The organism is uncultured Arthrobacter sp. (assembly GCF_947495145.1).
Taxonomy (GTDB): Bacteria; Actinomycetota; Actinomycetes; order Actinomycetales; family Micrococcaceae; genus Arthrobacter_D.
Genome location: NZ_CANLXP010000002.1, coordinates 171,395 through 229,065, shown reverse-complemented (window position 1 = coordinate 229,065; position 57,671 = coordinate 171,395). Strand labels below are relative to the sequence as shown.

At 66.4% G+C, this 57,671-nt stretch carries 39 protein-coding genes (2 of these 39 running past the window's edge); 22 read left to right on the top strand and 17 right to left on the bottom strand.

Annotation, left to right across the window (positions count from 1 at the left end):
• On the top strand, positions 1–838 hold the 3' portion of the coding sequence (locus tag Q0877_RS02480) for a LysR family transcriptional regulator ArgP (RefSeq protein WP_299165512.1). It extends 44 nt beyond the left edge of the window; the window shows 838 of its 882 coding nt (coding positions 45–882); its start codon lies beyond the left edge, outside the window; the stop codon is at positions 836–838.
• An 80-nt stretch (positions 839–918) separates the two neighbouring features.
• Here the strand turns inward: Q0877_RS02480 and Q0877_RS02475 are convergent, their stop codons facing one another.
• Genes Q0877_RS02475 through nirB form a run of 3 tightly spaced genes read right to left on the bottom strand, consistent with a single transcriptional unit; the run spans position 919 to position 5,827 of the window.
• The gene (locus Q0877_RS02475; RefSeq protein WP_299165511.1) at positions 919–2,043 is read right to left on the bottom strand and encodes a uroporphyrinogen-III synthase; all 1,125 of its coding nucleotides are present in this window, start codon (positions 2,041–2,043) and stop codon (positions 919–921) included.
• Between the two features lie 2 nt (positions 2,044–2,045).
• Complete coding sequence (gene cobA, locus Q0877_RS02470; protein ID WP_299165510.1) at positions 2,046–3,173, bottom strand: uroporphyrinogen-III C-methyltransferase; 1,128 nt, start codon at positions 3,171–3,173, stop codon at positions 2,046–2,048.
• Positions 3,170–5,827 carry a nitrite reductase large subunit NirB gene (gene nirB, locus Q0877_RS02465; RefSeq protein WP_299165509.1) on the bottom strand — a complete coding sequence of 886 codons (2,658 nt, stop codon included), beginning with the start codon at positions 5,825–5,827 and terminating at the stop codon, positions 3,170–3,172. The genes cobA and nirB overlap by 4 nt, the downstream gene beginning before the upstream one ends.
• A 253-nt stretch (positions 5,828–6,080) precedes the next feature.
• On the opposite strand from nirB, the gene nirD reads away from it, so the two are divergent.
• A complete protein-coding gene (gene nirD / locus Q0877_RS02460; RefSeq protein ID WP_299165508.1) occupies positions 6,081–6,449 on the top strand; it encodes a nitrite reductase small subunit NirD in 369 nt (122 codons plus the stop codon).
• 95 nt (positions 6,450–6,544) lie between these two features.
• Here the strand turns inward: nirD and Q0877_RS02455 are convergent, their stop codons facing one another.
• Positions 6,545–8,260 carry a phospho-sugar mutase gene (locus Q0877_RS02455; protein ID WP_299165507.1) on the bottom strand — a complete coding sequence of 572 codons (1,716 nt, stop codon included), beginning with the start codon at positions 8,258–8,260 and terminating at the stop codon, positions 6,545–6,547.
• A 1-nt stretch (position 8,261) separates the two neighbouring features.
• On the bottom strand, positions 8,262–9,074 hold the full coding sequence (locus tag Q0877_RS02450) for a purine-nucleoside phosphorylase (protein ID WP_299165506.1): 813 nt from the start codon (positions 9,072–9,074) through the stop codon (positions 8,262–8,264).
• Between the two features lie 160 nt (positions 9,075–9,234).
• On the opposite strand from Q0877_RS02450, the gene Q0877_RS02445 reads away from it, so the two are divergent.
• Positions 9,235–10,632, top strand: a complete 1,398-nt coding sequence (locus tag Q0877_RS02445) for an NAD(P)H-quinone dehydrogenase (RefSeq protein ID WP_299165505.1) — start codon at positions 9,235–9,237, stop codon at positions 10,630–10,632.
• 72 nt (positions 10,633–10,704) lie between these two features.
• Here the strand turns inward: Q0877_RS02445 and Q0877_RS02440 are convergent, their stop codons facing one another.
• The 4 genes from Q0877_RS02440 to Q0877_RS02425 all read right to left on the bottom strand — a co-directional run bounded on the left by Q0877_RS02440 (position 10,705) and on the right by Q0877_RS02425 (position 17,034).
• On the bottom strand, positions 10,705–11,646 hold the full coding sequence (locus tag Q0877_RS02440) for a hypothetical protein (protein WP_299165504.1): 942 nt from the start codon (positions 11,644–11,646) through the stop codon (positions 10,705–10,707).
• Positions 11,647–11,724: 78 nt separating this feature from the next.
• Positions 11,725–13,434, bottom strand: coding sequence for an FAD-dependent oxidoreductase (locus Q0877_RS02435; protein ID WP_299165503.1), 1,710 nt, complete (start codon positions 13,432–13,434; stop codon positions 11,725–11,727).
• Positions 13,431–15,647 carry a molybdopterin oxidoreductase family protein gene (locus Q0877_RS02430; protein WP_299165502.1) on the bottom strand — a complete coding sequence of 739 codons (2,217 nt, stop codon included), beginning with the start codon at positions 15,645–15,647 and terminating at the stop codon, positions 13,431–13,433. The genes Q0877_RS02435 and Q0877_RS02430 overlap by 4 nt, the downstream gene beginning before the upstream one ends.
• A gap of 1 nt (position 15,648) precedes the next feature.
• Entirely contained in the window at positions 15,649–17,034 is a 1,386-nt protein-coding gene (locus Q0877_RS02425; protein ID WP_299165500.1) for an MFS transporter, read from the bottom strand.
• 258 nt (positions 17,035–17,292) lie between these two features.
• Here Q0877_RS02425 and Q0877_RS02420 point away from each other — a divergent pair, with 258 nt between their 5' ends.
• The 4 genes from Q0877_RS02420 to Q0877_RS02405 all read left to right on the top strand — a co-directional run bounded on the left by Q0877_RS02420 (position 17,293) and on the right by Q0877_RS02405 (position 21,924).
• Positions 17,293–18,696 (top strand): MFS transporter, encoded by a 1,404-nt coding sequence (locus Q0877_RS02420; protein ID WP_299165499.1) that lies wholly within the window; start codon positions 17,293–17,295, stop codon positions 18,694–18,696.
• 160 nt (positions 18,697–18,856) lie between these two features.
• A complete protein-coding gene (locus Q0877_RS02415; protein WP_299165497.1) occupies positions 18,857–20,209 on the top strand; it encodes a serine/threonine-protein kinase in 1,353 nt (450 codons plus the stop codon).
• Positions 20,206–20,841 (top strand): hypothetical protein, encoded by a 636-nt coding sequence (locus Q0877_RS02410; protein WP_299165496.1) that lies wholly within the window; start codon positions 20,206–20,208, stop codon positions 20,839–20,841. The genes Q0877_RS02415 and Q0877_RS02410 overlap by 4 nt, the downstream gene beginning before the upstream one ends.
• A gap of 60 nt (positions 20,842–20,901) precedes the next feature.
• Positions 20,902–21,924, top strand: coding sequence for a squalene cyclase (locus Q0877_RS02405; protein WP_299165495.1), 1,023 nt, complete (start codon positions 20,902–20,904; stop codon positions 21,922–21,924).
• Here the strand turns inward: Q0877_RS02405 and Q0877_RS02400 are convergent.
• The 4 genes from Q0877_RS02400 to Q0877_RS02385 form a co-directional block, all read right to left on the bottom strand.
• Positions 21,921–23,723, bottom strand: a complete 1,803-nt coding sequence (locus Q0877_RS02400) for a biotin carboxylase N-terminal domain-containing protein (protein WP_299165494.1) — start codon at positions 23,721–23,723, stop codon at positions 21,921–21,923. The two genes, Q0877_RS02405 and Q0877_RS02400, sit on opposite strands and share 4 nt — an antisense overlap.
• A 122-nt stretch (positions 23,724–23,845) precedes the next feature.
• Complete coding sequence (locus tag Q0877_RS02395) at positions 23,846–24,466, bottom strand: nucleoside triphosphate pyrophosphatase (RefSeq protein ID WP_299165492.1); 621 nt, start codon at positions 24,464–24,466, stop codon at positions 23,846–23,848.
• Positions 24,467–24,579: 113 nt separating this feature from the next.
• Positions 24,580–25,971 (bottom strand): dicarboxylate/amino acid:cation symporter, encoded by a 1,392-nt coding sequence (locus tag Q0877_RS02390; protein ID WP_299165490.1) that lies wholly within the window; start codon positions 25,969–25,971, stop codon positions 24,580–24,582.
• A gap of 180 nt (positions 25,972–26,151) precedes the next feature.
• Complete coding sequence (locus Q0877_RS02385) at positions 26,152–27,774, bottom strand: DUF885 domain-containing protein (RefSeq protein WP_299165583.1); 1,623 nt, start codon at positions 27,772–27,774, stop codon at positions 26,152–26,154.
• A gap of 246 nt (positions 27,775–28,020) precedes the next feature.
• On the opposite strand from Q0877_RS02385, the gene Q0877_RS02380 reads away from it, so the two are divergent.
• Complete coding sequence (locus Q0877_RS02380; RefSeq protein WP_299165489.1) at positions 28,021–29,286, top strand: serpin family protein; 1,266 nt, start codon at positions 28,021–28,023, stop codon at positions 29,284–29,286.
• 2 nt (positions 29,287–29,288) lie between these two features.
• On the opposite strand, the gene Q0877_RS02375 is transcribed toward Q0877_RS02380, so the two are convergent.
• From Q0877_RS02375 to Q0877_RS02360, 4 genes are all read right to left on the bottom strand, one after another.
• On the bottom strand, positions 29,289–29,621 hold the full coding sequence (locus Q0877_RS02375; protein ID WP_299165487.1) for a cupin domain-containing protein: 333 nt from the start codon (positions 29,619–29,621) through the stop codon (positions 29,289–29,291).
• 13 nt (positions 29,622–29,634) lie between these two features.
• Entirely contained in the window at positions 29,635–30,078 is a 444-nt protein-coding gene (locus Q0877_RS02370; RefSeq protein WP_299165486.1) for a pyridoxamine 5'-phosphate oxidase family protein, read from the bottom strand.
• 128 nt (positions 30,079–30,206) lie between these two features.
• Complete coding sequence (locus tag Q0877_RS02365; RefSeq protein WP_299165485.1) at positions 30,207–30,482, bottom strand: acyl-CoA carboxylase subunit epsilon; 276 nt, start codon at positions 30,480–30,482, stop codon at positions 30,207–30,209.
• On the bottom strand, positions 30,479–32,122 hold the full coding sequence (locus tag Q0877_RS02360) for an acyl-CoA carboxylase subunit beta (RefSeq protein WP_299165483.1): 1,644 nt from the start codon (positions 32,120–32,122) through the stop codon (positions 30,479–30,481). The genes Q0877_RS02365 and Q0877_RS02360 overlap by 4 nt, the downstream gene beginning before the upstream one ends.
• Before the next feature lie 233 nt (positions 32,123–32,355).
• Between Q0877_RS02360 and Q0877_RS02355 the strand changes: the two genes are divergently transcribed.
• The 14 genes from Q0877_RS02355 to Q0877_RS02290 all read left to right on the top strand — a co-directional run.
• Positions 32,356–33,204, top strand: coding sequence for an NAD(P)-dependent oxidoreductase (locus Q0877_RS02355; RefSeq protein ID WP_299165481.1), 849 nt, complete (start codon positions 32,356–32,358; stop codon positions 33,202–33,204).
• Positions 33,205–33,272: 68 nt separating this feature from the next.
• Positions 33,273–34,157, top strand: a complete 885-nt coding sequence (locus tag Q0877_RS02350; protein ID WP_299165479.1) for a biotin--[acetyl-CoA-carboxylase] ligase — start codon at positions 33,273–33,275, stop codon at positions 34,155–34,157.
• Between the two features lie 65 nt (positions 34,158–34,222).
• Positions 34,223–34,831, top strand: coding sequence for a PH domain-containing protein (locus Q0877_RS02345; protein ID WP_299165478.1), 609 nt, complete (start codon positions 34,223–34,225; stop codon positions 34,829–34,831).
• Between the two features lie 58 nt (positions 34,832–34,889).
• Positions 34,890–35,972: an adenylate/guanylate cyclase domain-containing protein gene (locus tag Q0877_RS02340; protein WP_299165581.1), complete on the top strand. Its 1,083-nt coding sequence runs from the start codon at positions 34,890–34,892 to the stop codon at positions 35,970–35,972.
• A 276-nt stretch (positions 35,973–36,248) separates the two neighbouring features.
• Entirely contained in the window at positions 36,249–42,296 is a 6,048-nt protein-coding gene (locus Q0877_RS02335) for an Ig-like domain-containing protein (RefSeq protein ID WP_299165476.1), read from the top strand.
• A 73-nt stretch (positions 42,297–42,369) separates the two neighbouring features.
• A complete protein-coding gene (locus Q0877_RS02330) occupies positions 42,370–43,341 on the top strand; it encodes a MoxR family ATPase (protein WP_299165475.1) in 972 nt (323 codons plus the stop codon).
• A gap of 15 nt (positions 43,342–43,356) precedes the next feature.
• The gene (locus Q0877_RS02325) at positions 43,357–44,745 is read left to right on the top strand and encodes a DUF58 domain-containing protein (protein ID WP_299165474.1); all 1,389 of its coding nucleotides are present in this window, start codon (positions 43,357–43,359) and stop codon (positions 44,743–44,745) included.
• Positions 44,742–47,246 carry a transglutaminase domain-containing protein gene (locus Q0877_RS02320; RefSeq protein ID WP_299165472.1) on the top strand — a complete coding sequence of 835 codons (2,505 nt, stop codon included), beginning with the start codon at positions 44,742–44,744 and terminating at the stop codon, positions 47,244–47,246. The genes Q0877_RS02325 and Q0877_RS02320 overlap by 4 nt, the downstream gene beginning before the upstream one ends.
• Positions 47,243–48,601, top strand: coding sequence for an RDD family protein (locus Q0877_RS02315; protein ID WP_299165471.1), 1,359 nt, complete (start codon positions 47,243–47,245; stop codon positions 48,599–48,601). Before Q0877_RS02320 ends, Q0877_RS02315 begins: the two co-directional genes overlap by 4 nt.
• A complete protein-coding gene (locus Q0877_RS02310; protein ID WP_299165470.1) occupies positions 48,598–49,407 on the top strand; it encodes a PP2C family serine/threonine-protein phosphatase in 810 nt (269 codons plus the stop codon). The genes Q0877_RS02315 and Q0877_RS02310 overlap by 4 nt, the downstream gene beginning before the upstream one ends.
• Positions 49,404–51,227, top strand: coding sequence for a hypothetical protein (locus Q0877_RS02305; protein ID WP_299165469.1), 1,824 nt, complete (start codon positions 49,404–49,406; stop codon positions 51,225–51,227). Before Q0877_RS02310 ends, Q0877_RS02305 begins: the two co-directional genes overlap by 4 nt.
• Complete coding sequence (locus tag Q0877_RS02300; protein ID WP_299165468.1) at positions 51,224–52,915, top strand: serine/threonine-protein kinase; 1,692 nt, start codon at positions 51,224–51,226, stop codon at positions 52,913–52,915. Before Q0877_RS02305 ends, Q0877_RS02300 begins: the two co-directional genes overlap by 4 nt.
• Positions 52,916–52,931: 16 nt before the next feature.
• A complete protein-coding gene (locus Q0877_RS02295) occupies positions 52,932–53,639 on the top strand; it encodes a hypothetical protein (protein ID WP_299165466.1) in 708 nt (235 codons plus the stop codon).
• Between the two features lie 59 nt (positions 53,640–53,698).
• Positions 53,699–57,671, top strand: partial view of an FtsK/SpoIIIE domain-containing protein gene (locus Q0877_RS02290; RefSeq protein WP_299165465.1) — the 5' portion only. 467 nt of this gene lie beyond the right edge of the window; the window shows 3,973 of its 4,440 coding nt (coding positions 1–3,973); its start codon is at positions 53,699–53,701; its stop codon lies beyond the right edge, outside the window.

Below are 57,671 nucleotides of genomic sequence, written 5' to 3'. Positions count from 1 at the left end.
GGAGTCATTCGAGGGCGCCGCGGACGTCCTGCGTATTACTCCGTCCGCGGTCAGCCAGCGGATCAAGGCGCTCGAAGCGTCGGTCGGGCAGATCGTGGTGCGCCGAGGCACTCCCTGCACTCCGACCGACGCGGGATCGGTGCTGCTGCGCATGGCCCGGCAGGTGCAGATCATCGAAGCCGAAACCCGTTCAGCGCTTGGCCACGGAGAAGCCGCCCGAACCGTCACCCCGCTGGCGGTGAACGCCGACTCGCTGGCCACCTGGTTTGTCCCGGTCCTGACTGAGGCGGGCCGCTGGGCGGACACAACGCTGGACCTGCGCGTCGAGGACCAGGACCACAGCAGCAGGCTCCTTCGGCAGGGCGACGTCATTGGGGCCATCACTTCCGATCCCGCGCCGGTCAACGGCTGCCGCGCCGAACTCCTTGGCTACATGCGCTACCTGCCGGTCGCCACGCCCGAATTGCAGCACCGCTTCCAGAACGACGACGGCGCGGACTTTTCCCGCCTGCCGGTGCTTCAGTTCAACGCCAAGGACGACCTGCAGCAACGGTTCCTGCTGTCCCACGGCGTCAGCCAGCCGCCGCCCCGGCACCTCATACCGTCGTCGGAAGCGTTCCTCGCCGCGCTCCGGGCAGGCCTGGGCTGGGGCATGATTCCCGAGCTGCAGCTCGAGTCGGATCTCGACGACGGGACCCTGGTGCTCCTAGAGAAGGACGCACATTCCGACGTGCCGCTGCACTGGCAGACGTGGACGCTGAACTCGGAGCGCCTGAACCGGATCAGCGACGCCGTCCGCACGGCGAGCCGCCACCTGCGCCACCCGCCCCCGCGTTGAGTTGGCAGGACACGCCGTGAATAGCTAGTCAAAAGGGGTGTGTCCTGCCAACTCGACGCTGGGGGTTGGAGCTGCGCGAGCTAGAGCTGGAGCCGGTACCCGCGCTTGATCACCGTCGCCACCAGGGCGGCTTCGGGAAGCGACTTCCGCAGCCGGCTGATCGTCATATCCAGCGCGTGTTCACCGGCATCGCCCGCGAGCACTCCGGCGAGCTGTTCCCGCGACAGCACCGCACCGTTCGCCTCAACCAGTGCCCGGAACAGGCTCATCGGCGCGGGCGCCAGCTCCACAGCGTTCCCGTCAATCCGCAGGTTCTTCCCGCGCAGTTCGATCAGCCCGTAGCGGCTCGGGTACTGCAGCACGCGGTGCTGGCCCAGGTACTCGCCGACCAGCCGGATGAGCGCGCCCATGCGGTACCGATCCGGAATCAGCGGCGATACTCCCGCGTCGACCAGCGGCTGCGCGGTCACCGGTCCGACGACGGCGGCCGCCACCTGCCCGCGCAACGCCTGCACGAAGGCGTCCCGGCAACCCATCTCGGACGCCGTGCTCAGCACCGCGTCAACCGCCGGAGCGCTCGTGAACGTGACGACATCCAGCGCGCCGCTGCAGGCGGCCTCGATGAGCCGCGGCAGCTGATCGGCGCCGGACGGCTTCACCCAGCGGTACGGCGTCGCAGTGAGGACACGTGCACCGGCCTGCCGCAACCGGTCCAGCTGCCGGAAATCGGTGTAGCCGTGGAGTTGAACGGCGACGGTTTTCCCGCGCAGCTCGAGCCCGAGCATCATGTTCACCAGGGACGCCGTGGTCTCATCCGAGCTGATGCCGACGTCGGTCAGCCCGGCTGCACGCACCGCCCCGCGCGCCTTCGGCCCACGGACATAGATCTTCGCCTCGCCGAGCACCGCCAGTAACGCTTCCCCGACGCCGGCCGCGTCCGCAGCCTCCGACCACCGGCGCAACCCGTACGCCGTGGTAACCACGGCATAGTCGGGCCGCGCTGCAATGATCTGCCGGGTGTCCTCAATGAGCGGCAGGTCAGCCGCCACCGGAGCAATCTTCAGCGCGGGCGCGTGCAGCACTGTGGCGCCGCGCCGCTCCAGCGCGTCGATGAGGTCACCCGACCGCCGGTCGGAGGTCACACCGATCCGAAAACCCGCCAACGAGCCCTCGGCCGGAAGATCCGACGCCACCGGCGCACTCACGATCACGACACTCCCAGCGGCCGCGCCAAAGCCTGCTCAAGCGTTGCGGAAAAATCGCGGTGTTGCCGCACCACTTCACCGATTACGACGACGGCGGGAGACGTGCAGCGCGCCAGCCCCGCCGCAGTCACGGCCTCCCCGAGGTTGGTGACGGTAGTCCGCTGGTCGGGGCTGTAGCCCTTCTCGACAATCGCGACGGGCACGCTCGAAGCCAGCCCGGCCTTGCGCAGACCGGACGTCAACTGCGGAAGCGTCCCGATTCCCATCAGCACCACGATAGTGCCACCAAGCTTCGCCAGCGCCTCGAGCTCGGTGTCGGTGGGCGGTTGATGACCCGAGATGACGGTAAACGCATGCGCGACGCCTCGGTACGTGACCGGAATGCCGGCCGCCGCCGGAACGGCAATGGAACTACTGATCCCAGGCACAGTGGTCACCGGAATGCCCTCGGCCAGGCAGGTGTTGACCTCTTCACCGCCCCGCCCGAAGACGAACGGATCGCCGCCCTTGAGCCGCACCACGTGCTTGCCCTCGCGAGCCCTGGCAACCATCAGCTTCTCGATGTCCGTCTGGCTGACCGGGTGGTGGCCCGGAGTCTTCCCGACGTCGATCAGCTCAGCACCCGGCGCCAGGTGCGGCAGGGTACGGTACGGTCCCAGCCGGTCAAAGAGTACGACGTCGGCCTCCCGTAGCACCTGCTTCGCCCGCACCGTGAGCAGGTCCTCCACACCCGGTCCACCGCCGATCAGGGTGACCCGGCCACCCGACGTGGCTGGTTCCTCGGAGGTGGTGAGAATCCTGCGCTCGCGGCAGGCGTCTCGCAGCGGTTCCCAGCCCTGCCCAGCCAGGCGACCGCCGTCGTCCGCTCTGGGGTTGGCCGGCATCGCGCTGCCGATTCCAGCCCTGTCCGCAGCAGCGCCTTCCACCACCACCGCCAGGCTCACGTTGTCCAGCAGGCGCGGGTGGAACTGGGCCGGCGTCGCGATGCGGCGGACTGTAGCTCCACCGGCGGTGTACCGGCGCACGGTGGAGCGTGCCGCCGTCGTCGTGCCTGCGATGAGGACGGTCAGTCCTGCGCAATTCAGCGTCAGTTCGATGCCGTTGACTTTGGATCCGGCAGCGGTGCTCATTCTGCTGCCTCCAGCGTCTCCATTGTTTCCCGAGACTCCGGCAGTCCTTCCGACGAACCACTGCGGACCGGTATCCCCGCGCCGAGCAGCACCGGCCCGGTGCCGCCCTGCGCGGTTGCGCGTTCGGCGTCGGTGGCGGGCCGGATCTGGCCGCGTTCGGGGACGTTGGCGATCCAGTCGTCCTTCTCGTGCGGGGCGTTGACGAAGGAGCGGAACCGGCGCAGGCGCTCGGGGTCCTGGAGAGTGGCTGCCCACTCGTCCTCGTAGTTGTCGATGTGCCGGGCCATGGCGGATTCGAGGTTGTCGGCGATGCCGAGCGAGTCGGAAATGATGACGTCCTCAACGTGCTTCAGACCGCCGTCGAGCTCCGCCTGCCAAGCCGCGGTGCGCTGCAGCCGGTCGGCGGTGCGGATGTAGTACATGAGGTAGCGGTCGATGTAGCGGATGAGGGTGTCGTCGTCGAGGTCCTTGGCGAGCAGCTGCGCGTGCGCGGGCGCCGCGCCGCCGTTGCCGCCGACGTACAGGTTCCAGCCGTCCGAGGTGGCGATGACGCCGACGTCCTTGCCCCGGGCCTCCGCGCACTCGCGGGCACAGCCGGAGACGCCGAACTTCAGCTTGTGCGGGCTGCGCAGGCCGCGGTAGCGCAGCTCCAGCTGGATGGCCATCGCCACCGAATCCTGGACGCCGAACCGGCACCACGTCGATCCGACGCAGGACTTCACGGTGCGGAGGCTCTTGCCGTAGGCCTGGCCGGACTCGAAGCCCGCCTCGACGAGGATCTTCCAGATCTTCGGGAGCTCCTCAAGCCTTGCGCCGAACAGGTCGATGCGCTGGCCGCCGGTGATCTTCGTGTACAGGTTGAAGTCCTGGGCCACTTTCGCGATGACGCCGAGCTTCTGCGGTGTGATCTCGCCGCCGGGAATGCGGGGGACCACCGAGTAGGTGCCGTTCTTCTGCATGTTGGCGAGGGCGCGGTCATTGGTGTCCTGCAGGATACCGCGGCCGCCGTCGAGCACGTACTCAGCGCGCTGGGAGGCGAGGATGGAGCCGACGACCGGCTTGCAGATGTCGCAGCCGAGGAGCCCTGATTCGGGGACACCGAAGCGTTCGATGATGCCCTCGAAGCTGTCCAGTTCCAGCACACGGACCACTTCGAAAAGCTCGGGGCGGGACATGGCGAAGTGCTCGCACAGCGCCTTGGAGACCTCGATGCCGCTCTTCTTCAGCTCGCCCTCGAGAAGTTTCTTGAGCATCGGCACGCAGGATCCACAGCCGGTGCCGGCCTTGGTGCAGCCCTTCAGGGGGCTCAGTTCGCGGACCGGTTCCTGTCCTTCGCACGTGCCGCAGCCGTTCACCACGTCGCGGATGGAGCCGGCAGAGACGTTGTTGCAGGAGCAGAGGATGGCGTCGTCGGGCAGTTCGGTATCCGGTGCCTCGCCTGCGCCGGCCGCCGAGAGGTAGGCGCCCGGCTCCGCGCTCAGTTCGCGGCCCAGCAGCGGGCGGAGTGCGGTGTAGGGGGAGGCGTCGCCGACGAAGATGCCGCCGAGAAGGGTCTTGGCGTCGTCGGTGACCACCACCTTTTGGTAGAGCCCGCGCGCCGGGTCCGCGTAGACGATCTCGAGGCTGTGCTCGGTCTTGGCGAAGGCGTCACCGAAGCTGGCAACCTCCACGCCCGAGAGCTTGAGCTTGGTGGCGGTGTCGAAGCCGGGGAACGTGGCGGTGCCGCCGTGCAGCCGGTCCGCGACGATCTCCGCCATGGTGTTCGCCGGCGCCACGAGGCCGAGGCACATGCCCTCGAAGCAGGCCACCTCGCCGATGGCCCAGATACTCGGATCCTCGGTGGCGCAGGCGTCGTCGATCACCACGCCGCCGCGCGGACCCATGGTCATCCCGGCGTCGCGGGGGAGTTCGTCGCGGGCCCGGACGCCGACCGCGACGACCACGAGGTCGGCCGGGATGCGGCGTTCGTCGGCCATATCGACGCCGGTCATCCGCCCGTCCTCGAGGACGAATTCCTTCGGGAAGACGCCGCCGTGGACGGTGAGTCCCCTGGCGGTGATCAGCCGGTCGAGGGCCTGCCCGGCGCCCTGGTCCAGCTGGGTGTTCATGAGCCAGGGAGCACCGTTGATGACGGCGGCGTTGGCGCCGAGGGACTGCATACCGCCCGCCGCTTCGAGGCCCAGCAGCCCTCCGCCGATGACGACGGCGTTGATGGTCCGTCCATGCTCCTGCGTGAGGCGGGTGACCTCCGCGCGGAGGGTACGGACGTCGTCGACCGTTCGGTACACGTGCGCCGACTCCATGCCGGGAAGCGGCAGGCGTGCGGCATTGGAGCCGGTGGCGAGGACGAGCTGGTCGTAGGGGTAGACGTCGCCGGCTTCGGTGGTGACGGTGCGGGCCTCCCGGTTCAGCGCGACGGCCCGGGAGCCAGTGGCGAGTGTGATGGCGGGGTGCTCCCACATGGCCGCCTCGCCCAGGGTGAGGTTGACGTCGTCGAGCAGTGCCTGGCTGAGGGCAACCCGGTCATACGGCAGCCAGCTCTCCTCGGTGAGGACGGTGACGGTGAAGCCGTCCAGTCCGCGGGACGCCATGGCCTCGACAAAGCGGTGGGCTGCCGGGCCGCCGCCGACGACGAGGATCTGTTGCGTGTTCATGAGGGGTACCTTTCGCCGCTTTGCAGCTTCCGAGCTCAGCCGGTTGCCGCACTTAGGTACCGAGCGTACGGACGCCCAATTGCCCCGTGATTTCGCTTATGTAAACGAAGATTAACTTCACCCTCACCGGCGCTCGCAGTCCCGGTGAGGTGCGTTTTACGCAGCGGCAACACTTGGTGCCGGCGGGTGTAACGCGGCATTCGTAGCGTCGAGTGCAGGTTCAACTGAACAAGCAATCCGAACGGGGAGACTCATGACTCTGCAACTCGATTCCACACCCGGCCTCGCACTCGATCTCGACGGCGCCTGGTATCCGATCTGCCGGCTTGAGGACCTCGAGCTGTGCTGGGGAGAGGCTGCGCTGATCCACGGCCGGCAGGTGGCGCTGTTCCGGGTGGATTCGGCGACGGTGTTCGCTGTCTCGCACCGCGATCCGGTCAGTGGCTCGCAGGTGATGGCGCGCGGAATTGTCGGCTCCCGGGGGCAGCGGTTCACCATCACCTCGCCCCTGCACAAGGAGGTCTACTTCCTGGACTCCGGCGAACCCGCATCGGGATCAGGGACGGCTCTGCGGAGCTTTCCGACGCGGGTGATCGACGGAACGGTGGAAGTGCTCGTCTAACCTTGCGTTGAGTTGGCAGGACACACCCCTTTTGGGGAGCTATTCACGGCGTGTCCTGCCAACTCAACGCGCTGGGTTACAGGCCCAGCGCTGGGTTAGAGGCCGAGGGCTTCCTCGACGTCGCGGATCACGGCGTCGAGCCTGGCCCGCGCTGTTGTTTTCGCGTCCCCTACCTCGGCTGCGGAATCCACCGGCTCGATGACTTCGAGGTAGCACTTGAGCTTGGGCTCGGTGCCGCTGGGGCGGATGATCACGCGGGTGTCGTCGCGCGTGACATAAAGCAGCCCGTCGGTGGGCGGCAGGTGGGCGCCTTCCGCCAGATCCTCCGCGACCATCACGTCAGAACCGGCAAACGACGACGGCGGCGCCTCGCGCAGGCGGTTCATCATGGCTCCCAGCAGGCCGAGGCTGCCTACCCGCACCGAAAGCTGGTCGCTGGCGTGCAGGCCGTGGACGAGTGCCAGTTCGTCGAGGACATCGAAGAGGGTCCTGCCCTCGGCCTTGCAGGCGGCGGCGAACTCGGCCAGCAGCAGGGCTGCGGACAGGCCGTCCTTGTCCCGCACCAGTTCCGGAGCCACGCAGTAGCCGAGCGCTTCCTCGTACCCGTAGGTGATGTTCGGGACGCGGGAGATCCACTTGAAGCCCGTGAGCGTCTGGGCGTGGCCGATCCCGGACGCTTCGGCGATCCTGCCGAGCAGCCGCGAGGAGACGATCGAGTTGGCGAACACCGCGTTGTGCTTTGCGTCGTCCGCGAGCCGGGCTGCCAGATGCAGGCCGAGCAGTGCGCCCGTCTCATCGCCGCGCAGCATCCGCCATTCGCCGGTCGCTGGGTCCTTGGCAGCGGCGGCCATGCGGTCGGCGTCGGGGTCGTTGGCAAGGACCAGGTCGGCGTCCTGGTCAGCCGCGGCCGCCAGCGCCAGGTCAAGAGCGCCGGGTTCCTCGGGGTTGGGGAACTCGACCGTGGGGAATGTCGGGTCCGGCTCGGCCTGTTCCTTGACGACGTGCACGGTGTCGAACCCGGCGGACGCAAGAACCTGCTGTGCCGTGCGGCCGCCGACGCCATGCATCGGAGTCAGGACAATCGAGAGGTCGCGCGCTGGGTACGTTTCGGCGTCTGCCAGCGCGATGACCGAGGCCACATAGTCGGTTTCGATGCTCTCGGGGAGGACATTCCACCCGGGAGCCAACTGGATGTTGTTCGCGGCAGTGATCTGCTCGGCGATCTGCGCGTCATGCGGTGCGACAATCTGCACGCCCCGGGCAGTCTCCTCCACCGCGCGGCCGCCGAGGTACACCTTGTATCCGTTGTCCTGCGGCGGATTGTGGCTCGCCGTCACCATCACGCCGACCTCGCACTCAAGCGCGCGCACCGCGTAGGCGAGCACCGGCGTCGGGAGTTCAGTGGGCATGAGGAAGGTCTCCAGGCCCGCGGCGGTGAAAATCGCCGCGGTTTCCTCGGCGAAGATGCGCGAGTTGCGTCGGGCATCGAAGCCGACGACGGCGCGCGGCGCGTAGGCGCCTTTTGCCAGGTTGAGTGCGTGGGCGGCCACTCCGGCCGCGGCGCTGCGGACGACGACGCGGTTCATCCGGTTGGGACCGGGTCCCAGCGCGGCACGCAGGCCGGCCGTTCCGAAGAGCAGCGGTCCGCTGAATGCGTCCTCAAGCTGCTGCAGGGCAGCGGGCTGGCCGGCGTCGTCGTCGTTCTCGGCGCGGGTGAGCAGGTCTTCCAGCTCAGCGCGGGTTTCCGGATCCGGGTCCTGGGCGGCCCACTCGCGGGCGGAGGTGAAGAGGTCGGCGTGCGAAGGCTGCATGTCAGAGCCTGCCGATAATGTCGGCGAGGAGCCGCGAGATGCGGGGCCCGGCCGCCTGTCCGGCTTCCAGGACCTCGGCGTGGCTGAGCGGGATGGCGCTGATGCCGGCGGCCAGGTTGGTGACCAGGGACATGCCGAAGACCTCCATGCCTGCGTGGCGGGCTGCGATGGCTTCGAGTGCGGTGGACATGCCGACGAGGTCGGCGCCGATCCGCTTGGCGTACTGGACCTCGGCGGGGGTCTCGTAGTGCGGGCCGGTGAATTGCGCGTAGACGCCCTCATCGAGGGACGGGTCGACTTCGCGGGCGAGGTCCCGCAGGCGCTTGGAGTAGAGGTCGGTGAGGTCCACGAACGTGGCGCCCTCGAGCGGGGAGGCGGCCGTGAGGTTGAGGTGGTCGCTGATGAGCACCGGCGTGCCCGGGGTCCACTGTTCCTGCAGCCCGCCGCAGCCGTTGGTGAGGACGAGCGTCTTGGCGCCCGTGGCGGCGGCGGTGCGGACCCCGTGGACAACCGCGCGGACGCCGCGGCCCTCGTAATAGTGGGTGCGCGCGCCGAGCACGAGCGCGCGCTTGCCGGCCGGGGTGACGATGGAGCGGATGGTGCCGACGTGGCCTTCAACCGCGGGGGCGGCGAAGCCCGGGATGTCCGTCGCCTGCAGGGTGTGCGTGGTCTCGCCGATCAGCTCGGCAGCCTCACCCCAGCCGGAGCCGAGCACCAGGGCAATGTCGTGGGACGCCACCGACGTCTGCTGTGCGATGTAGTCCGCAGCGTCGCGGGCAAGGGCAAACGGGTCCGTTGAGGATTGGTCAATCACCGGTCCAACCTACCGCCAGTGGACGTGTTGTTCCACTTGTCCGGGGCGTCGGCGCGGGAATCCGGGAGGCTGCGTGGCGTCGTCGGGCTGTGTGCGCTCAGCCGTTGCGGCGCCGTCGGGACGTTTGAGGGCTGGTATCCGATAGGACAGAATGGCAGGTGTGACGAGTCAACTGGATTTCAGCGCCCTCCGTATCGCGATTCTCGGGGGAGGTCCGGGCGGCTATGAGGCGGCCATGGTCGCTGCTTCGCTGGGAGCGACGGTCACTATTGTGGAGCGGAACGGGCTTGGTGGCTCGGCGGTTCTCACCGACGTCGTTCCGTCAAAAACCCTCATCGCGACGGCGGACACGATGGCGCGCGTCGCGAATGCCCATAACCTCGGCGTGAAGTTCGCGGACCCCACCGCCGCCTACGCCGACTTCACCCAGGTGAACCAGCGTCTGCTGGATCTTGCGGTGGACCAGTCGAAGGACATTTCCGCGGCGCTGGAGCGTGCCGGCGTCACGATCATCATCGGCTCCGGGAAGCTGCTGGACAACCACCGGCTCGAAGTCGAAACGGATGCCGGAACCAGCATCATCGAGGCGGACGCCATTCTGCTGGCCGTCGGCGCGCACCCGCGTGAGCTTCCCACCGCCGTCCCGGACGGGGAGCGGATCTTCAACTGGAAGCAGGTCTACAACCTCACCGAGGTGCCCGAACACCTCATCGTCATCGGCTCGGGTGTCACCGGTGCGGAATTCGCCTCGGCGTACCACGGCCTCGGTGCGGACGTGACCCTGATTTCCAGCCGCGACCGCGTGCTGCCAGGCGAGGACGCCGACGCCGCCGAGGTCCTTGAGAACGTGTTCCGCTCGCGGGGCATGAACGTGGTGTCGAAGTCCCGGGCAGAGGGAGTGGAGCGGCGTGGGGACGGCGTCCGGGTGACGCTGTCCGACGGGCGCACGATCGATGGCAGCCACTGCCTCGTTGCTGTTGGTGCCATTCCGAACACGTCGGGCATCGGGCTGGAGGAGGCTGGCGTTGCGCTGAGCGAATCCGGGCACATCAAGGTGGACGGCGTTTCCCGGACCACCGCGCCGAATGTGTATGCGTCGGGGGACTGCACCGGCGTCCTGGCGCTCGCCTCGGTGGCCGCGATGCAGGGCCGGATCGCGATGGCGCACCTGATGGGGGACACCGTGACGCCGCTCAAGCTCAAGCAGGTTGCCTCGAATATCTTCACCGCACCCGAGATCGCGTCGGTGGGTGTTTCGGAAGCCGACGTCGAATCCGGCAAGTACCAGGGCGACGTCTTCAAGCTCTCGCTCAGCACCAACGCCCGGGCCAAAATGATGAACGTCAAGGACGGGTTCGTGAAGATCATCGCGCGGAAGGGCTCCGGTACGGTGATCGGCGGCGTTGTGGTTGCTCCGCGCGCGTCCGAGCTGATCTTCCCGCTGGCGCTCGCCGTCACCAAGAAGCTGCACGTCGACGACGTCGCCAACACCTTCACCGTGTACCCGTCGCTCACGGGGTCCATTTCCGAGGCCGCGCGGCGGCTGCACCTTCACTAGCCCCTTTCCCTTTGTGTTGATTTGGCAGGACACGCCCCGTATGAGGAGTCATTCGGGGCGTGTCCTGCCAAATCAACGGCGGTTTGGGCGCCACCCCTTGGCGACCAGCTCCGACCGCACCTTCGCCACGGCCGCTTTGGCCTCGTTCGACATGTGGCGGTTGGAAACGCGCACCTCGCTCCAGTCGATCGCGATCGTCTGTTCCGCCCGACTGATGTCCCGGTCCACTTGGTCCTGCTCGGAGTGGCCACCGCCGTCGTATTGGATGCTTATCCGAAACTCGGGGTACGAAAGATCGGGCTGGTGCCACTCAATTCCGTTCTCGTCGACAATTGGAATGTTCACAGCTGGCTCAGGCAGGCCCGCGTACACCAAAGCGAGGCGAAGTCGCGTTTCAGGAGGTGAATCCGCCCCAACCCGAGCCAGATCAAGGGCTTCACGAGCCTTTCGAACACCACGCTTGCGGGGGTGTCGGTCGATCACGCGCTGCAGATCGTTCTTCGTGCAGTACGGTTCGGATCGCCCTTCGAACTCTTTTCGGGGATACCGAATTAGCTGGTCCGCGATCACCACAAGCTCGTCGACGCTGAGCCTTTCGGCAAGATCGAGCCACGTGCGTGCGCGGGTGGTGAGTCTGACGCCGTCGTACTCAGTTACCTCCTCCGCCGGCAACAGCGTCGAATGCCCCCGGACATTGGTGCGACGCGGCGTTGGGCCTCCTGCCGGCCGCGAAATGTGAAAAACCTCCTGATCGCCTTCGCAGCTGTAGTGGAAAAAGCCCCAGATAAAGCCGGCCGTCTGGTGGGAAGCGAAGGACTGCTCGGTGATAGAGGTGTAAGCGCGAAGCAACTCCGTCGTGGAAGGTTGCCGTTCGGCGCAGACCCGGATCCCCTGACTGGAGGACGTAAATCGCCCGTTGTAGATGCGTTTTCGGCTGATGCCAGCGGAATCGGAGTCCGCAACCGTGAACGGCGCAGATTCGAACGGGTCGGGCAGGGGCAACGGCGTACGCATGGCCCGATTATGCTGGCAGAGCGTATTTCCGCTCTGGCGTTATCCACAACCCCTCGTTGAGTTGGCAGGACACACCCCTTATGAGTCTCCATAAGGGGTGTGTCCTGCCAACTCAACGGGGTGCTGGAAGTGCTGCTCGATGATGGTGCGGATGTCATTGTGGCAACCGCCACAGCCGGTACCCGCACGGGTCGACGCCGACACCTCGGCCACACTCGAACAGCCGACGACGGCGGCCTGCTCGATGCTGCCCCGGCTCACCCCCGCGCACCGGCAGACGATGGTCGAAGGGTCCGAAGCCGACGACGACAGTGACGCCTCCGCCTCCGCTCCGTCCAGCCGCAGCAGGCTCGACCGGTCGGACGGCAGCACCGCGCCGCTCTCGAAAAGCAGCACTAACTCAGCCCCGGCCCGCGGCATTCCGACACACACCAGCCCCTGCAGCACCCCATGCCGCGTGATCATCTTCGCGTAGCTACCCTGCTGCGGGTCGGCCCAGAGCGCGACGGCGGTGCCATCCTCATGCGCGGCCCACGGGTCTGCTGCAGCGTCACCAGCCACCACAGCGTCCAGCCCACGCGCCTTCAGCATGAGCACCGGCGGCAGGGCGGCCTCGACGTAGCGGTGCGAGTCCGCGGAGGCGGGGCTCGGGGCAGCCGTAGCCTTCACGTAGGGGTTGGCACTTTCGGTGCCTGCACATGTGACGGTCGCCGGCGTCTCGAGCCCGTCTCCCGCGCGCGCCCCGGAAGCCAACTCCGCGATGAACGACTCGGCCAACCACTCGGCCTGCTTCCACCCCGGCCCGATCAGCCCTGACGGCGCAGTGTTGCCCGAGCAGTCTTCACATGAAGGGGAAACACAGCGGACTTCGGCGCAGTCGCCGATGGCGTAAATGTGCTCGTCGTGATGCGCTTGCAGCGAGTGTCCCACGAGGATGCCCGACGCGACCGGCAACCCCGCACCCTCAGCCAGTTCAAGCCGCGGCCGCACGCCGCAGGACAGCACCAGCAGGTCGCCGGACACCAGCGGGCCGTCGTCGAGACGCAGGGCAGTGAAAGCACCACCACCAGAATGCTCGAGACCAACGGCCTTCGCCCCCGAAACCAGCCGCACTCCCTGCGAACGGAGAACGGAGGCGAGTACCCGCCCACCGCCGTCGTCAATGTTCCGGGCAAGCGGGTAGTCGCCATGGTGGACCACCGTCACCCGAGCGCCCTCCTCAGCCGCCGCGAGGGCCGCTTCAAGTCCGAGGATTCCGCCGCCGAGAATCACCACGTCGCCCCGGCGCTCGACGACGGTGCGAAGCACGCGTGCGTCGGCCAGATCGCGCAGTGCGGTGACGCCAGAGGGCCAGGCGGGGTGCAGCGGGTCCGGATTCAGCCCGGCGAGGTAGGGAATGACGGGCCGTGCGCCGGTCGCCAGGACCAGGCGGTCATAGGGGAGGGCAGTGCCGTCGTCGAGCAGAACCTGCTGCCGTGCCCGGTCGATCCGCCGCACGCCGATGCCAAGCAGCACGTCGGCGCCCAGCGAAACGAGACGCGCCGGGTCACTCAGGCCGATCGCCGATGGCGAGGTCCGCCCCACCCCGACATCGGCCACCAGCACACGGTTGTACGCAGCGTCGGTCTCGGCCCCCACGACGGTCAGCTGCACCGCACCCGAGGCCAGGGAAGGCTCGAGAACATCGATGAACCGCGCCGCCACCGGCCCGAACCCGACCACCACAACGCGCAGCGGAGCCACAGCACGCTCGGTAAACACATCACGCCCGGCAGACACAGAACTCATACCCCAACCACCTCACTCCGAGCAGGCCGGCGCACGCGCACCGATACCCGCGTGGTCTTGAACTCGGGCATCCCCGACACAGGATCCGTCTCCGACGACGTCAGCACATTCGCGCTACCCGCCCCTGCGAAGTGGAAGGACAGGAACACCGTGTCGGGCCGCACCGCCGTCGACAGCCCCGCAACAGTAAGCACCGTTCCCCGCTCATTGCTCACCTCAACCCCCGCACCGTCCATAATTCCGAGGCCCGCAGCGGTCACGGGATGGATCTGCAGCACCTGTTCGCTGCTGGTCGCCAGGAGGCCGTCCACCCGCCGGGTCTGCGTGCCCGACTGGTAGTGCTCCAGCAACCGCCCGGTCGCCAGCGTGAGCATGCCGTCTGAGGCTGCAACTGAAGCGGAGACGGATGACGACGGCGGCGCTACCGGATGCAGCACGGCCCGCCCGTCCGCATGGGCGAACCTGTCGAGGAACAGTCGCGGAGTGCCGCCGGAACCGGCCGGATACGGCCAGTAGGCGGCAGCACCGCCGTCGGGAAATTCGCCGTCGAGCACCTCGCCGGCGAGCACCTCGCCGGCGAGCAGCTCCTTGTCGAGCATTGCGTAGTCCACCCCGGAGTAGTCCGCGAGGCCGCCGGCGCTCGCCGCCCGCAGCTCGGTGAACACCGCCTCCGGGTCGTCAGGGAACGACGACGGCGCCTCCAGCAGCTCAGCCAACCGGGCCATAATCCACAGTTCGCTGCGCGCGCCCGGTGGAGGGGCCACCGCTGCACGACGGCGCAGGATGCGCCCCTCGAGGTTGGTCATGGTGCCTTCCTCCTCCGCCCACTGCAGCACCGGCAACACCAGGTCCGCCTCGGCCGCGGTTTCGGAGAGGAAAAAGTCGCACACCACCAGGAAGTCCAGGCTGCGCAACCCGGCAAGCACCGACGACGCATTCGGCGCCGACACAGCCACGTTGGCCCCGTGCACAAACAGGCAGCGCACCCCTCCCGGCTGACCGAGGGAAGCCAGGAGTTCGACGGCGGGCAGCCCGGGACCGGGAATCGACGACTCCGGCACGCCCCAGACTCCGGCGACGTGTTTCCGGGCGGCGGGGTCGGTGATCTTGCGGTACCCGGGAAGCTGGTCCGCCTTTTGCCCGTGTTCGCGTCCGCCCTGTCCGTTGCCCTGGCCCGTCAGCGTGCCGTACCCGCTGCCGGTTGTTCCGGGCAAACCGAGGAGGAGCGCGAGGTTGATGGCGGCCGTCGCGGTGTCGGTGCCGTTGGCGTGCTGTTCGACGCCGCGTCCGGTCAGGATGTACGTTCCGCCGGGTTCAGCCAGCCGATGTGCCGTCTCCCGGATGAGGTTGGCCGGAACGCCCGTCACGGCGGCAACGCGTTCGGGCCACCACGTGTTCACGCTGCGGGCAATGGCGTCGTACCCGCTGGTCCGCTCGCGCACGTACGACTCCGAAACCAGGCCGTCCATGATCACCACGTGCGTGATCCCAAGCAGCAGGGCCAGGTCCGTTTTCGGCGAAGGCTGCAGGTGGCGGCCGCGGCCCTCGGACGTGAGTGCAGCTGTGGCGGACCTTCGCGGATCGACGACGATGAGGCCGCCGGCATCCCGGGCGCCCTGCAGATGCTGCACGAACGGCGGCATGGTGTCCGCAGTGTTGGAGCCGAGCATCAGGATGGTCCGCGCGGACCCGAGATCCGCCAGCGGGAAGGGCAAGCCCCGGTCCAGCCCGAACGCCCGGTTCCCCGCCGCAGCCGCCGAGGACATGCAGAACCGTCCGTTGTAGTCGATCCGCGACGTGCCAAGGGCCAGGCGGGCGAACTTCCCCAGCAGGTAGGCCTTCTCGTTGGTGAGCCCACCGCCGCCGAACACACCGACCGCATCGGCACCGTACCGCTCACGGGTGGACAGGACGCGGTCACGGATGAGCCGCAGCGCACGGTCCCACGAGATGGGGCGGTGTTCGCCGTCGTCGTTCTTCAGCAGGGGTTCGAGAACCCGGTCCGGGTGCTTCAGCAATTCAGCAGAGGTCCAGCCCTTGCGACAGAGGCCGCCCTTGTTGGTGGGGAAGTCGCGGCCGCGTACCTCGACTGAGTGCGAACCCGAAGCCGAACCGGCGCCGGACACAGTCAACGTCATGGCGCACTGGAGCGCGCAGTAGGGGCAATGCGTGGCTGTGACGCCTGCGGAACTGGAAAGACGAGAATTACACACGCTAGACGCGCCCCACCGACGAAGGGCTCCGGCGCAGGTAGAAGAACCAGGTCACCGCGAGCATCAGCACGTAGGCCGTGACGAAGCCGTAGAACGCGGCGTCGTACGTCCCGGTCGCGCCCTTGGACGCGTTCAGCACCTGCGGAATCACGAAGCCGCCGTAGGCTCCGATCGCGGAGATGAGCCCCAGCGCGGCGGCGGCTTTGCGGCCGGTGCTCATGGCGCCCTCGGAACGGCCGCGGAGGGCGAAGATCACCGGGATCATGCGGTAGGTGGAGCCGTTGCCCGCGCCCGCCGCGCCGAAGAGCACCAGGAACAGGCCGAGGAACAGCCAGAAGTTGCCCAGCGGGAGCGTCCAGACCACGGTGAGGGCAACCAGCGCCATCACGGCAAAGGCGCTCATGGTGATGCGTGCGCCGCCCCACCGGTCGGCAAGCCGTCCGCCGTACGGCCGGGCGAGCGAACCGACCAGCGGGCCGAGGAACGCCAGCGACAGCGCGGCCGGCCCCAGCGCAAAGGTGGAGAACTCCGGAAAGGAATCGAGGATCAGCTTCGGAAAGACGCCGGAGAAACCGATGAATGACCCGAACGTCCCGATATACAGGAACGCCATAACCCACAGGTGCGGCTCGCGGAGGGCGGCGATGGAGCCGGCCAAGTCGGACTTCGCGCTGGACAGATTGTCCATGTACTTCCACGCGCCGAACGCGGCAACGAGGATCAGCGGCACCCAGATCCAGCCGGCCAGCGGCAGGTTCAGTGTCGCGGCTGCACCGGCTGCAATCACCAGCGGAACAACCAACTGCGCGACGGCGGCGCCAAGGTTCCCGCCGGCAGCGTTCAGTCCCAGCGCCCAGCCCTTCTCACGGACCGGATAGAAGAAGGTGATGTTCGCCATCGAGCTGGCGAAGTTGCCGCCGCCGAATCCCGCAAGCGCCGCGATGCCGAGGAGCACCCCGAAAGGTGTGTCCGGATTACTCACTGCGATCGCAAGGCCAACCGACGGGATCAGCAGCAGGAGCGCCGAGATGATCGTCCAGTTGCGGCCGCCGAATCGCGGCACCATGAACGTGTAGGGGATGCGCAGGGTTGCCCCGACGAGACTCGGCATCGAGATGAGCCAGAAGATCTGCGCCGTGGAGAAGTTGAAGCCTGCGGCGGGCAGGTAGACGACCACGATGGACCAGAGCTGCCACACCACGAAGCCGAGGAACTCACACGCGATGGACCACTGCAGGTTGCGGCGGGCGATCGCCTTGCCGCCGGAATCCCATTGCTGAGGGTCCTCGGGGTTCCAGTTGTCGATCCAGCGCCCCGGACGGTGTGCAAGCGCTCCGGCGGCCGTCGTCGTCGAAATATCCCTGGAAACTGCGCGGTCAACGCTCATGCCGAACCTTTCATTCGAGGGGCAGTAAAGCCACACTAGGAAAGGCGCGTTTCGACTCGGGTCGCCGCGTGTAAACGGGATGTGACATCCGGCTATCCGCCGGAGCCCGAGCCAGTGAACCGGGACAGTCACCTCCCAGGGGGTGTCCACTATGTGGACCGGTTATCTCACCCTTCGGTTCCGGTGTTGAGATTGATAGGCACTAAATACTCCGGCTTTCGTTTTCCCCGACGGCCGTCTTCGAGAAAGCAAGAATCCATGTCATCGTCCTCATCGACCGTGGAGCCGGCGGCAACAAAGCCGTTGAACTCTCGTGGTCGCGTTATCTTCGCCAGCCTTATCGGCACCACCATCGAGTTCTACGACTTCTACATCTACGCCACGGCGTCGGTGCTGGTGTTCCCGGCTCTCTTCTTCCCGAACTCGAGCCCGGCAACGGCGCTGCTCCAGTCATTCGCCGTCTTCGGTGTGGCTTTCGTGGCCCGTCCCCTCGGGTCAATCGTTTTCGGCCACTTCGGCGACCGGATCGGGCGCAAGGGAACGCTCGTTGCGTCCCTGCTGACAATGGGTATCGCGACGTTCCTCATCGGCGTACTGCCCACCGCACAGGTACCCGGCTGGACCATCCTTGCCCCGGCAATCCTCGTCCTGCTGCGCTTCCTGCAGGGCCTGGCCCTCGGCGGTGAGTGGAGCGGCGCTGCTCTCCTCGCAACCGAGAACGCACCCAAGGGCAAGCGCGCCATCTACGGCACGTTCCCGCAGCTCGGGGCTCCCATCGGCTTCATCCTGGCCAACCTGCTGTTCGTTGTGCTGAACGCAACCCTCTCGCCCGAAGCCTTCATGGACTGGGGCTGGCGCGTTCCATTCATCGCCAGCGCCGTGCTGGTCATCGTGGGCCTGTACGTCCGCCTGAAGCTCATCGAGAGCCACTCCTTCCAGCAGGTGCTCGACAAGGGCAAGGTCGTCAAGCTTCCGCTGGCAGCAGTGTTCACCAAGCAGTGGCGCCCGCTGCTGCTCGGAACGTTCATCATGTTCGCCACTTACGTGCTGTTCTACCTGATGACCTCCTTCACGCTCACTTTCGGAACCGCTCCTGCCAACGTCGAGACGGCCGCAGCAGCAGCCGAAGCGGCGGGCCGGCCGTTCAACCCCGACGCATTCGTTCCCGGTCTCGGGATTGAGCGCGGCGACTTCCTCTGGATGCTCATCATCGGCGTCGTCTTCTTCGGAATCTTCACCATCGTGTCCGGTCCGCTGGCGGAGAAGTTCGGCCGTCGTCGTATGCTGCTGGCCGTGACGGTCGGAATTGCGCTCTTCGGCCTGACCTGGGTACCGCTCTTCGGCGGCGGCACCGTGGGTGCCATGGCGCTGCTGATCCTAGGCTTCACCCTCATGGGGCTGACGTTCGGACCCATGGCGGCGATCCTGCCCGAACTGTTCCCCGCCAACGTCCGCTACACCGGGTCCGCAGTGGCCTACAACCTGTCCAGCGTGATCGGGGCGGCGCCGGCGTCGTTCGTGGCGATTGCCTTGTGGCAGGCGGCAGACGGCAGCACGTTCCTCGTGGGCCTCTACCTGAGCGCCGCCGCGGTGCTGACGTTCATCGCCCTGTGGCTCTCGCGGGAAACGCGGGACCACGACTACGAGAACAACATCGCCTAGCAACAGCGAAGCGCCCAAGCAGAAGGCTTCCGTTTAGTTCCTCAATGGCTGGACGGGAGCCTTTTGCGTTGCCCCCGAAGTGAAAACTTCCCAAGCTTTCCGCAGGTACTTTCAGCCAGAATGGTCACCAGGCTTACCTTTACTGGCGGAAGCGGATCGAATGAAGCAGGAATCGCTTGCGAGCGGACGGTACGTCCTCCACGGCATAGTCGGTGCCGGCGGCATGGCGGACATCTATCGCGCGCGCGACACCCGCCTGCACCGCGACGTGGCTGTGAAGATGTTCCGCCCGGGTTCCGCCGAGGGCGTGGCACGGGGTTCCGCCGCAGCGGCTAAGCTCGCCGCCCTCCACCATCCGGGCCTGGTGCGGATCCTGGACATGGACGCCGAAGCTTCCCGGCTTGAGCCCTCCTACCTCGTCATGGAATACATCGACGGGCCGGACCTCGGTGCAGTGCTGCGGAACGGCCCCCTTTCAGCCGAGACAACGACGACGGCGGCCTGGGACATCGCCCGCACCCTCGAATACATTCACCGCCAGGGCCTTGTGCACCGCGACATCAAGCCCTCAAACGTGCTCACCCGCTCCAGTGAAGCGGCAGACGGCTCATTCAGCTTCCTCCTCACGGACTTCGGCATCGCCCGCTTCTTCGAGGGCAGCCGGCTCACCGCGACGGGCAGCCTCATCGGTACCGCAACGTACTTCAGTCCCGAACAGGCGCGCGGAGACCGGGTGGGAACGCCGACGGACATCTACGCTCTGGGATTGGTGCTGATCGAGTGCCTCACCGGTGAACCCGCCTACCCGGGCACCGGCCTGGAGAGTGTCCTCGCCAGGCTGAGCCGCCCACCCCTGATCCCGGAGTCTGTCGGCCCCGACTGGCACCAGCTGCTCACCGGTATGACCCTTGATGATCCGCTCCAGCGGCCCAGTGCCGCCGACGTCGTCCGCAGCGTCGAATCGCTGCCCCCAACCGTTACCGAACCTCCGGCCATCTCACCCGCCGGGACAGAGCAAACGACGACGACGGCGGCACCTCCCGGGGGTGCTGTCGCCGCCCCTTCGCTGGACTTGTCAGGAGCGCCTGCCGCGACACCGCTGGGATCCGCGTCAGCTCCCGCCGGGACAGAGCAAACGACGATGACGGCGGCACCTCCCGGGGGCGCTGTCGCCGCTTCGCCGCCGCCACCCGCGCAAACGCGCGCCGCCGCGCAGCCATCCGGGCAGTTCACGCTCGACCCGACCGACTTCCTCGAGATCGAGGCCGCCTCCCACCCGGCGCCGCCCCGCCGCCGGGCGGCTGGAAAGGCCGTGACCGGAAAGACCGTGGCCGGAAAGGTGGCGCTGCGCGCCCGTGCCCTGGCCGCCGTCGTCGTGCTGGTGGGGTTGACGTTCGCCGTTCTGATTCTGGTTTTCGATGCCAACGCAGGGCCGGGGCCGACTCCGCTGCCCGCCGTACCGGGGAGCACGGGCGCCATGCTGGACAGCCTGTATGAGAGCGTGCTGCCGTGATCCTGCGCGCTGGTTTCAGCGCCCTGATCGTCACCGCGGTGCTGACGTTCAGCGGGTGCTCGGCGCCTCCGATCGCAACTGAGGTGTCCACAGAGCTGCAGTCTGAGGTGCACGAGATCGCCGTCCTCACCGCCCGGGGAGACACTTCTGACGCCGTCGAGGCAGCCCACGCGCTCTCTACACGAGTGCGCACAGCGCAGGCGGAAGGCAAGATCAGCGGGGAGCGGGCGGTGATAATCCTGCAGCGGGTTGAGCAGCTCATTGACCGGCTGACGAGGTCGGGGGCTGCTCCTGCGCCGGCAGACCAGCCGCAGCCCCTCGCCGGGCCGGCGGCTCCGGCGGCTCCGGTAGCATCGCCGTCGGCGGAACCTGGGCCGGCAATAACCGACGGGCCTGAACCGACAGTTACCGACGCGCCCGAGCCGCCGGCAGAACCTCCTCAACCACCTGAGCCGGCCGGTCCCGCCCCGGTAGCGGAAAATGGCGGCGACAGCTCCGGAAGCAACTCCGGCAGCGGCTCCGGTGAGCCCGTCCCGGATACGGTGGTCGTCGATGCGGCGGATGAGGACGACGACGATGACGACAGCGGCAGGGGCCGGGGCAGGGGCCGCGGTCGGGGCGGGGGAGATTGATGCAGCGACGGAAGCAACCAGCCGATGACGCCCGGCGCACAGCGGAGTAGCCTGTCGGGCATGCAGGTGGACAAGGCATTGCTGGCCTGGCTGCTCGATACCGATCCGGCGCTTCGCTGGCAGGTTCAGCGTGATCTCGCCGGGGCGCCGGACACAGCGTGGCAGGCTACCCGCTCCAGTGTCGCAGCCGAGGGATACGGCGCCCGGCTGCTCGCCCTCCAGGATCCCGACGGCCAGTGGGAGGGCGGCGCGTACTTCCCGGCGGACTTCGACTTCGAGGGCCCCGAGGCCGCTCCCGACGCAGGGCAACCGTACACGGCAACAACGTGGTCGTTGAACTCCCTGCGGGACTGGGGCGTGGACGCGCAGGTGCTTGCCGGAACCGCTGACCTGCTGGCTAAGAACAGCCGCTGGGAGTACGACAACCTGCCCTACTGGGACGGCGAGGTCGACTGCTGCATCAATGCGTTCACGCTGGCCAATGGTGCCTGGCTCGGTGCCGACGTCTCCCGGCTTGCGGGCTGGTTTCCGGACCACCAGCAGGACGACGGCGGCTGGAACTGCGAGTGGGTGGACGGCTCGAAGCGGTCGTCATTCCACTCGACGCTCAACGTCCTGAAGGGCCTGCTCTACTACGAGACCGTTGCCGGCAGCTCAGCTGAGCTGCGCGAGGCCAGACACACAGGCGAGGAGTACCTGCTCGAACGCCGCCTGCTCACCCGGCTCTCCACCGGCGGCCCGGTCGCTGCCTGGGCCACCCGCTTCGCCTACCCGTTCCGCTGGTTCTACAGTGCCCTCAACGCGGTGGACTACTTCCGGGCGGCCACCCTGCACGGCGGCGGCGCACCGGATCCGCGCCTGGCCGACGCCATCAAGGTCATCCGCGCTGCCCGCCGTCCGGACGGTACGTGGCTGCAGGAGCGCCGCCACCCCGGGCGCGTCTGGTTCGAGGTCGATGTACCGGCAGGGGAGCCCTCGCCGTGGCTTACGTTTCACGCCACCCGGGCGCTCGACTGGTGGGATGGGTCTGCACAGACGGCAGCAGCTGAGTCCGCGCCGCTGGGAACTCCGCAGCCTGGTTAGCTGATCGCTGCGATGACCGCGCCGGCCGACACCGTGTCTCCAGGAGCCGCCGTCAACCCGGAAAGCACGCCGGACTTGTGGGCCGTCAGCGGTTGCTCCATCTTCATGGCTTCGAGCACCACAATGAGGTCGCCTTCGGCGACCACGTCGCCGTCCTGGACAGCGACCTTCACGATGGTGCCCTGCATCGGCGAGGTCAGGTCGTCTCCGCTGGCAGCAGAAGCAGCACCGGCACGCGAGCGGGCCTTTTTCGGCTTCCCGGGCGCTTTGCTAGCAGATTTGCCGTTGGCGACGCCAAGCGAAGCCGGAAGCACAACCTCAAGCCGTTTGCCGCCTACTTCGACGGTCACGCGCTGGCGGCTGTCGGCGTCGTCGGCTGGCGTCGCAAGATCACCGCCGTCAGGAGTCCACGGCGCAATCGTGTTGGCGAACTCCGTCTCGATCCAGCGGGTATGCACCGAAAAGCTTCCGGATTCGGGTGCAAACGCAGGGTCATGAACGACGGCGGCGTGGAACGGCAGAACGGTGGGCATGCCGTCGATCTGCATTTCCGCCAGCGCGCGCCGGGCACGTTGCAGAGCCTGGGTGCGGGTGGCGCCGGTGACGATGAGCTTGGCGAGCATCGAGTCGAAGTTGCCGCCGATCGTTTCGCCGGCCTCGATGCCGGAATCCACGCGGATGCCGGGACCGGTGGGCAGCTTCAGGGCCTGAACTGTCCCGGGCGCGGGCATGAAGCCCCGTCCGGCGTCCTCGCCGTTGATGCGGAATTCGAACGAGTGGCCGCGGATTTCGGGGTCCGTGTAGCCGAGTTCCTCGCCCCGGGCCAGACGGAACTGTTCGCGCACGAGGTCCAGCCCGGTGACCTCCTCGGACACCGGGTGCTCAACCTGCAGGCGGGTGTTCACCTCGAGGAAGGAAATGGTGCCGTCCTGGCCGACCAGGAATTCGCAGGTCCCCGCGCCCTGGTAGCCGGCTTCCTTCAGGATGGCCTTCGATGCCTCATACAGCCGCGTGTTCTGGTCCTCGGAGAGGAACGGGGCGGGGGCTTCCTCCACCAGTTTCTGGTTGCGGCGCTGAAGGGAGCAGTCGCGGGTGGAGACAACGACGACGTTTCCGAACGCGTCGGCGAGGCACTGCGTCTCGACGTGGCGGGGCGCGTCCAGGAAGCGTTCAACGAAGCACTCGCCGCGGCCGAATGCGGCGGTTGCTTCACGCACCGCCGATTCGTAGGCCTCGGGGATCTCATCGCGGTTGCGTACAACCTTGATGCCGCGTCCACCGCCGCCATACGCGGCCTTGATGGCCAGCGGGAGGCCGAACTCGTCGGCGAAGTCGAGGACTTCCTGCGTCGATTCGACGGGGTCCTTGGTGCCGGGGACGAGTGGGGCGCCTACCTTCTCGGCAATGTGGCGGGCCTGTACCTTGTCACCGAGCTGGGCGATCGCTGAAGGGGAGGGGCCGATCCAGGTGAGTCCGGCGTCGAGCACTTTTTGCGCGAACTGGGAGTTCTCGGAAAGAAAACCATAGCCCGGGTGAATGGCATCCGCGCCGCTGCGGGCTGCAGCGTCCAGGATCTTGTCCATGACGAGGTAGGACTCCGCGGCGGTGTTGCCGCCGAGCGCGAAGGCCTCATCGGCCAGGCGCACGTGCAGCGCGTCCCGGTCCGGCTCGGCGTAGACGGCGACCGACGCGATGCCCTCATCACGGGCAGCCCGGATCACACGAACTGCGATCTCGCCGCGGTTGGCGATCAGGACTTTGGTGACGGGGTTGGCAGCTGCGGACATCGACTCGCTCATGGGTTATATGGCTCCTTTTGGTCTGTTGGGAGCCTAGCGCGGTTTTGTTGCTACTGCCCATAAACCATGCCGATTCCCCGTGTTGGGGAGAAATTATTTGTAGGGAAGCTACAAACCGGCCGTTACTGCCACAGCTCGGTGATCTTGACTCCGGCTGCCAGGAGCAGTTCGCGCAGTGTGGAAATGCTGAGCCCGACGACGGCGTGCGGGTCGCCGTCGACCTTGCGGATGAAGGCCCCGCCCCGCCCGTCGATGGTGAATGAGCCGGCGCAGTGCAGCGGCTCGCCGGTGGCGATGTAAGCGTCGATTTCCTCATTGGCCAGCGACATGAAGTGGACCTCGGCGGAGGCGACCGCACCGGAGGCGGATCCGAGACCGGTGCCGTTGCGCGTGTCCACGAGCCAGTGTCCGGTGTGGAGGGTGCCAGAGGAACCGGACATGCGCCTGATGCGCTGCCGCGCGACGTCGGCCTCGTAGGGTTTCCCGTGCGCCTCGCCCTCGAATTCGAAGACCGAGTCGCAGCCGATGACCAGGGCGCCGCTCGCCTCCGGCAGCGCGGCAACGGACTCCGCCTTCGCCCGGGCCAGCAGGAGGGCAGTGTCATAGGGGCTCGGGGTGCCGCGGGCGGCAGTAACGGCGTCCTCGTCGACGTCGGAAACCGTAACGGTGTGCGCGATGCCCGCCTCGGTGAGGAGCTTGGTGCGCGCGGGTGATGCGGAAGCGAGGATCAGCCGGAGGGTCATGCGGACCAGCCTAGTATTCCCGGCGCTCCTTAAACACCGTGAGTTGGCAGGACACACCCCGAATGACGTGCTTTTCGGGGCGTGTCCTGCCAACTCAACGGGAGGGTGGGAGGCTAGGCCTTCGACTCGGCGAGCTCAGGTGCTGCATCCGCCGTCGGGGTGTCATCAACGAACGGATCTCCCGTGCGCTTGGCGTTGTAGAGGTCCGTGTCGAGGAGCTTTTCCCGCTTGGCGACGATCGTCGGCACGAGCGCCTGGCCGGCCACGTTCACAGCGGTGCGGCCCATGTCCAGGATGGGGTCGACGGCGAGCAGCAGACCGACGCCGGCAAGCGGCAGTCCCAGCGTGGAGAGCGTCAGGGTAAGCATGACGACGGCGCCCGTGGTGCCCGCGGTCGCTGCGGACCCCAGCACGGAAACCAGGGCGATCAGTACGTACTGCCCGAAGTCCAGCTGGATGCCGAAGAACTGGGCCACGAAGATCGCTGCGATAGCTGGGTAGATGGCGGCGCAGCCATCCATTTTGGTGGTCGCGCCGAGCGGCACGGCGAAGGACGCGTAGCTGCGCGGAACGCCGAGGTTACGCTCGGTCACCCGCTGGGTCAGCGGAAGGGTGCCGATGGACGAGCGGGATACGAAGGCCAACTGGATCGCGGGCCACGCGCCGGAGAAGTACTGCTTCACAGACAGACCGTTGGCGCGGATCAGTACGGGATAGACGGCGAACAGCACCAGCGCAAGGCCCACATAGATGGCGAGCGTGAACTTGCCCAGCGAACCAATGGTGTCCCAGCCGTAGACAGCAACTGCCTTGCCGATCAGGCCGACGGTGCCGATCGGCGCGATCCGGATGATCCACCACAGCACCTTCTGGATGACGGCGAGAGCGGAGGCATTGAGGGCGAGGAACGGTTCGGCGGGCTTGCCCACTTTCAGGGCGGCGATGCCGATTGCGACGGCAACCACCAGGACCTGCAGCACGTTGAAGCTGAGGCCGGTGGTGACGGCACCGGCGTCGTCCACGCTGGACGAGGCCTGCAGGCCAAGGAAGTTTGCGGGGATGAGTCCGGTCAGGAACGCCCACCAGTCACCGGTCCGGCCGGTGTACTCGCTCGGAGGCGCAGCGTTGGTGTTTGCGCCGGGCTGGAAGATCGTTCCGAGGCCGATGCCGATCACCACTGAAATCAGTGCGGTAATGGCGAACCAGAGCAGCGTCTGTCCAGCCAGGCGTGCGGCGTTGTGGACTGCACGGAGGTTGGCGATCGAGCTCACCACAGCGGTGAAGATCAGGGGTACGACGGCGGCCTTCAGAAGCGCGACGTAGCTGGAACCGATGGTCGCGAGGGTTGTGCCGAGAGCCGTGGGCGTCTCGTCAGTGTGGCCGGAGTACTTGGCCACCAGACCGAGTGCCAGGCCGACGATGAGGGCAGCGATGATTTGCGGTCCGAAGGAGGTCGCCCAGCGGGGCAGCCTGCGGGACGCCGGAGCGGAAGTTTCTGAAGTCACCCGAGAACAGTAGGTTCGTTCCCCTAACAAACAAACTGGTTATTGCGAAATGTTTCATCCTGAACCAAATGAGTTGGCAGGACACACCCCGAATGATTCTCCATTCGGGGCGTGTCCTGCCAAATCAACGCGGGGGACTGCGGGTGACTAGCGGGGAACAGCGGGGGACCAGCGAGGGGACTAGCTGAGCAGCGCCCTGCGCAGTGTGTCCAGTCCCACAGAGCCAAGGTTCAGGGCGCGGGTGTGGAAATCGCGCAGGTTGAAGGATTCGCCTTCGCGCTGCTTGACCTCGTCGCGGATCTGCTCCCAGAGACGCTGGCCGATCTTGTAAGCAGGCGCCTGTCCCGGCCAGCCGAGGTAGCGGTTGAACTCGAAGTTCAGCTGGCCCTCGCTGATGGCGATGTTCTTCTTCAGGAACTCGTAGCCCTTGTCGGGGGTCCAGGTTCCGGAGCCCCACCGTTCGGGTATCTCGAGCTCGAGGTGGACGCCGATGTCGAAGACCACACGGGCCGCACGCATCCGCTGCGCATCGAGCATGCCGAGCCGGTCTCCCGGGTCACTCAGGTAGCCGAGATCTTCCATGAGACGCTCCGCGTAGAGTGCCCAGCCCTCACCATGGCCGGAAACCCAGACGGCGTTGCGGCGCCAGGAGTTGAGGAGCCCCCGCTGGAAGGTGGCCGTGGCGATCTGCAGGTGGTGGCCCGGAACACCCTCGTGGTAAACGGTGGTGGTTTCCTTCCACGTGGTGAAGGAGTCTTCACCCTCGGGAACCGACCACCACATGCGGCCCGGCCGGGCGAAGTCGTCGCTGGGACCGGTGTAGTAGATGCCGCCTTCCTTGGTGGGGGCGATCATGCACTCGATCTCGCGCATGATGTCAGGAATATCGAAGTGGACTCCGGCGAGCTCGTTGACCGCGCGGTCCGAGAGCCCCTGCATCCAGGCCTGCAGTGCGTCGGTTCCCTGCAGTTGGCGATCGGGCGACTCATCGAGGATGCGCATTGCCTCCTCGATCGATGCGCCCTCCTTGATCTCGTTGGCGACCGACTCCTGCTCGGCAATGAGGCGGTCGAGTTCCTCAACGCCCCACTGGTAGGTCTCCTCGAGATCCACCGTGGCGCCCAGGAACTGCCGCGACATCAGCGAGTAACGCTCACGTCCCACCGCGTCCTTCTCGGGAGCCTCCGGCAGGAGCTCTTCCTCAAGGAAGGTGCTGAGTTGGCGGTAGGCGTTGCGGGCCGCTTCGCAGCCGGCAGCGAGTTCAGTGCGCACGGAGTCCGGAAGGCCGCCGTCGTCGTCAATGGTGGCGCCGCTGACGTACTCATCGAAGTAGCCGCCGTCGGCAGCGTAGGCAGTGGTCTGCTCGATGACGATGCGCACCTGGCGGGCCGCGGGCAGGATGCCCCGGTTCTTCCCCTCACGGAGCGAGGTGATGTAGCCGCCGACGGCGTCCGGCACATTACAGAGCCGCCCGGCAATATGGTGCCACTGCTCAGCGGTGTCGGTGGGCATGAGGTCGAAGACCATGCGGATACCCTGGGCCGGGCAGGCCAGGTTGTTCAGGTCCGCGAGGTTCAACCCGGTCTCGTGGATTTCCAGTTCCAGCCCGAGGCGTTCGCGCATCGCATCGAGAGTGACGGCGTCGACGTCGTCACTCGGCTCCAGGTCGTCCAGCCGGCCGAGGGTTTCCCTCGTGGCTTCAGCGAAGGCCTCCAACCCGGCGGGGGAGTAGTCGCGGTACTCGGTTTCGTGTCCCGGCAGGCCCAGTTGGGTGGCGAAGGACGGATCGAGCTGGAGCAGCATCTCCGTATAGGCCTCGGCAACAGCGTCGATGGCCGTCTGGGCACGGGTGGGAGCCTCGGCGGTCAGGTTTACGGTGGAAGTTTCATTGGTCACCCGTCGAGCCTAACGGCACGTTGTTGCCCACGGGAACAGAGCTGTCCACCCTTTGGCGGGATCGTGACCGGATCGTGTTCCGGCTGTGCTGGAGTGGAAGCAGCCATCGGGCCTACCTTTGATCACCGGCGAATCCGTTATGAGGGGACACGTATGAGCAGTATCGCAAGAAGGCTTCTTGCCTCGGTTCTGGCCGCCGAAGTGCTGGCGCTTACCGGCTGTGGAACGCCCGCCGCACCGCAGCAGCGAATCGCTGATGTCCAGCGTCAGTCCGTGGCTTTGACGGACCATCCCGACGCCATTGCCGCGCTGCGGAAATCCTCCTACCGCATTGGCGCATCGATGCTTGCGGCGGCCCCGGACAGGAACCAGGTCACCAGTCCGGTCAGCGCCCTCGCAGCGCTCGCCATGCTGAGGGTCGGTGCACGGACGACGACGGCGGCAGAGATGGACTCGGTTCTCGGTCTACCGACGGAACACCGTGACGAGGCGATGAATGCTCTGCTGACGGACTGGAAACTGCACGACGGCGACCCCGGCACAGTGGACGACGAGGAATCGCCGGCGGATCCGTTGTTTCACCTTGCAAACGGGCTCTTCCCGGCAGAGGATCTGGTGCTTGAGGACGCATTCCTTGAGCTGCTGGCAGAACAGTACGGCTCCGGCGTTTATCCGGTGGACTACGCGGGTGAGGGCGCGCTCGATGCCATGAACGCGTGGGTGAACCAGCACACCGGCGGGCGGATCGAGGAAGTGCCGATCGAGCCCACGGAGCTGACCCGCCTGAACATCATCAACACGGTCTACTTCGCTGCTGCCTGGGCTGACCCGTTTGATCCAACCAACACGAGTCCGGGTTTGTTCGCCACCGACGGCGGCAACGTTGAGGCTCCGCTTATGCACACGGTGCTCCCGCTGAGCTACGCGGAGGGCGACGGCTGGCAGGGCATCGACCTGCCCTATAACAACGGATTCAGCATGCGGCTGATTCTGCCGGCAGCAGGCTCCAGCCCCGTTCTCGACGAGACGGCGCTGGCAGAGGTGAACGCCATGATGGACGGCGCCGGTGAAGCGCTCGTTGCGCTTACCGTGCCGTCCTGGGATCACACGTACGACCTCGACCTCAAGGAGGTGCTCACCACTATGGGGCTGGAGGAGGCTATGGGTATGACGCCCGACTTCAGCGGCATCAGCGCCGACGGACTCTACGTGGAGGGCGCCGCCCAATCAGCCAACATCACGGTTGCCGAAAAGGGCACCATCGCCGCCGCCGTGACCCAGATCAGCATGGCCGAGTCTGGATTCGCCGAGCCGGACATTGAACTGGCCTTCGACCGGCCGTTCCTGTACCAGATCCTTCACGAAGACACCGGGTTGCCGCTGTTCCTCGGAACGGTGCTGGACCCGAGCCAGGGTTAGCGTCAGGAAAGCTTTGCCACGGTCAGGAGAACAACGGACTCCTCGATTGCCTCGAGGGAATGGCGCGACTGGGGGACGATCAGCAGATCCCCAGGGGATCCTTCCCAGGACACGTCGCCTGCGCGGAGCGTCACGCGGCCCTGCAGCACCTGGACCGTAGCCTCGCCGGGATTCTCGTGTTCGGCCATCAACTCGCCTGCGAGCAGGGCGATCATGGTCTGGCGCAAGGTCTGCTCGTGTCCGCCGAAGACCGTCCGGGCGCTCCGTCCGCTCGAGGCGTTCCGGGCGAGTTCGAGCTGGTTCCGCAGCAACGCGGTCAGTGACATTTTCTGCACGTTACTGTCCGCCTCAGACTGCCTGGACACTGCGGCCGCTGATCTTCGAGGTTCGGATCTGCACGAAGGTGGTCCGTGATCCTCCGGCCCATGGCTCCTGGGCCGACCGCCCCCACAGTTCGGTCAGCAACGCGTCGTCGCGGACAATATCAGCGGTTCCGTTGGCCAGAACGGACCAGCCGGCCATCGCCTCCGACCGGACCTCGTCCACCTGGAAAGCGCAGTCACCCAGGGGAAGCACACTGCCGATATCCCCGTCCTCACGCGTCCGGAAGTAGATGCCGCCGTCCTGTACCAGGTAGTTGACGGGGTAAATCTGGATCGAGCCGTCCCGCAGGAAACCGAACCTGCCGGTCTGCTGCGTACTCAGCAGCGCCCAGCACCTGGTTTCCGAGAGATCCTCCGACATGTGGAGCGTGCCAGGCTGTCCTCGATACTCGTCTTCCCTGGGGTCCATCAGGTTCCTTCCGCCGGGTTGGGCTACCCCCAGCCTATGGTTGTTCGCCGGTGTTGCGAAAGGACTCTTCGAAGTTACCGTCTGGCGCTCACCATCAGGCGCTGACCGTCACGCTTTTCGTCACGCGCCTACCGTAAGGCGCTGCGGCGCCACGAACCGGGCCCCGGCCGCGGACCCAGCCGCAGTTGGTCCCGCCGGATCCAGGTGCGGTGCGAAGCCGGCCGGCGTCCGTCGTCGTCGTTCCCCTGCAGTCCAAGCACGACGACGGCGAGGGCCGCCAGCTCCTCCGGCGTCGGGTTCCCTGCAACCACCTGGAAGAACGGAGTTTCCTGCTGGGATTCCTGCAGTGCTTCCTGCGAACTTTCGTGCGCTGCTTCCTGCACAGGCAACATATCGGCACTCATAGCGGGATGTTCCCGTGCTTCTTGGCGGGCAGCGAGGCGCGTTTGTCGCGCAGGGCCCGCAGGCCGCGGACCACCTGGACGCGGGTGTCCGACGGGGCGATCACGGCGTCGACGTAGCCCAGCTGGGCAGCCTGGTAAGGGTTGAGCAGTTCCTCTTCGTACTGGTTGACCACCTCGGTGCGGGCGGCTTCAACGTTGCCGCCGGCGTCGGCCACTGATTTCAGATGACCGCGGTAGAGGATGTTCACGGCGCCCTGAGCGCCCATGACGCCGATCTGCGCGGTAGGCCAGGCCAGGTTGATGTCCGCACCGAGTTTCTTGGAACCCATCACGATGTACGCGCCGCCGTAGGCCTTGCGGGTGATGATGGTCAGCTTGGGAACCGTTGCCTCCGCATAGGCGTACAGGAGCTTGGCCCCGCGCCGGATGATGCCGTTGAACTCCTGGTCCTTCCCCGGCAGGAAGCCCGGCACGTCCACCAGGGTGAGGATCGGGATGTTGAACGCGTCGCAGTGGCGGACAAACCGTGCGGCTTTCTCGGAGGCAGCGATGTCGAGGGTGCCCGCGAACTGCATCGGCTGGTTGGCGACGATGCCGATGGTGTGGCCCTCGACGCGGGCGTAGCCGATCACCACGTTCGGCGCGTACAGCGACTGCATCTCCAGGAAGTGGCCGTCGTCAACGATCGTCGAAATGACGGTATGCATGTCGTACGGCTGGTTGGCGGAGTCGGGGATGAGCGTATCGAGCTGGGCGTCAACCTCGTTGAGTTCAAGCTCCTCGGTGAACTCGGTAAGCGGCGCTTCGGCGAGGTTGTTCGAGGGCAGGAAGTCGAGCAGCTCCCGGACGAAGTCGATGGCATCCTGCTCATCGGCGGCCAGGTAGGTGGAGGTGCCCGTGGTGGAGTTGTGCTGGCGCGCACCTCCCAGGGTTTCCATGTCCACGTCCTCGCCGGTGACGGTCTTGATGACGTCGGGGCCGGTGATGAACATGTGCGAGCTCTTGTCCACCATGACCACGTAGTCGGTCAGGGCAGGGGAGTACGCGGCGCCGCCGGCACACGGGCCCATGATGAGCGAGATCTGCGGGACCACACCCGAGGCGTGGACGTTGTTCCGGAAGATGTCAGCGAACATCGCGAGCGAAGCGACGCCCTCCTGGATACGTGCGCCGCCGCCGTCGTTGATGCCCACCAGCGGGCAGCCGTTGCGGAGGGCAAACTCCTGGACCTTGACGATCTTCTCGCCGTTGACCTGGCTGAGCGACCCGCCGTACACCGTGAAGTCCTGGCTGTAGATTGCGATCTGCCGCCCGTCCACGGTGGCGTAACCGGACACCACGCCGTCGCCGAGCGGCTTCTTCTTCTCCATCCCGAACGCCGTGGACCGGTGGACGGCGAGGGCATCGAACTCCACGAAGGACCCCGGGTCCACGAGCAGCTCGATGCGTTCACGTGCCGTTCCCTTGCCTCGCGCGTGCTGCTTCTCGATTGCTTCCTGGCCCGACGGCGCGAGCGTGCGTTCCTGCCGTTGCCGGAAGTCGGCGAGCTTTCCCGCCGTCGTCTGGAGGTCAGGGCCGGCATCGACAGCGACTTCTGTGAGGGTGGCGGCCTGATCGAGGGGAAGCGTTTCGGGTTGCATCGAGTCTCTTCCGATTGATGTCTGGGGTAGCTGGCAGGTAGCCGGTTCCGCAGGGGGGCGTTAAGTAGGTTTCCTCCAAAGAACCGGGCTTCCCGCCCAGTCTAATGAGCTAATCGACCCCGATGGCTGTAGAACACCTACAACAACTCCTCAAAAGACTTAGCGCCGCGCCGGAAGTTACTCGCGGGTAACAATTAGGCTTTCGACCCCGTCTTCGGATTATGGTGTCCCCTATGACTCGCAATGGCGCAGCTACGCCCGGCACCCTTTCCGGGCGCACCATCCTCATGTCCGGCGGCAGCAGGGGCATCGGCCTCGCAATCGCCCTTCGCGCGGCCCGCGACGGCGCCAACGTCGCCATCCTCGCCAAAACCGGTGAGCCCCACCCCAGCCTCGAAGGCACCGTCCATACCGCCGCGGAGCAGATCCGTGCGGCGGGCGGAGGCGCGCTGGCCCTCGTTGGGGACGTAAGGAACGACGACGACGTGGCCTCGGCAGTGGAGGCGACGGTCGCCGAATTCGGGGGCATCGACGTCGTGGTCAACAATGCGTCGGCAATTGATCTGTCCAGGACGCCCGACGTCTCAATGAAGCGTTACGACCTCATGGCGGACATCAACGTTCGCGGCACCTTCATGCTCAGCAAGTTCGCCCTTCCGGCGCTGCGCGAGGCGGCCAACCCGCATATCCTGACGCTCTCTCCGCCGCTGAACCTTGACCCGGTCTGGGCGGGAAAGCACCTGGCCTACACCATGGCGAAGTACGGCATGAGCCTGACAACTCTCGGGCTGGCCGAGGAACTGCGCGGTGACGGTATCGCGGTCAACTCGCTGTGGCCGCGCACGCTGATCGACACCGCGGCAATCCGCAACATGCCCGGCGGCAGCGAGCTGATCCAGGCAGCACGGAAGCCCGACATCGTTGCGGATGCCGCGCACGCCGTACTGCTTCGGCCGGCGGGCGAGTGCACGGGGAACTTCTTCACCGACGAGGAGGTGCTGCGCTCCGAAGGCGTCACGGACTTCAGCGGGTACAGCCAGGGAGCGCCAGAGAACCGCCTCGTGCCCGACATCTTCCTGTAGGCCTCCGCGCCCGCGCCTGCGACACCTGCCCGGCCGGGCACGCGGGCCCCGCCCAGTAGGCTTGGAGAATGACGTCCCGCTACTCCAACCTTGAACGTCCAGGCCTGGACGAGGCCGGCCTGCGCGAGGCGCTGTGCCGCCCGCACGGCAGCTACGGCAGGCTGGACCTGGTGGAGGCGACCGGGTCCACGAACACCGACCTCGTCCGCCACGCCGTTGGAGAACCGTCGCAGTGGCCGGACCTCAGCGTGCTCACCGCCGAGGAGCAGACCGCCGGGCGTGGCCGAATGGACCGGATCTGGATTGCTCCGGAGCGGTCCTCACTCTTTGTCAGCGTGCTCCTGCGTCCCCGAAACCCGGAGGGCCGGCCGCTGCCCACGCAGAGCTACGCGTGGATGTCCCTGCTTGCCGCCCTTGCGCTTTCGGAGAGCATCGAGGACCGTACTGAGATCTCTCCCCAACTCAAGTGGCCCAACGATGTCCACGTTGACGGACGCAAGCTCGCCGGTGTCCTTGCCCAGCTGGTGCCCGGTGCCAACGCTGAGCCGCCCGCCGTCGTCGTGGGTGCCGGCGTCAACGTCAGCCTCACTGACCAGGAACTGCCGGTTCCCACGGCCACCAGCCTGCTCCTTGAATATGCCACCACCACCGACCGCAACGTGCTGCTAAAGGCCTACTTGCGCCGGTTTGCTGCGCACTACGGTGAGTTCACCGCGGTCGACGGCGATGCCACCCGTTCCTGGAGCGACGGCACCTCGCTGCTCGCACGGGTGAGCGAACGGATGGTCACGCTTGGCCAGGACGTGCAGGCGGACCTGCCCAACGGCACCGTCATCACCGGGCGCGCAATGAACCTCGACTCCCACGGAGCGCTGGTGGTTCGCGATGACGACGGCGAGAGGCACACTGTCGCTGCCGGCGACGTCGTGCATCTGCGGCCGCTGACGCTGTAAATGGGCGTGCGGACAATGCGCAACGCGGCTGACGCGACAACGCCCAACGCACCTGACACGCTGCCATGCGGATAAGGCTCGAGCCGGGCGAGCGCGTGGTGGTGCGCACGCGGCCGCATCCGCGCCGGCTGCTCGTTCCCTTCTGCGTGGCCCTGCTGATCCTGGCCGGTGCCGGGTACGGGCTGGGCTGGTTCAGCCGCTCGCAGCTGCCGCTCGGGTGGGAGCAGTGGGGGCCGGCGGTGGTGATCGGCTTCCTGATTTTTGCGCTGCTGCTCCTGTTCCGCATCTTCCTCCGGCCGTTGATGCGGTGGGCGGGAACGCGGTACATCCTGACGAGCCGCAGGCTGATCCGGCGGGCTGGATTCACCCGGCGCAGTGAGCGCGAAGTGAGGCTCACGGGGATATTCCAGATCATCATTGAGCAGAACCTCACCGAACGGTTCACCGGCGGAGGGACCCTCATCGTCGATCTGGGGCGTGACCGGATGCTGTCCTTCGCCGAGGTTCCGCAGGTGCACACGTTCAAGCAGTACATGGTGGCGGCGATCAGCGATCTTCCATTGACCGCCATGTTCGATGGTGTAGATATGGAAGCCGATCCAATGGACGGGACAGAAGACGATGCATGGAACAGGAGTGGTGATGAGCGCGAACAGCGGCACGGATGGAACTGAACCCAGCGCCGACGACTCCTTCGACGAGAATTCTGACGACAATCCGCTGACGCTGTCGATGCCCGTGTTCAACCGGGCGGATCTGCCGCCTCCGCCGGACAAACTGGACCGCGATGCCATCCGGAAGCTCGAGGTCGAACTGCTCGGAGCGGAACGCACGCTGCGCCGACGCGAAGTCGCCTCCGGCGCCGGGGTGTCCCTGTTGTCCGCGCGGAAGCTCTGGCGGGCGATGGGCTTTCCCAACATTGGGGACGACGACGTCGCATTCACCGAGAAGGACATGGGCGCCCTCACCACCATCATCGAGTTGGTGCGCAAGGAACAACTCACCGAGTCCGCGGCGATCTCGATCACGCGCGCGATCGGGCAGATGACGGACCGCATGGTGGTGTGGCAGATCGAAGCCTTGGTCGAGGAAATGGTGGTGCAACGCGGAATTTTAGACGCCGCCGCCCGCCGAAACCTTGTGGCGGAACTTCCACAGCTGATTGAGCCGCTCGAGGAAACGCTGGTCTATGCCTGGCGCCGACAGATGAACGCAGCGGTGCAGCGGCTGGCCGTGAGAGCCGAGTCAGGGCTTGCCTCCAGCGAGGCCGGCCGCGAAGGCACGGAGGATGACGCGCCGCTGCCCCTGGCGCGCGCCGTCGGCTTCGCCGATCTCGTGTCCTACACAAGTCTGTCGCGGCAGATGAATGAGCGCACGCTGGCCCAACTGGTGCAGCGGTTCGATAACATGTGCGCGGAAATCATCTCCGTTGGCGGCGGGCGACTGGTGAAGACCATCGGCGACGAAGTGCTCTACATTGCCGAAACACCTGAGGCGGGCGCGGAAATCTCGCTGGCGCTCGCCAAGGCCTTCACCGAGGACGATCTGCTGCCCTCGGCCCGCGTCTCGATGGTGTGGGGCCGAATCCTGTCCCGGCTGGGAGATATCTACGGGCCCACGGTGAACCTTGCCTCACGCCTTACCTCCCTCGCGGAACCCGGAACGGTGCTGATCGATGCGTCCACCGCAGCAACTCTGCGCGACAACGACCGCTTTGTCCTCATGCCGCACAAAGCGCGAACGGTGCGTGGTTTCGGGGAAGTGCACCCGGTCACTCTCGCCCGCGGAACGGGTACCGGACTGATTCTGGACTGACCGTCTGGACTGAACGTTTCGACTCCGGTCGGGCATGGCAATCCCGGCTGCCGGTCCAGCCCTCCGGCCCCGGCATGGGCACAAGTACCCACTCGGGCCGGTCCGGCATCCTGCTGCAACCGTGCAACACTTTAATCGGTCAAGTATTCAGCCGACCGCCCTCTTCGTTGCGTACGGGCGGTCGTCCAGCGTCTCATCCGGGGAAAATTTGTGAAGCTACTGAACCGCCTTCGACGATTCAGCACCAGACACAAGCGGGCATTATCGGCATCCACTGTGTCTGCGGTCAGTATTGGCATGGTGAGTGGTGCGCTGTTGTATCCCGGTTTTGCCACGGCCGAGGTTGATCTGAACGACGGCGGCGTGTGGGTGACGAATAACAACACCGGGATGGTGGGTCACCTTAACTATCAGTCGCGGCTCCTCGATGGCGGGTACGCGGCGAACAGTGACGGCTTCGATGTCATTCAGGATCAGGCCACGGTCTTCAATATCAATTCTGATCAGTCGAAGGTCAGTCCGGTGGATGTGGCGAACGTTGTCCGCGGCACCGAGGTGCAGTTGCCGGGATCGGCAGCGGTGGCGATGGGCGGTACGACGGCGGCGGTGACTGACCTTGCCGGTGGTGCGGTGTGGATTACCACGGTGCAGAACCTTGCCGCTTTCAGCGACCAGGAGACCGAGCCGGTAGTGACCGGTTCTTCCGGTGTGGTGGCGGCGGTGTCCTCCAACAATCATGTGCTGGTCGCGGACCCGAACGCTGCAACTGTCTCCTCCTATCCGGTTGCAGCGGATGGCACTTTTGAGGAGCCGACGGTTGTTGAGGCGGAGGCGCTGGGATCGTTTGGGGACGCGCAGATTGCTGCGGTGGGGGATCAGGCGGTGGTTCTCGACGGGGAATCGGGGCAGTTGGTCCTGCCGAATGGTGAGGCTGTGACCCTTCCGGATGCTGCGGGGGGCCGGTTGCAGCAGAGTGGGCCGGCAGGCAGCTTCGCGGTGGTGGCGACGCCGACGTCGTTGATCAAGCAGCCGCTGAACGGCGGCGATCCGGTCATCACGCCGTTGGAGTCCACGGGGGTTCCTGCTGCGCCGGTGCAGTTGGATGGGTGCGTTCACGCTGCGTGGGCCGGGGCTGCGGTCTATCTGCGGGACTGCGTCGATGATGCCAATGACCAGCGCAAGGACATCCCCGAACTCGGTGCGGAGTCGGAGCTGGTGTTCCGGGTGAACCGCAGCGTCGTGGTCCTCAACGACATCAACGCCGGTGATGTGTGGCTGGTTCTGCAGAATATGCAGTTGGTGGATAACTGGGGTGACATTATCCCGCCGAAGCAGGATTCCGACGACGAGGATCAAGAGTCGGCGAGCGAGAACCCGGTGAACACGCTACCGGACCGCAGCGGTGAAAACCGGCCGCCGGTGGCTGAGGACGACTCCTACGGTGCTCGTGCGGGCAAGACGACAATCCTCAATGTGCTGACGAATGACACGGACCCGGACGGGGACTTGCTTACGACCCGATTGAGCGGGGAGCAGCCGGCGGCAGGCAGTGTGCAACCCATCTATAACGGAGCCGGTCTGCAGATCGTGGTTCCAGCGGACGCTCCGGCGGGCATTTCTACGTTCAGTTACGAGGTTGAAGACGGACGTGGCGGCAGCGACGCTGCGCAGGTCTCCGTCGATGTTCGCGGTGCTGAGTCGAATGAGCCGCCGAAGCCTTTGCGGCCGACGAAGATCCTCGTGGAGGAGGGGAAGTCGGTCAGCCAGAACATCCTCTCCGGTTGGACGGATCCGGATGGTGATGATCTGTTCCTGGTCAGCGCGGAGCCGACCCCTGATGGGGACCAGGTCCGTACGCGTACGGACGGGCTGCTGACGTTCCGCGATGTCGGCAAGGGCCAGGGCGTCAAAGAAGTCAACATCGTCGTCTCGGACGGCCGTGAGGAAGTCCCCGGCGTCATCAGCTTCGATGTGAGGGCGTCGGGGACGCTGGCGCCGGTGGTCAATTTCGATCACTTCACTGCCGTCGTCGGGCAGGAATCCCAGCTGAGTCCGCTGCAGAATGATCTTGATCCGGCCGGAGGCCAGCTGAGCCTGGCGAAGGCCGAGCTCACCGGCGGCGATGCAACACTGACACCGGACTACGACACGGGCACTATCGCGTTCACGCCGAACGCTGCGGGAACTTTCTACGTGGAGTATCTGGTGACCAACGGGCCGCAAAGTGCCAGCGGCCTGATCCGGGTTGATGCGAAAGCCGACGGTGCGGAAGGTGCTCCCGTCGCCGTCCGCGATGTCGCGCTGCTGCCACGCAACGGTGATGTGCTGGTCGATGTGCTCGGAAACGACAGCGACCCGGGCGGTGGCGTTTTGGTGGTGCAGTCCGTCGATGTTCCGGCAGGCTCGCCGGTGGACGTAGCGATCCTGAATCACAACGTGCTGCGCATTCATGACGTGCGCAATCTCAGTGAGCAGACCACCATTACCTACACCATCTCGAACGGCAAGGCGTCGGCGACCGGTGAAGTCAGCGTGTTGCCCGTGGAGGGGCCGGAAACGCTTCTCCCGCCGCAGGCCAACTCCGATGAGGTGACGGTGCGGGCCGGTGACGTGGTCAATATTCCGGTGCTCGACAATGACACCCACCCCAACGGCGATGAGCTGACGTTGAGCCCGGTGCTGGCGCAGGGGATCGACCTTGCCGACGGCCGGATCTTCGCCTCGGAGAACTCGTTGCGCTTCGTCGCGGGCACGACGGCGAAGACCGTCTACGCGATTTACGAGGTGCTGGACAGCACCGGGCAGACCGACTCCGCCGAAGTGAGGATCAATATCCGGCCGCTGGATGAGCGGAACACGCCGCCGGTGCCGAAGAACCTCGATGCGCGGGTGATTGCCGGGTCCACGGTGCGCATTCCGGTTCCGCTGGACGGGATCGACGCGGACGGCGACTCGTCCTTCCTGACTGATATTGACGTCGCGCCGAAGATGGGCGCGGCGGTGCCTGGTCCGAACTACATCGACTTCACCGCGTCCGCCACCGGCGCCGGAACGGACTCTTTTACTTACACCGTGCGGGACCGGCTCGGTCTGGAGAACACCGGCACGGTCCAGGTGGGCATCGCCCCTGCCGCTGAGGCGAACCAGAAGCCGATCGCAGTGAATGACGGCGTGATCCTGCGGCCGGGCCGCGCGATCGCCGTCGATGCGTTGCGCAATGATTCGGATCCGGACGGGGACCCGATCGCGCTTGATCCGGAGGCTCTCGTGGCCACGCCGGAAGAGATGGCGCCTGAAGTGGTGGAGGGCCGGGTGCTGTTCAGTGCACCGCAGGCCGAGGGTGATTTCAGCGTCCGCTACGGTGTGGCTGATGACCGCGGCGGTACTGCGAACGGGAACATCAACGTCACCGTCGATCAGAACGCACCCTTGCTCTTGCCGATTGCGCGCGATGACCGGGTGGAGCCGGAAGAGACCCGCGGCCAGACGGCTGTGGACGTGCCGGTCCTGAAAAACGATGAGGACCCCGACGGTGTGGCTGAGGACCTGATCGTTCAGGTCGATCCGGCAGATACGACCGCCACAGTGGGAGCGGAGAACATCGTCCGCGTTGAGCTCACCGAGCAGGCCCAGATCATTCCGTACACGGTCGAGGACATCGACGGTGGCATCGCGACTGCGGTCATCTGGGTGCCCGGATTGAGTGAGCAGTACCCAACCCTCATCAGCGACGCACCGATCGACGTGAACGCGGGAGAGGAGCTCTCCCTTGACCTGCGGGAACTGGTGGAAGTCCGCGAGGGCCGCACCCCACGGCTGACTGTGACCGAAAAGGTCTCAGCAATCGGCACCAGCAACGCCAACGACTGGGTGATCGACCCAAACAACCTCCGCTACGCCGCGGACGTCAGTTACGCCGGCAAAGGCTCCATCACCTTCGAAGTCACAGACGGCACCGGGCCAGACGACCCCGAAGGCCTGAGCTCAACCCTGACCGTACTTACCAACGTGATCCCCGCTGCCGAAAGCCCCAACATCCCGCCCACCCTGAACTCAGGCTCACTGGAAGTTGCAGTAGCTGAGCCGGCGGTCTCCCTGGATCTAGCCGGCCTTGCCTCCGATCCCAACCCCGAGGACACCCTGGAATTCTCGCTGACCGGGGACCAACCCGCCGGTTTCGACATCTCCCTCGACGGCTCGGTTCTGAGCGTCGCACCCGGCGACAATTCTGAGGCCGGGCTCACCGGCGTCATGGGCATTTCGGTATCGGACGGAGAGGAATCGGCGACTAACGCAGTGGCCCTGACGGTGTTGGCGTCGAACCGGCCGCTTCCGGTGGCGAATGACGACGAAGTCCCCGACGCGGTGCAGGGTGAACCTGTCCCCGTGGATGTGCTCGCCAACGACGTGAATCCCTTCCCGGAGGAACCACTGCGCATTGTGGACGTGGTCGCTGACGGGAACGGGAGCGTTTCGCAGCAGGGCGAGTCGGTTCTCGTGACACCGGCTGAGTCCTTCGTTGGGACGATGACCGTGCAGTACACGGTGCAGGACAAGACGGCTGACCAATCGCGCTTGGCGACGGGGCAGATTGTTCTGACGGTAAAGGGTAAGCCGGGTGCGCCGTCGACGCCGGTGGTGGAGAGCACCCGGAACAAGTCGGTCGTGTTGTCGTGGGACCCGCCGGCTGACAACGGTTCGCCGATCACCGGTTACACGGTGACGAGTAACAACGGGTTCTCCCAGGAATGCCCGGCGACCACGTGCACGCTGACCGGGCTCACCAACAATGTCGAGTACGTGTTCACGGTGACTGCGGTCAATGACATCGGCACGTCCGATCCCTCACCTGAGTCAGCGGTGGCGCGTCCGGACACGCAGCCGGCCCAGCCCGCCCCGCCGACGTTAGTGTTCGGGGACGGGTCGCTGACGGTCAACTGGACTCCGCCGGCGAACGAGGGTTCACCGATCGAGGGCTATGACCTGCAGATTTCACCCGCACCACCGAACGGTGCGGTGCAGCGCAGCGCGACCGGCAGCCCGCTGACGTGGGAGGGTCTGGAGAACGGAACCGCCTACAAGGTGAGGGTTCAGGCGCGCAACGCTGCTCCGGAGCCGTCGGAGTGGAGTGATTACTCCGCGGCGGAGACTCCCGCTGGCTTGCCGGGAACACCCGCGGCGCCGACGACGACGCGTGCCCAGGATCTGGGCAGCGAGAGTCAGTTGGTGGTCGATTGGGCGGACGTGACCCCAAACGGTGCACCGGTGACGAAGTACCAGGTCCAGGAGTTCCGCGGTGGCGCCCTGGTGCGCACACTGCCGGAGGTCCAGGCGTCCGAGCAGACGATCGTGGTGCCCAACGCCGAGGCGGATTACAGTTACGCGGTCCGCGCCTACAACAAGGCAGGCTGGACCGAGTATGGTGCCCAGTCAGCGCCTCGTCGCGCGGTTGGTTCTCCTGCGGCACCGAGCAACGTGAGCCTGAAGGAAACTCGTACCGGCGCTGAGGGCCGCCACGTCCAAATCAACTTCAGCGAACTCAACGCGCAGCAGCGCAACGGCGCACGAGCGTCCGAAGTCAGCTACCAGGCGACGTTCAACAATCGTCAGATGATGGTCAGGCCGGGCCAGGAGATCGGCGGATTCGCCAACGGGTCTGCAGTGACCGCTACGGTCACTGCCATCGTCAACAGCGATGGTGCCAGCTACTCAAGTGCACCCGTCACCTCCAACCAGGTAAGCCCTTACGGCAGCCCGGGAAAGCCCTCGGCGAGCGGACAAAACGGAGCGCAGAACGAGAACAGCGTCACCTTCAACTGGGGGCCGCCCGACACCGGCGCCCGAGACGTCAAGCAGATTCAGATCAGCGTCGACGGCGGTGGTTGGCAGAATGTTGCCAATTCCGGTTCGAGGCGGGTCAGCGGCAACTTTGAACAACAGCACGAGATTCGGGTTCGCTCGCTGAATTCCCGCGGTGAGGCAGGGGGAATTGCAAGCGCTACAGCCCGTGCCGGCAAGGAACAACCGAGCCAGCTCGACACACGCCTGCTGGGGCACATGGAACGAAGCTGCACCGACCCGGCGAACCGGGCCACCTACGATCCAAAGGAGTTCACGTGCGAAGGCGTGGGCGGAAATAATCCCCCGTGGTTCTACGCAATGCACCAGTTCACTGTCGGTTGCTGGATTCACCACACCGATGGATACGGCCGGGCCGGTCAGTGGTACCGGATCGTCGGAGGACCTCGCAACGTCGGCCGCTACATCGACGCCGGCCACGTGACGGTCGGAGGCCCCGCCCAGAGCAAGCTCCCGCAGTGCTGACACCCAGCGGTCTGCACGTATTCTTTCCCGTGGGCAAGCACGGATTCCGCAAGAGAAAAAGGAACAGATCATCATGACAATGACCGCTGAGCAGGCCGCGTGGTTCGCCGGGACCTTCGACAAGCTAGTGGGCAACGTGGGGCAGGCCGTCCTCGGCAAGTCCCACGTGGTGCGGCTTGTCCTGACAGCCATGCTCGCCGAGGGGCATGTGCTGCTTGAGGACGCTCCCGGAACCGGCAAAACCATGCTCGCCCGGTCGCTTGCCGCCACAGTGCAGGGAACGCACTCGCGCATCCAGTTCACCCCTGACCTGCTGCCCTCGGACGTTACGGGCATCACCATCTATGACCAGAAGACCCAGGAATTCGAGTTCCACAAGGGCCCCATCTTCGCCAACATCGTGCTCGCTGATGAGATCAACCGGGCGTCGCCGAAGACCCAGTCGGCACTGCTGGAGGTCATGGAAGAGTCACGGGTGACCGTGGACGGCGTCAGCTACACCAACGAGCGCCCGTTCATGGTGATTGCAACCCAGAACCCGATCGAGCAGGCCGGAACCTACCGGCTGCCCGAAGCACAGCTTGACCGCTTCCTCATCAAGACGATGATCGGCTACCCGGACCACGCATCAACGGTCCAGCTGCTCAGTGGATCCTCGACGCGCGACCGTTCCGCGGCTCTGACTCCGATCATCACCACGCAGGCAATCAAGGACATGGCGGATCTCGCGACGGAAACCCACGTCGATTCAGCCGTCCTCGAGTACATTTCACGGCTCACGGAGGAAACCCGCTCCGCTCTCGAGACCCGCCTCGGAGTGAGCGTCCGTGGCGCACTGGCGATGGTCCGCACCGCAAAGGTCTGGGCTGCAGGCCAGGGCCGTCACTACGTCCTGCCCGACGACGTCAAGGAACTGGCACCGTACGTGTGGACCCACCGGTTTGTCATGGATCCCGAAGCGGAGTTCGCCGGTGCAACGCCCGAGGCTGTCCTGCGCCGCGTGCTCGCCGATGTGTCAGCTCCCCAGCAGCGCGCCACAGCCTGACCCGACTGATCCTCCATGGCAACCAGTACCGAAACCGCTGAAAAGCGCGCCTCACGACGGCGCGCAGCCGATCCCGTGCGCCGTCGCGCGGCCAGGCCGTCCCCGGCACGGAGCGGAAAGCAGAAACGTACGACGCCGCCGTCGTCCCGCCTCCACCCGCGGTCACTGACACGGGAGGCCTGGCAGCTGGTACGTGCCGCAGGTACGCCGGTTGTCCAGCGCGTGCTCGCTGCCCTGCGGAAGTACTGCGGCCCCGTCGTGGGAGTGGTCAGCCCGCTCGGCTGGATCATCGCGGTGATGGTCGCAGCGCTGTGGGTGCTCGGTTCAGTGTTCGACTGGCGCGAAGCACTGGTTGCCGCCCTGCTGGGCACGGTGCTGTTCCTCCTGGCGGTGGGATTCATTCTCGGCCGATCGTCCTACGCGGTCGAGCTCGACCTGACCCGGACGCGCGTCGCGGTGGGGGACCGTGCGGTCGGAAGCGTTGCCGTGTCCAATACCTCCGCCAAACCGCTGTTACCGGCCTCACTGGAACTGCCGGTGGGAGCGGCCACTGCCATCTTCCACCTGCCTCGGCTGAAACCGCACCAACTGCACGAGGACCTGTTCACCATCCCCACCCAGCGGCGTGCCGTCATCGTGGTGGGGCCGGTCCGTTCAGTGCGCGCCGACCCGCTGAGCCTGCTGCGCCGACAGGTTTTCTGGACGGAGCCGACCGACCTCTACGTGCACCCGAAGACCGTTGCGCTGGTGGGTTCGGCAGCGGGCTTCATCAAGGACCTGGAGGGGCTGCCCACCAAGGACCTCTCCAGCGCCGACGTATCTTTCCACGCACTGCGCGACTATGTGCCCGGCGATGACCGCCGCCACATCCACTGGAAGACGACGGCGCGGACCGGCCAGCTCATGGTCCGCCAATTCGAGGAGACCCGACGCTCACACCTCGCCGTCGCGCTCTCGACCAACACCTCGGAATACGCGTCGAACGCGGAGTTCGAGCTGGGCGTCTCAGTTGCCGGCTCAATCGGGCTGCAGGCCATCCGGGAGCAGCGGAACCTCAGCGTGCTCACCCAGGACGGCCCCGTCCGTTCCGAAACCGGCCGCAACCTGCTCGATGACATGACCCGCATCGAGGGCCGCAGCCGCCGCCTTACCGCGGTGGACCTGGCGAGGACGACGGCGGACACAGTCCCCAACGCGTCAGTGGTGTTCTTCGTGGTGGGTCCCCACGTGACCCCGTCCCAGCTCCGTTCGGCCGCTGCTTCGGTTCCGCCCGGTATCCGGTGCATTGCCATCCGTTGCGTCAGCGGCCAGGAACCGGGAAGGGCAACCATCGGCGACCTCACCGTGCTCACCCTCAGCAACCTGTCCGACCTCGCCTTGATCCTCCGAAAGGCAGCAGCATGAGCCGCCGGCTAGGCAGCACCGCCCGTCCCATGCCGGGGCGGTTCCAGGCCAGCATCGACGTCGCCGCGCTGGTTGTCCTCCTCGGCCTCGGCGTCCTCGGCTTCGGTCCCACTTTCGGAGGGGATGTCCGCTACCTCGCGGCCGGCTTTGGCGGCCTCGCCATCGGCCTTCTCAATGCCTGGCTGAGCTCCCGCCACCGGTGGGGCTTCTGGCCGACCGCCGGTGTGCTGCTGGGCGCCTACCTCCTGCTGGGGCACGCACTGGCCGCGCCGGTCGAGTCTTTCCTGGGATTCCTGCCCACCCTCGAATCGCTGCGCGTCCTGATCGTCGGCATCATCTTCTCGTGGAAGGACCTGTTGACCGTCGCGGACCCCGTGGGCATCAGCCGGGGGATGCTGGTGGTCCCTTTCCTCTCGGCGCTCCTGCTCTCTGCCGGAGCCGGGCTGCTCGCCTGGCGGGTCCGCACGCCGTACTGGGTGCTCCTGCCGGTGCTCGGCCTGTTTGTCGCCAGTATCGCGTTCGGTACCAACCGTGCGGCGCTGCCGGAACTCCGCGGGATCCTGCTGGTTGTCGTGGCAACCGCCTGGCTGGCGTACCGCCGGGACATAGCGCGGACGGACAACACGGACGCGCTGTCAGCCAACGTGGCGGCTCCGCCGGATCCAGCTGCCGCCGGCGGGCGCGGCGGGATCTTTTCCTCCAACAGGGCGCGCCGGCTGGGGCTGGGCGGAGCGGTGCTCGCCGTCGGAACCATCCTCACCCTGGTGGTGAGTCCGGTGCTGGCGGGCAACACGGACCGGGATGTGCTTCGCGACGTCGTCGAGCCGCCTGTTGACCTGTTCGACTATCCGAGCCCGCTCACCAGCTTCCGCAAGTACGTCAAGGACCAGGCTGAGGAAACTCTTCTGACCGTCGACGGACTGCCCGAGGGGCAGCGGATCCGGCTCGCCGCCATGGACGCGTATGACGGCGTGGTGTACAACGTGAACCCGCAGGCCGCGGGCAATTTCGCCCGGGTAGGGGACGCGCAGCAGCTCGGCAGCGCAGACATCGCCGAGGACGAGGGCACCGTTGCGACACTCGACATCAGCATCGGCGCCTACAACGGCGTGTGGCTGCCCTCAGGTGGTGAACTGCTCGGCGTTGACCTCAACGGTCCGCGGTCACAGGAGCTGAACCGGTCGCTGTACTACAACAATGACGCGCTGACCGCACTGTCGACCATCGGCGTCCAGTCGGGCGATACCTACAGCGTCAACGTGGTCTTCCCCGAGATTCCCAGCGATGAGGTGCTCACCCAGTACGACTTCGCGGAGCTCAGCCTCCCGCGCGTCCAGAATGAGCCGCCGGTCATTGCGTCCAAGGCAAGCGAGTACGTGGGCGAGGTGTCGGATCCGATCGAGCGCGCGCGGCGCCTCGAGCAGGTGCTGAGCTCGCAGGGATTCTTCAGCAACGGCAAGGACGGGGAAGCGCCGTCGCTGCCCGGTCACGGAGCCGCGCGCATGCTCACCCTCCTGGATGCAGAACAGATGGTGGGCGACGACGAACAATACGCCGTCTCAATGGCGCTGATGGCTCGCAAGCTGAACATCCCTGCCCGCGTGGTGATGGGCTTCTACCCGGACTGGGACGAGATCGAAGACCCTTCCGCGCCGCTCGCCCTGACCGGGGAAGACGTCCATGCCTGGGTTGAAATCGCATTCGACAATGCCGGCTGGGTGCCGTTCGACCCAACCCCGCCCGAGGACAACGAGCCCGTGCCGCCGCAGCAGCAGCCGAAGTCATCGCCAAAGCCGCAGGTCCTGCAGCCGCCGCCACCGCCGCAGGAGCCGGCCGAACTGCCGCCGGACTCCGCTCCTGAACCGCAAGACGCCGAAGACCGCACCAAGGACTTCTGGGACGATTGGGGTCCGCTCATCCGCGCTATCGCGCTGGCCCTGATTCCGTTGGGCGTGCTGCTTCTGCCGCTGCTGCTCATTGTGCTGCTGAAGGTACGACGGCGGAAGCGGCGTGCGAATGTCGGTGCGCCATCCCAGCGGGTCGGTGGAGGCTGGAGCGAGGTGCTGAGCCTTGCGACTGACCTGGGAGCTGAGACAAATGCCAGGGCCACCCGCCGCGAAAGCGCACGTGAGCTCGGGCAGGCTTTCCCGGCCAGCGCTGGTTCCACCACACTCCTCGCCGAGCGTGCCGATGCCAACATCTTCGCGTACGGCGAGCCCACTGAACGCGAGGTGGGGGAGTACTGGACTGCCGTCGAGTCCTCACTGGATGACATGCGCGGCTCGGTCGGCTGGTTCCGAAGGCAGCGTGCACGGTTCTCGCCGCGCTCGCTCATCCGCGAAACGCGCGCCAGGGCGGGCCGGCGCACGCCGCAACGGAGCAATGGCGAAGGCACGGGCAGCGGCAGCCGCACCGGTACCGGAACCGGTACCGGCACCGGGAAGGGCAGAGGCACCGGCACCGGCCCGGGCAGCGGCCCGGTGCGAAGGCGCGACTCATGACGGCACCTGCTCAGGAGTGCCCGCGCTGCTCCTCCCGGATAGCTCCCGGAACCGCATATTGCGTGCGCTGCGGCGCTTCCATTCCCAATCGCACCGCCCATGTCCGTACAGTGGATCCACCGGGCAACGCGCTGGCGCATCCTGACGCCCGGATGAACGGTGAGGGAGGACAGCGGGGCACCATGGCTCAGCTCAACCTGGAGAACGGCTCAGCGGGCAAGCGGCTCGGAGCAAAACTGGTTGACGGTATTCCGCCTGCGCTGATTACCGGGCTGGCCGCCGTCGTCGGTATGCCGTTGATCGGCTACGAGCAGGTGTCGGCGAGCTCCGCCGTCGTGGATCTCAGTATGTTCTTTGTGGTGACGGGTGCAGGCAGCCTCCTCGCGCTTGGCTACTGGATCTTTCTGTGGGGTTGGGAAGCCAGGACAGGAAAGACGCTCGGCAACCTGATGTTCGGTCTGCGGACCACCAATGAGGAGGGCCTTGCCCCCGGGTGGCTGGCTGTCTTCCTGCGGAACCTCATCATCGGGCTGTCGGGCATTGTTCCGGTGATCGGCTTTGTGATCGTCATGATCTCCAACCTGTTCGATTCGAACGGCAAGCGTCAGGGCTGGTATGACAAAGCTGCCCGCACCTTTGTGTTCGATATCCGGCGCGGGCGCAATCCGCTGGTCACCGGCGGAATCAACGGACCGTCGTCGTTCGCCCCGCAACCGCAGCCGCCTGCCGTGCAGCCGATTCCATCGCCGGTTATCTCGCGGCGTGCACCGGGAGCGTCCCAGCCGGAGCCGCAGCCGGCCGTTTCCCAGCCCGGACCGGCCGTTTCCCAGCCTGGGCCAGCCGTTTCCCAGCCGCAGCAGTCCACGTTCCAGCCTGAGCCGGTGGTCTTCCAGTCCGAGAAGGTTCCGACGGGCAGGACTGCACCGCTTCACGACTTCGACTTCGCCCACCCGGACGAGGAAGGCGGAGAGACCGTTGTGTCCCGGCGTTCCGCGGCCGTGCCCCCGAACTCAGATCCATTCACGCGCAATGCGGTTAGGATCCGGCTCGACGACGGACGCGACGTCGTGCTCCAGTCTGCAGCGCTGGTGGGCCGCAACCCGGCCGCGAAGGACAACGAGCCTGCGCAATTGATTCCCGTCAAGGATGAGGGCCGATCAGTTTCGAAAACCCACCTGCACCTGCGGGTGGAGGCGGGCAGGCTCTGGGTGACCGACCGGCATTCAACCAACGGCAGTGCGGTGTCCGGCGCCGATGGTGAACGCACTCCGCTGCCCGGCGGGCAGCCCTACTGGGCAGCACCGGGATCAACGGTGCACTTCGGCGACCACAGCTTCAAGGTGGAACAGGCATGAATAATCCGGAACAGACAAAGGACTGGGATATCAAACTCACCGTCGGGTACGCGTCCGACCGCGGACTCAAGCGTCAACTGAACGAGGACTCGCTGATTGCATCTGAACCGATTTTTGCGGTGGCGGACGGCATGGGCGGGCATGAGGCAGGTGAGGTTGCCTCCGGAATCTGTGTGCGGACATTGGCGGAGAGCAGCATCATCGGTGAGCACGCACCGAGTTTCTCGGCCTCGGACCTTGAGGACCTGCTGCAGACCGCTGATGAGCGAATCCGTGCCGAGACGGGCGGCCGGGCGGGTACCACACTGTCCGGAGTCGTCTTCGTCGAGGAGTCGGGGATGCCGTACTGGCTGTTCTTCAATGTGGGCGATTCGCGTACCTATCGGCTGAGCCAGGGCCGGTTCGGGCAGATCTCAGTTGACCATTCCGAGGTGCAGGAGCTCGTCGACCGCGGCCATATTACGCAGGAGCAGGCGGCAGGCCATCCCCGGCGTCACGTCATCACCCGGGCGCTTGGCACCGGCGACGATTCAGAGGCCGACTACTGGCTCATGCCCGTGGAAGTGGGGGACCGGATCCTCATCTGTTCCGACGGGCTGAGTACCGAGGTATCCGATGACGGTATCTACACGGTGCTCAGCTCCGTGAGTGATCCCCAGCAGGCCGCTGATGCGCTGGTGCAGGAAACCCTCCGGTCAGGAGCGCGCGACAACGTGACCGTTGTGGTGGTGGATGCCCACTGGGTCGACGGCGATGCTGACCTCCACACAACGGCGCCCCGCGACCCGGAAGCGGAGCGTTCGTGAGCAGTGTCCGTTACCGCCCGGGGGAGGGCTGGCTCAGTGTGGTGCGTTCCGGCGTCGTCGTTCTGATGCCCGCGAGCACTCCGCCGGATGTGCTCGACCGCCTGTGGCACCAGTTGGGGGAGAGTCCCAACCTGCAGGCCGTGCTGCCGATTGTGGCGGGCGGATTTGGCCAGGATCTTGGGTCGATGCCGCCGTTCGGCCTGGTGTCCTACACCGACAGGCTGCATGTGCTGCTTCGCGGGCCGGTTCACTTGAGCATTACTTACGCCCAGGGTGCGGCGACGGTCGAGCTTTCCGGCGAGCACGTCACCACGTGGACCGAGCGGATTATCGACGACGGCGGGGACCGCTTCATTCTCAGCGCCGCAACAGACGGAGCCGGCGCAGATGCGTCTGCGTTTGAGGTGTCAGCGTTTCCGCTGGAAGCCGGGATCGTTCGTTCGTCGGGGGTCAGCGTTGGATTGACTGGCCGGGCCGGGTCCGAACCCGTCAATACTCCGACGCCCGAACCGGCCGGATCTCCTGTGCCCGAACCGAGCAGTCCTCTGGTGCCCGAACCGGCGGACACCGCTGACGATGATCCCGAACGGGCGATCACGGGAGCCGTTGAGGCCGAGGAATTCGCGACGATCAACCCGAACCTCTACCTCACCTCCACCGACAGCGTCGATGAGGATGGTCAGCGCATCGGGGACGGTGCTGACAGTGTCGGCGATGACCAGAACCAGGAATCCGAACCGGACCCGGAGCTTCAAACGACCGGTTATGACCACCTGTGGGACCAGACGGTTCTGCGCCGGGTGGAGGACGCCGCCGTGCGTCCACCTGAGGAGGACAACTCGTCCTACGACGACGACGACGCACGCGCGGGTTCGGATGCGGAAGAGGAGCCGCGGGCGTCCGCCGAATCAGCCCCCTCCGGAACTGGCGTGTCCCACGATGCAGCGGTGCCGCCGTCGTCGGCGTCCTCAAACGATCCCGCTTCGAAGCCGACTCCCGAGCGCACTCCTGAACCGACTCCGATCCCACTGTCTGCGCCGGGCCAGTTGATCGACTCAGTACCGTGGGCGCGCAAGAGTGCCCGGACTGATGAGCCGCCGGCCGTGTCGGTCAATGAGACACCTCAGGCAACAGCTATGCCGCCTGCGGCAGCCGCACCAGAGGCCGCACGCTCGACCTCACTCCCGGCGGCGAGCCAAACCGCGAGCCAGAACCAGCTCGACTCGGATGACCATGATGGCCAGACGATTATGCGCAGCGACCTGCAGAACCAGCCGGCCCAGAACCAATCGGCCGAGTCTCAGCCAGCCCAGAACCAATCGGCCCAGAATCAGCCGGCGTCCGAGTCCCGGCCCGCCACCGGGCCGCTGGTGCTGGCCCGGCTGTGCCCGCAGGGCCACGCGAACCCACCCGAAGCGCCGGACTGCGGCGAATGTTCCCAACCGCTCGACGGTGAACCGCGGGAGGTCCCGCGACCCAGCCTAGGCACCATGCGCATCTCAACCGGCGAAGTGATGGAGCTGGACCAGTCGCTGATTATCGGACGGCAGCCCTCAGTCTCACGCGTGCAGGGCCGGGGCATGCCGAAACTGGTGCAGGTCACCAGCACCGGCGGTGACATCTCGCGCTCGCACGTGGAGGTGCGGCTCGATGGCTGGCACGTACTGCTGTGCGACCTCAAGGCCACCAACGGCACCGTCCTGATCCGTCCGGGCCAGCCGCCTCGCCGCCTGGGTGGGGGAGAAACCGCGTTCCTGCTCGACGGCGACGTAGCTCAGCTCGGCGACGACGTCTTCCTGCGTTTCGAGGGTCTGCGATGAGTTCACGGCGCGCCGCCGCACCGCCACCGCACATCCCGGGCTACCGCTACATCAGCCTGCTCGGCTCGGGCGGCTTCTCCGACGTCTACCTGTACGAACAGGACCGCCCGCGCCGCCGGGTGGCCGTGAAAGTACTGGTGTCGGGCCTGCTGACCGAGGGTGCCCGCAAGGCGTTCGAGTCCGAGGCCAACCTCATGGCCCAGCTCTCCACGCACCCGTACATCGTCACCATCTACGAAGCGAACATCACCGACGACGGTCACTCCTACCTCGCAATGGAGTACTGCTCCCGGCCCAGCCTCGACGTGCGGTACCGCAAGGCGCGGCTGTCCCTCGCCGAGACCCTGACGATCGGCATCCAGGTTTCTTCGGCCGTGGAGTCCGCGCACCGGGCCGGCATTGTGCACCGCGACATCAAACCGGCGAACATCCTGGTGACCGACTACAACCGCCCGGCCCTGACCGACTTCGGGATTTCCGGCACCACTGACGGCGCCGCAGATGAAGACCTCGGCATGTCCATTCCGTGGTCCCCGCCGGAGGCCTTCGAAGGCGGCAGCGTGAACGGCGTCCGGATGGACGTCTGGTCGCTCGGAGCTACCCTTTATACGCTGCTCGCCGGACGGTCACCCTTTGTGTTCCCGGGCATGGACAACGCCCAGCGGCAGTTGATGGACCGCATCGGGTCCATGCCGCTGGCACCGATCGGACGGGACGACGTTCCGCAGTCTCTCGAGCTCGCCCTCTCAACCGCAATGGCGAAGAACCCGGCCGCCCGCTACAGCTCCGCGCACTTCTTCGCGCTCACGCTGCAGCGGATCCAGACGGAACTGGGCATCTCCGTCACCCCTTTCGAGGTGCTCGATGAGACCGAGCACGTGCGCAATGACGACGACGCCGCCGAGGCCACCCGGGTGCGCAAGGTCATCTCGATCGATCCAGAGTCCCCAACCTTCTCACCCACTTTCCCGACGGCGGCACGCACCGCGCCGCCCGCACGCACCGCGCCGCCCGTTCGCCCGGCGCAGGACGGGGCGCCCACGTACCCGTCGCCGTCGTCGGCTGCTTCTTCCCACGCGGCGCAGCCGGCCGCCGACAACGACGCAACCGAAGATCATGCCTGGCGGGACCGCACAGTTCTTCGCGGCGGGGATCCGCACGGCGACTCGGTACGCCTGGACACGACAGTCAACCGGCCGGCGGATGCACTGCTACGAACCGACCGGACCGACCGGGCCGACGGAACGGACGGAGTCGAGCCTGCTCGGCGCAAGCGGGGCCCGCTTGTCGGCATCCTGCTGGGGCTCGTGGTGCTTGCCGGCGTCGTCATCGGAGGGTTCGCCGTCGTGAATGGGCAGCCGGAGGACCAGCCCACGGTGGCGCCGCCCACCCAACCGCCGCCCGACGCGCTGGCGGGGGTGGAGGGAGTTGTGCCGACGCCCACCGACATCACGGCGGCGGAATCGGGCAACAATGTGGTCTTCACGTGGACCAACCCCGATCCGCAGGAGGGCGACGTCTACCGTTTCCGCACGGTGACCGTGACGGAGGAGGGCGACTGGGACCGGACGGTGCAGACCGAGGCGCCGGTCGTCGCCAATCCGGACGGTCCCACCTGCGCTGATATACAGATAGTGCGGGCAAACGGAATTGCATCCGACCCTGAACGTGCCTGCTGGCCTGAGTGATTCGAAGGGAATACCCGTGGGGGAACTGGCAATAGATTTTTGCGGCGAGTGGTATGAGCCGAAGGATGATGAGCCTTTCAACATCGGCCGGGAGGGCGACCTTGAGGTCGACGACAACCCGTACCTGCACCGCAAGTTCCTCCAGATTGCCCGGCAGAACGACATCTGGTGGCTTAGCAACGTCGGCACCATGATCTCGGCCACCGTTGCCGACACCACGGGCGGTATGCAGGCCTGGGTGGCTCCCGGAGCACGGATTCCGCTGGTCTTCGGCCAGACCCGCGTGGTGTTCACCGCCGGACCCACCACCTACGAGTTCGACGTCCACCTCAAAACCCCGGCCTTCCGGCAGGAACGCCAGGTTGACGACGGCTCCGGAACGACGACGATCGGCCCGGTGCGCTTCACCGATTCCCAGCGGGCGCTGATCGTTGCGCTCGCCGAACCCATGCTGCGCCGTGAAGGGACCGGGTTCAGTTCCATCCCGTCGTCGTCGGCTGCCGCCCAGCGGCTCGGGTGGGCGCTGACCAAGTTCAACCGCAAGCTCGACAATGTGTGCGACAAACTGGACCGGGTGGGGGTTGTGGGCCTGCGCGGCGGCGGTGGGAAACTCGCCACCAACCGCCGTGCCCGGCTCGTTGAGCACGCGGTGACCTCCCATATCGTCACGCCCGAGGACCTGCCCCTGCTCGAAACCATGAAGGGCAAGGCGGATGAGGACTGACGCTTCTGCGTGCTGTCCCTGCCCAATCACCCCTCTCAACCACCCGGAGTGTTCCTGATATGTTGCTGCGTCTCACCCTGCGGCGTGACCCTGACCCTGCCAAGGATCTCGCCGTCACCGTGGACGGGCTCGCTACCGTAAGCGATGTTGCCCGCGAGCTGTATGTGGCTGATCCGGCGCGCGCTGGGGCTGAACCTCCCGGTGAGTTGTCCCTGACGGTCGAGGAGTCCTACGTTGCCGGCGGCATGCGCGGCCGGACGCTCAATCCTGACGTCAGCCTCTTTGAGTCGGGTCTGCGGCCGGGATCCGCCGTAACGATCAGCCGGGTCAGCGACCAATTTAACGTGCCCGGCCAGGACCGGGGGCCGGCCGTCGCCACGCTGCGCGTGCTTTCGGGGCCCGACGCCGGCAAGGAGTTTTCGCTGCCGGCCGGCGCCAGCTACCTGGGCCGGGACCGCAACTGCGACATCCGGTTCTCCGATCCGATGATGTCCAAACGGCATGCGCGAATCAACGTTGCCGACGGCATCGAGATCATCGACACGAACTCCGCCAACGGTCTGGTCATGGGCGGCACGAGGGTGGCCCGGTCAGCGCTGACCAGCGCGGATGAGATCACGCTGGGGGACACCACCCTTGCCGTGGTACCGCTGACCCGCGCCTACTCCTCGGATCCCACCAACCCGGTCGTCGAGTTCAACCGGTCGCCGCGGGTCGTGCCGGCCTTTGATGAAAAGCCGAAACAGATTCCGGCGGGTCCGCGGCGGCCGAACCCTATGCGGTTCCCCTACCTGCTGCTGATCGCGCCGATCCTGCTGGGCGCCATCATGTTCTCCATTACCCGCAGCCCGTTCAGCCTGATTTTCATCCTCATGATGCCGATGATCCTGGTCGGCAGCTACCTGGACCAGCGGATCAACGCGAAGCGCACCTTTCGGGAAGCCGTAGCGCAGTTTCATGACTCGATGGCATTCTTCCGCAGCGACATCGAACGGACGCGGAAGGTGGAGCGGGCCGTCCGGCACGCCGAAGCGCCCTCTGTCGCGGACACTGTCGACGCCATCTACAAGCTTGGGCCACTGCTGTGGACGCACCGTCCCGAGCATGACTTCTTCCTCACCCTGCGCTTTGGAACCGGCCGGGCTCCCTCGCGGATCGAGCTGGCGGAACCGGCCGGCTCCGAGACCCTGCCCGAATTCTCGGAGGAGATCCGCGACGCAGCGGAGGAGTACGCCTACATTGACGACGTGCCGATCGTCGCGAACCTGCGCCTGGCGGGAGCGCTCGGTGTCGCCGGGGCACGCGGGGTGGTTGACGACGTCGCGCGTGGTCTGGTGGTGCAGGCAATCGGTCTGCACTCACCTGCCGAGTTGGCCGTCGTCGGCCTCACCTCAGTCCAGTCGAAGGAACGGTGGGGTTGGCTGCAGTGGCTTCCGCACGCCGGCTCCGTCCACAGTCCGCTGACCGGTGACCATCTCGCGGCCGGACCGGCAGCGGCAGGCCTGCTGCTTTCCCGGCTGGAGGACCTGGTGTCCGTCCGGTCTGCGGAGCGCTCCGGCGTCGGTCTTCGCGGGCGGCTGGACGCGAGCAAGGAACTGGATGTGCCGCTGCCGGTCACGCCGTCGGTCCTGGTGATCGTGGAGGATGACGCTCCGGTGGACCGCGCCCGCCTGACCCGGGTCGCAGAGGCGGGCGCCGACGTCGGTGTCCACGTCCTGTGGATTGCCGGAACCGTGGCGGCGCTCCCCGCAGCCTGCCGCGACTTCCTCTTCGTCGATGGTGATGCTGCGAACGTCAGCGGACAGGTACGGCTGGGTGAATTGTCGACGCCGGTGAGCTGCGAAAGCGTGGACCTTGAGCTGGCGGGCCAGCTGGCACGGATGCTGACTCCCGTCGTCGACGTCGGAAAGCCTGTGGAGGACGACTCCGACCTCCCGCGCGCCGTCTCCTACGTGACTCTTGCCGGTCACGAACTGGTGGAGACGACGACGGCGGTTGCCGACCGCTGGAGCGAGAACAACTCGGTGGCATCCCGTGCGGTGCCCAACCGGAAGCACCAGGGCTCGCTTCGTGCGTTGGTTGGCTCAAAGGGCGTTGAGCCGATGTATCTGGACCTGAAGACCGAGGGACCGCACGCCCTGGTTGGCGGAACCACCGGCGCCGGCAAATCGGAATTCCTGCAGTCCTGGGTGCTTGGGATGGCTGCTGCCTACAGCCCTGACCGGCTCACCTTCCTCTTCGTCGACTACAAGGGCGGAGCGGCGTTTGCGGACTGTGTGAAGCTGCCGCACACTGTCGGCCTGGTCACGGACCTGTCGCCGCACCTGGTGCGGCGGGCGCTGACCTCGCTGCGGGCCGAGTTGCATTACCGTGAGCACCTGTTCAACCGCAAGAAGGCCAAGGACCTCCTCGCCATGGAACGCGATGCTGATCCGGAGACGCCGCCGTCGCTGGTCATCGTGGTGGATGAATTCGCGGCGCTCGCCCGCGAGGTTCCCGAGTTCGTCGACGGCGTCGTCGATATCGCGGCCCGCGGCCGGTCACTCGGCCTGCACCTGATCCTGGCCACCCAGCGGCCGTCCGGCGTGATCAAGGACAACCTGCGTGCCAACACCAACCTCCGCATCGCGCTGCGGATGGCTGACACCGATGACTCCCAGGACATCCTCGGCACGCCGATGGCCGCCTACTTCAGCCCGTCCATTCCGGGACGTGGCGCCGCGAAGACCGGGCCCGGCCGCATCCAGAGTTTCCAGGCCGGCTATGCCGGCGGCTGGACCACCCGCGCCCCCGCGCGGCCACGGATTGACGTGGTGGAGATGAACTTCGGCTCGGGTGCGCGATGGGAGTCTGCGGCCGATGATGTTGTTGCCGAACCCGGCGGGCCAAACGACATTGCGCGGATCGTCGGCAACGTCTCGCAGGCGGCGCTGGAGCTCGGCATCAAGCCGCCGCGCAAGCCGTGGCTGGCTGAACTCGCCGAAGCCTATGATTTCTCGAAGCTGCCCAATCCGCGTACTGACGAGTCGCTGCTGCTGGGCGTGGTCGACGATCCGGAGCACCAGGCGCAGCCCACCGTGTCCTATCAGCCCGACGTCGACGGGAACCTTGCGATCCTTGGCTCCGGCGGTTCGGGTAAATCGACGGCTTTGCGGACGCTTGCGATCGGCTCGGCGGTGACGGTGCGCGGCGGTCCGGTGCAGGTGTACGGCATCGACTGTGCTTCCAACGGCCTGCAGATGCTCGGGCAGCTGCCGCACGTCGGCGCGATCCTCGACGGGGACGATTCGGAGCGGATCGGCCGGCTGCTCCGGTACCTGCGGGGCATCATCACCGAGCGTGCCGACCGCTTCGCCGAAGTGAAGGCCGGCAGCATTTCGGAGTACCGGAGGCTGGCGGGCAGGCCCGATGAGCCACGGATCCTGCTTCTGGTGGACGGCATCACCACGTTCCGGGAGACCTACGAGTTCAAGGGTCGCGAGCGCCACTTCGAACTGTTCCAGCAGATCGCAACCGACGGCCGTCCCATGGGCGTGCACATTGTCGTGACCGGTGAGCGCACCAACTCGCTGCCGCCGTCGTTGGCGTCCTCCATAAGCCGCCGAATCATCCTGCGGATGGCGGGAAAGGACGACTACTCGACGCTCGGCGTGCCGCGCGATGTGCTTTCGAGTTCGTCCCCGCCCGGACGCGGCCTGCTCGACGGGCTGGAAGTGCAGCTTGCCGTCTTCGGCGGCAACGCGAACCTCGAGCTGCAAGCCCGTGAAGTGGAACGTATGCGTGATGCCATGCTGCGCCAGGGTGTTCCGCAGGCGCCGGGGGTCCTCAGCCTGCCTGAGTCGATTGACCTGGACGTGTTGCCTGCCGCTCAGGCGGGGTCGGCGGTGATTGGGGTTGATGACTTCAACCTGGAGCCTGCAACGGTGGCTGCGACGGGTGCGTTCATGGTGTCGGGGCCGCCCGGGTCCGGACGGACGGTGGCGCTGGTGACGCTGGCGGCGGCGCTGCAGAAGTCGTCGCCGAACGTCAGGC

Excerpts from the sequence above, each read along its gene's own strand:
- Q0877_RS02365 (WP_299165485.1), bottom strand. The coding sequence starts at position 30,482 with ATGAGTGCCGATATGTTGCCTGTGCAGGAAGCAGCGCACGAAAGTTCG.
- Q0877_RS02350 (WP_299165479.1), top strand. The coding sequence starts at position 33,273 with ATGACGTCCCGCTACTCCAACCTTGAACGTCCAGGCCTGGACGAGGCC.
- Q0877_RS02340 (WP_299165581.1), top strand. The coding sequence starts at position 34,890 with ATGCCCGTGTTCAACCGGGCGGATCTGCCGCCTCCGCCGGACAAACTG.
- nirB (WP_299165509.1), bottom strand. The coding sequence starts at position 5,827 with ATGAACACGCAACAGATCCTCGTCGTCGGCGGCGGCCCGGCAGCCCAC.
- Q0877_RS02395 (WP_299165492.1), bottom strand. The coding sequence starts at position 24,466 with ATGACCCTCCGGCTGATCCTCGCTTCCGCATCACCCGCGCGCACCAAG.
- Q0877_RS02405 (WP_299165495.1), top strand. The coding sequence starts at position 20,902 with ATGCAGGTGGACAAGGCATTGCTGGCCTGGCTGCTCGATACCGATCCG.
- Q0877_RS02345 (WP_299165478.1), top strand. The coding sequence starts at position 34,223 with ATGCGGATAAGGCTCGAGCCGGGCGAGCGCGTGGTGGTGCGCACGCGG.
- Q0877_RS02330 (WP_299165475.1), top strand. The coding sequence starts at position 42,370 with ATGACAATGACCGCTGAGCAGGCCGCGTGGTTCGCCGGGACCTTCGAC.
- Q0877_RS02310 (WP_299165470.1), top strand. The coding sequence starts at position 48,598 with ATGAATAATCCGGAACAGACAAAGGACTGGGATATCAAACTCACCGTC.
- nirD (WP_299165508.1), top strand. The coding sequence starts at position 6,081 with ATGACTCTGCAACTCGATTCCACACCCGGCCTCGCACTCGATCTCGAC.
- Q0877_RS02370 (WP_299165486.1), bottom strand. The coding sequence starts at position 30,078 with ATGGACCCCAGGGAAGACGAGTATCGAGGACAGCCTGGCACGCTCCAC.
- Q0877_RS02380 (WP_299165489.1), top strand. The coding sequence starts at position 28,021 with ATGAGCAGTATCGCAAGAAGGCTTCTTGCCTCGGTTCTGGCCGCCGAA.
- Q0877_RS02420 (WP_299165499.1), top strand. The coding sequence starts at position 17,293 with ATGTCATCGTCCTCATCGACCGTGGAGCCGGCGGCAACAAAGCCGTTG.
- Q0877_RS02355 (WP_299165481.1), top strand. The coding sequence starts at position 32,356 with ATGACTCGCAATGGCGCAGCTACGCCCGGCACCCTTTCCGGGCGCACC.
- Q0877_RS02325 (WP_299165474.1), top strand. The coding sequence starts at position 43,357 with ATGGCAACCAGTACCGAAACCGCTGAAAAGCGCGCCTCACGACGGCGC.
- cobA (WP_299165510.1), bottom strand. The coding sequence starts at position 3,173 with ATGAGCACCGCTGCCGGATCCAAAGTCAACGGCATCGAACTGACGCTG.
- Q0877_RS02360 (WP_299165483.1), bottom strand. The coding sequence starts at position 32,122 with ATGCAACCCGAAACGCTTCCCCTCGATCAGGCCGCCACCCTCACAGAA.
- Q0877_RS02455 (WP_299165507.1), bottom strand. The coding sequence starts at position 8,260 with ATGCAGCCTTCGCACGCCGACCTCTTCACCTCCGCCCGCGAGTGGGCC.
- Q0877_RS02320 (WP_299165472.1), top strand. The coding sequence starts at position 44,742 with ATGAGCCGCCGGCTAGGCAGCACCGCCCGTCCCATGCCGGGGCGGTTC.
- Q0877_RS02400 (WP_299165494.1), bottom strand. The coding sequence starts at position 23,723 with ATGAGCGAGTCGATGTCCGCAGCTGCCAACCCCGTCACCAAAGTCCTG.
- Q0877_RS02440 (WP_299165504.1), bottom strand. The coding sequence starts at position 11,646 with ATGCGTACGCCGTTGCCCCTGCCCGACCCGTTCGAATCTGCGCCGTTC.
- Q0877_RS02415 (WP_299165497.1), top strand. The coding sequence starts at position 18,857 with ATGAAGCAGGAATCGCTTGCGAGCGGACGGTACGTCCTCCACGGCATA.
- Q0877_RS02300 (WP_299165468.1), top strand. The coding sequence starts at position 51,224 with ATGAGTTCACGGCGCGCCGCCGCACCGCCACCGCACATCCCGGGCTAC.
- Q0877_RS02315 (WP_299165471.1), top strand. The coding sequence starts at position 47,243 with ATGACGGCACCTGCTCAGGAGTGCCCGCGCTGCTCCTCCCGGATAGCT.
- Q0877_RS02435 (WP_299165503.1), bottom strand. The coding sequence starts at position 13,434 with ATGAGTTCTGTGTCTGCCGGGCGTGATGTGTTTACCGAGCGTGCTGTG.
- Q0877_RS02385 (WP_299165583.1), bottom strand. The coding sequence starts at position 27,774 with ATGCTGCTCCAGCTCGATCCGTCCTTCGCCACCCAACTGGGCCTGCCG.
- Q0877_RS02425 (WP_299165500.1), bottom strand. The coding sequence starts at position 17,034 with ATGAGCGTTGACCGCGCAGTTTCCAGGGATATTTCGACGACGACGGCC.